This is a genomic window from Rhizobium sp. BR 362, assembly GCF_036528765.1.
Taxonomy (GTDB): domain Bacteria; phylum Pseudomonadota; class Alphaproteobacteria; order Rhizobiales; family Rhizobiaceae; genus Rhizobium.
The window spans coordinates 110,705-167,221 of sequence record NZ_JARWGH010000002.1 but is presented as its reverse complement, the minus strand read 5'-3'; the positions used below and the strand labels follow the sequence as shown (position 1 = coordinate 167,221).

General features: G+C 59.7%; 57 protein-coding genes (2 of these 57 only partly in view). 27 read left to right on the top strand and 30 right to left on the bottom strand.

Annotated elements, in window-relative coordinates; translation table 11 throughout:
* Together QDY28_RS03035 and QDY28_RS03030 are read left to right on the top strand one after the other, a co-directional pair.
* Positions 1-42: the end of a lipoprotein-releasing ABC transporter permease subunit gene (locus tag QDY28_RS03035; RefSeq protein WP_331380207.1), read on the top strand. 1,269 nt of this gene lie to the left of the window's left edge; 42 of the gene's 1,311 nt are visible here — the last part of the coding sequence; the start codon falls outside the window, past its left edge; its stop codon occupies positions 40-42.
* Between the two features lie 15 nt (positions 43-57).
* Positions 58-741 carry an ABC transporter ATP-binding protein gene (locus QDY28_RS03030; RefSeq protein WP_331380206.1) on the top strand — a complete coding sequence of 228 codons (684 nt, stop codon included), beginning with the start codon at positions 58-60 and terminating at the stop codon, positions 739-741.
* 9 nt (positions 742-750) lie between these two features.
* Here QDY28_RS03030 and QDY28_RS03025 read toward each other — a convergent pair whose 3' ends face one another.
* Both QDY28_RS03025 and QDY28_RS03020 read right to left on the bottom strand, forming a co-directional pair.
* Complete coding sequence (locus QDY28_RS03025; protein ID WP_331380205.1) at positions 751-1,218, bottom strand: DUF5680 domain-containing protein; 468 nt, start codon at positions 1,216-1,218, stop codon at positions 751-753.
* Positions 1,219-1,302: 84 nt separating this feature from the next.
* A complete protein-coding gene (locus tag QDY28_RS03020; RefSeq protein WP_331380204.1) occupies positions 1,303-1,890 on the bottom strand; it encodes a hypothetical protein in 588 nt (195 codons plus the stop codon).
* Positions 1,891-2,246: 356 nt separating this feature from the next.
* Between QDY28_RS03020 and dnaE the strand changes: the two genes are divergently transcribed.
* On the top strand, positions 2,247-5,744 hold the full coding sequence (dnaE, locus tag QDY28_RS03015) for a DNA polymerase III subunit alpha (RefSeq protein WP_331380436.1): 3,498 nt from the start codon (positions 2,247-2,249) through the stop codon (positions 5,742-5,744).
* Between the two features lie 100 nt (positions 5,745-5,844).
* Here dnaE and QDY28_RS03010 read toward each other — a convergent pair whose 3' ends face one another.
* Positions 5,845-7,110 (bottom strand): L,D-transpeptidase family protein, encoded by a 1,266-nt coding sequence (locus QDY28_RS03010; RefSeq protein ID WP_331380203.1) that lies wholly within the window; start codon positions 7,108-7,110, stop codon positions 5,845-5,847.
* A 199-nt stretch (positions 7,111-7,309) separates the two neighbouring features.
* On the opposite strand from QDY28_RS03010, the gene QDY28_RS03005 reads away from it, so the two are divergent.
* Positions 7,310-9,070, top strand: coding sequence for a GNAT family N-acetyltransferase (locus QDY28_RS03005; protein WP_331380202.1), 1,761 nt, complete (start codon positions 7,310-7,312; stop codon positions 9,068-9,070).
* Here the strand turns inward: QDY28_RS03005 and QDY28_RS03000 are convergent.
* Positions 9,040-10,329 carry a DNA polymerase IV gene (locus tag QDY28_RS03000; RefSeq protein ID WP_331380201.1) on the bottom strand — a complete coding sequence of 430 codons (1,290 nt, stop codon included), beginning with the start codon at positions 10,327-10,329 and terminating at the stop codon, positions 9,040-9,042. The two genes, QDY28_RS03005 and QDY28_RS03000, sit on opposite strands and share 31 nt — an antisense overlap.
* Before the next feature lie 78 nt (positions 10,330-10,407).
* On the opposite strand from QDY28_RS03000, the gene QDY28_RS02995 reads away from it, so the two are divergent.
* A complete protein-coding gene (locus QDY28_RS02995) occupies positions 10,408-10,989 on the top strand; it encodes a GNAT family N-acetyltransferase (RefSeq protein ID WP_331380200.1) in 582 nt (193 codons plus the stop codon).
* A gap of 17 nt (positions 10,990-11,006) precedes the next feature.
* Here QDY28_RS02995 and QDY28_RS02990 read toward each other — a convergent pair whose 3' ends face one another.
* Positions 11,007-11,654, bottom strand: a complete 648-nt coding sequence (locus QDY28_RS02990) for a hypothetical protein (protein ID WP_331380199.1) — start codon at positions 11,652-11,654, stop codon at positions 11,007-11,009.
* A 2-nt stretch (positions 11,655-11,656) separates the two neighbouring features.
* Entirely contained in the window at positions 11,657-11,965 is a 309-nt protein-coding gene (locus tag QDY28_RS02985) for a DUF3572 domain-containing protein (RefSeq protein WP_331380198.1), read from the bottom strand.
* 131 nt (positions 11,966-12,096) lie between these two features.
* On the opposite strand from QDY28_RS02985, the gene QDY28_RS02980 reads away from it, so the two are divergent.
* Together QDY28_RS02980 and QDY28_RS02975 are read left to right on the top strand one after the other, a co-directional pair.
* The gene (locus QDY28_RS02980) at positions 12,097-12,468 is read left to right on the top strand and encodes a response regulator (protein ID WP_028754034.1); all 372 of its coding nucleotides are present in this window, start codon (positions 12,097-12,099) and stop codon (positions 12,466-12,468) included.
* Between the two features lie 16 nt (positions 12,469-12,484).
* Positions 12,485-13,858: a PleD family two-component system response regulator gene (locus QDY28_RS02975; RefSeq protein ID WP_331380197.1), complete on the top strand. Its 1,374-nt coding sequence runs from the start codon at positions 12,485-12,487 to the stop codon at positions 13,856-13,858.
* Positions 13,859-14,669: 811 nt separating this feature from the next.
* On the opposite strand, the gene rpmG is transcribed toward QDY28_RS02975, so the two are convergent.
* From rpmG to QDY28_RS02925, 10 genes are all read right to left on the bottom strand, one after another.
* Positions 14,670-14,837 carry a 50S ribosomal protein L33 gene (gene rpmG, locus QDY28_RS02970; RefSeq protein ID WP_003547442.1) on the bottom strand — a complete coding sequence of 56 codons (168 nt, stop codon included), beginning with the start codon at positions 14,835-14,837 and terminating at the stop codon, positions 14,670-14,672.
* Positions 14,838-14,933: 96 nt separating this feature from the next.
* Entirely contained in the window at positions 14,934-16,118 is a 1,185-nt protein-coding gene (locus tag QDY28_RS02965; protein WP_331380196.1) for an MFS transporter, read from the bottom strand.
* A gap of 10 nt (positions 16,119-16,128) precedes the next feature.
* Entirely contained in the window at positions 16,129-16,428 is a 300-nt protein-coding gene (locus tag QDY28_RS02960) for a hypothetical protein (RefSeq protein WP_331380195.1), read from the bottom strand.
* Entirely contained in the window at positions 16,425-16,880 is a 456-nt protein-coding gene (locus QDY28_RS02955; RefSeq protein WP_331380194.1) for a DUF983 domain-containing protein, read from the bottom strand. Before QDY28_RS02955 ends, QDY28_RS02960 begins: the two co-directional genes overlap by 4 nt.
* Positions 16,881-16,911: 31 nt before the next feature.
* Complete coding sequence (rnr, locus tag QDY28_RS02950) at positions 16,912-19,290, bottom strand: ribonuclease R (RefSeq protein WP_331380193.1); 2,379 nt, start codon at positions 19,288-19,290, stop codon at positions 16,912-16,914.
* Positions 19,287-21,959, bottom strand: a complete 2,673-nt coding sequence (gene topA, locus QDY28_RS02945; protein WP_331380192.1) for a type I DNA topoisomerase — start codon at positions 21,957-21,959, stop codon at positions 19,287-19,289. Before topA ends, rnr begins: the two co-directional genes overlap by 4 nt.
* Before the next feature lie 240 nt (positions 21,960-22,199).
* Positions 22,200-23,351: a DNA-processing protein DprA gene (gene dprA / locus QDY28_RS02940; RefSeq protein WP_331380191.1), complete on the bottom strand. Its 1,152-nt coding sequence runs from the start codon at positions 23,349-23,351 to the stop codon at positions 22,200-22,202.
* Positions 23,351-23,968: a glycerol-3-phosphate 1-O-acyltransferase PlsY gene (plsY, locus tag QDY28_RS02935; RefSeq protein WP_442967468.1), complete on the bottom strand. Its 618-nt coding sequence runs from the start codon at positions 23,966-23,968 to the stop codon at positions 23,351-23,353. The genes dprA and plsY overlap by 1 nt, the downstream gene beginning before the upstream one ends.
* 32 nt (positions 23,969-24,000) lie before the next feature.
* Entirely contained in the window at positions 24,001-25,290 is a 1,290-nt protein-coding gene (locus QDY28_RS02930; protein ID WP_331380189.1) for a dihydroorotase, read from the bottom strand.
* Positions 25,287-26,243 (bottom strand): aspartate carbamoyltransferase catalytic subunit, encoded by a 957-nt coding sequence (locus tag QDY28_RS02925; protein WP_331380188.1) that lies wholly within the window; start codon positions 26,241-26,243, stop codon positions 25,287-25,289. Before QDY28_RS02925 ends, QDY28_RS02930 begins: the two co-directional genes overlap by 4 nt.
* A gap of 183 nt (positions 26,244-26,426) precedes the next feature.
* Between QDY28_RS02925 and QDY28_RS02920 the strand changes: the two genes are divergently transcribed.
* A complete protein-coding gene (locus QDY28_RS02920; RefSeq protein ID WP_331380187.1) occupies positions 26,427-28,085 on the top strand; it encodes an acyl-CoA dehydrogenase family protein in 1,659 nt (552 codons plus the stop codon).
* 17 nt (positions 28,086-28,102) lie between these two features.
* On the opposite strand, the gene vapC is transcribed toward QDY28_RS02920, so the two are convergent.
* On the bottom strand, positions 28,103-28,501 hold the full coding sequence (gene vapC, locus QDY28_RS02915) for a type II toxin-antitoxin system VapC family toxin (RefSeq protein ID WP_331380186.1): 399 nt from the start codon (positions 28,499-28,501) through the stop codon (positions 28,103-28,105).
* The gene (locus QDY28_RS02910) at positions 28,498-28,698 is read right to left on the bottom strand and encodes a type II toxin-antitoxin system VapB family antitoxin (protein WP_331380185.1); all 201 of its coding nucleotides are present in this window, start codon (positions 28,696-28,698) and stop codon (positions 28,498-28,500) included. The genes vapC and QDY28_RS02910 overlap by 4 nt, the downstream gene beginning before the upstream one ends.
* A gap of 83 nt (positions 28,699-28,781) precedes the next feature.
* Between QDY28_RS02910 and QDY28_RS02905 the strand changes: the two genes are divergently transcribed.
* From QDY28_RS02905 to QDY28_RS02895, 3 genes are all read left to right on the top strand, one after another.
* Positions 28,782-29,399 carry a GNAT family N-acetyltransferase gene (locus QDY28_RS02905; protein WP_331380184.1) on the top strand — a complete coding sequence of 206 codons (618 nt, stop codon included), beginning with the start codon at positions 28,782-28,784 and terminating at the stop codon, positions 29,397-29,399.
* A gap of 103 nt (positions 29,400-29,502) precedes the next feature.
* Positions 29,503-30,162, top strand: coding sequence for a TetR/AcrR family transcriptional regulator (locus tag QDY28_RS02900; protein ID WP_331380183.1), 660 nt, complete (start codon positions 29,503-29,505; stop codon positions 30,160-30,162).
* Between the two features lie 299 nt (positions 30,163-30,461).
* Positions 30,462-30,794 (top strand): DUF6105 family protein, encoded by a 333-nt coding sequence (locus QDY28_RS02895; RefSeq protein WP_331380182.1) that lies wholly within the window; start codon positions 30,462-30,464, stop codon positions 30,792-30,794.
* Here the strand turns inward: QDY28_RS02895 and ruvX are convergent.
* Positions 30,731-31,225, bottom strand: coding sequence for a Holliday junction resolvase RuvX (ruvX, locus tag QDY28_RS02890; RefSeq protein WP_331380181.1), 495 nt, complete (start codon positions 31,223-31,225; stop codon positions 30,731-30,733). The two genes, QDY28_RS02895 and ruvX, sit on opposite strands and share 64 nt — an antisense overlap.
* Before the next feature lie 117 nt (positions 31,226-31,342).
* On the opposite strand from ruvX, the gene QDY28_RS02885 reads away from it, so the two are divergent.
* From QDY28_RS02885 to QDY28_RS02865, 5 genes are all read left to right on the top strand, one after another.
* Positions 31,343-32,053 (top strand): metal-dependent hydrolase, encoded by a 711-nt coding sequence (locus QDY28_RS02885; protein WP_331380180.1) that lies wholly within the window; start codon positions 31,343-31,345, stop codon positions 32,051-32,053.
* 88 nt (positions 32,054-32,141) lie between these two features.
* Complete coding sequence (gene gatC / locus QDY28_RS02880; RefSeq protein ID WP_331380179.1) at positions 32,142-32,429, top strand: Asp-tRNA(Asn)/Glu-tRNA(Gln) amidotransferase subunit GatC; 288 nt, start codon at positions 32,142-32,144, stop codon at positions 32,427-32,429.
* A gap of 56 nt (positions 32,430-32,485) precedes the next feature.
* On the top strand, positions 32,486-33,967 hold the full coding sequence (gene gatA / locus QDY28_RS02875) for an Asp-tRNA(Asn)/Glu-tRNA(Gln) amidotransferase subunit GatA (RefSeq protein ID WP_331380178.1): 1,482 nt from the start codon (positions 32,486-32,488) through the stop codon (positions 33,965-33,967).
* 1 nt (position 33,968) lies between these two features.
* Positions 33,969-34,481, top strand: coding sequence for a Panacea domain-containing protein (locus QDY28_RS02870; protein WP_331380177.1), 513 nt, complete (start codon positions 33,969-33,971; stop codon positions 34,479-34,481).
* 9 nt (positions 34,482-34,490) lie between these two features.
* Positions 34,491-35,186: a hypothetical protein gene (locus QDY28_RS02865; RefSeq protein ID WP_331380176.1), complete on the top strand. Its 696-nt coding sequence runs from the start codon at positions 34,491-34,493 to the stop codon at positions 35,184-35,186.
* A gap of 54 nt (positions 35,187-35,240) precedes the next feature.
* On the opposite strand, the gene QDY28_RS02860 is transcribed toward QDY28_RS02865, so the two are convergent.
* Complete coding sequence (locus QDY28_RS02860) at positions 35,241-35,498, bottom strand: YjhX family toxin (RefSeq protein ID WP_331380175.1); 258 nt, start codon at positions 35,496-35,498, stop codon at positions 35,241-35,243.
* 298 nt (positions 35,499-35,796) lie between these two features.
* On the opposite strand from QDY28_RS02860, the gene QDY28_RS02855 reads away from it, so the two are divergent.
* The 6 genes from QDY28_RS02855 to QDY28_RS02830 all read left to right on the top strand — a co-directional run bounded on the left by QDY28_RS02855 (position 35,797) and on the right by QDY28_RS02830 (position 39,945).
* On the top strand, positions 35,797-36,306 hold the full coding sequence (locus QDY28_RS02855; protein ID WP_331380174.1) for a GNAT family N-acetyltransferase: 510 nt from the start codon (positions 35,797-35,799) through the stop codon (positions 36,304-36,306).
* A gap of 87 nt (positions 36,307-36,393) precedes the next feature.
* Positions 36,394-37,899 (top strand): Asp-tRNA(Asn)/Glu-tRNA(Gln) amidotransferase subunit GatB, encoded by a 1,506-nt coding sequence (gene gatB / locus QDY28_RS02850; protein ID WP_331380173.1) that lies wholly within the window; start codon positions 36,394-36,396, stop codon positions 37,897-37,899.
* Positions 37,900-37,904: 5 nt separating this feature from the next.
* Positions 37,905-38,408, top strand: coding sequence for a GNAT family N-acetyltransferase (locus tag QDY28_RS02845; protein ID WP_331380172.1), 504 nt, complete (start codon positions 37,905-37,907; stop codon positions 38,406-38,408).
* Between the two features lie 15 nt (positions 38,409-38,423).
* Positions 38,424-38,897, top strand: coding sequence for a GNAT family N-acetyltransferase (locus tag QDY28_RS02840; RefSeq protein WP_331380171.1), 474 nt, complete (start codon positions 38,424-38,426; stop codon positions 38,895-38,897).
* 104 nt (positions 38,898-39,001) lie between these two features.
* On the top strand, positions 39,002-39,400 hold the full coding sequence (locus QDY28_RS02835) for an NADH:ubiquinone oxidoreductase subunit NDUFA12 (RefSeq protein ID WP_331380170.1): 399 nt from the start codon (positions 39,002-39,004) through the stop codon (positions 39,398-39,400).
* Positions 39,401-39,504: 104 nt separating this feature from the next.
* Positions 39,505-39,945, top strand: coding sequence for a DUF2155 domain-containing protein (locus tag QDY28_RS02830; RefSeq protein WP_107107780.1), 441 nt, complete (start codon positions 39,505-39,507; stop codon positions 39,943-39,945).
* Between the two features lie 80 nt (positions 39,946-40,025).
* Here the strand turns inward: QDY28_RS02830 and QDY28_RS02825 are convergent, their stop codons facing one another.
* Entirely contained in the window at positions 40,026-40,661 is a 636-nt protein-coding gene (locus tag QDY28_RS02825) for a DUF1062 domain-containing protein (RefSeq protein WP_331380169.1), read from the bottom strand.
* Between the two features lie 34 nt (positions 40,662-40,695).
* Between QDY28_RS02825 and QDY28_RS02820 the strand changes: the two genes are divergently transcribed.
* Positions 40,696-40,863, top strand: coding sequence for a hypothetical protein (locus tag QDY28_RS02820; protein WP_331380168.1), 168 nt, complete (start codon positions 40,696-40,698; stop codon positions 40,861-40,863).
* A 153-nt stretch (positions 40,864-41,016) separates the two neighbouring features.
* Here QDY28_RS02820 and aat read toward each other — a convergent pair whose 3' ends face one another.
* The 5 genes from aat to QDY28_RS02795 all read right to left on the bottom strand — a co-directional run bounded on the left by aat (position 41,017) and on the right by QDY28_RS02795 (position 44,932).
* The gene (gene aat / locus QDY28_RS02815; protein ID WP_331380167.1) at positions 41,017-41,640 is read right to left on the bottom strand and encodes a leucyl/phenylalanyl-tRNA--protein transferase; all 624 of its coding nucleotides are present in this window, start codon (positions 41,638-41,640) and stop codon (positions 41,017-41,019) included.
* 3 nt (positions 41,641-41,643) lie between these two features.
* On the bottom strand, positions 41,644-42,996 hold the full coding sequence (gene accC, locus QDY28_RS02810; protein ID WP_331380166.1) for an acetyl-CoA carboxylase biotin carboxylase subunit: 1,353 nt from the start codon (positions 42,994-42,996) through the stop codon (positions 41,644-41,646).
* A 5-nt stretch (positions 42,997-43,001) separates the two neighbouring features.
* A complete protein-coding gene (accB, locus tag QDY28_RS02805) occupies positions 43,002-43,478 on the bottom strand; it encodes an acetyl-CoA carboxylase biotin carboxyl carrier protein (RefSeq protein WP_331380165.1) in 477 nt (158 codons plus the stop codon).
* 23 nt (positions 43,479-43,501) lie between these two features.
* Positions 43,502-43,939 (bottom strand): type II 3-dehydroquinate dehydratase, encoded by a 438-nt coding sequence (gene aroQ / locus QDY28_RS02800; protein WP_331380164.1) that lies wholly within the window; start codon positions 43,937-43,939, stop codon positions 43,502-43,504.
* Between the two features lie 225 nt (positions 43,940-44,164).
* Positions 44,165-44,932 (bottom strand): DsbA family protein, encoded by a 768-nt coding sequence (locus QDY28_RS02795; protein WP_331380163.1) that lies wholly within the window; start codon positions 44,930-44,932, stop codon positions 44,165-44,167.
* A 211-nt stretch (positions 44,933-45,143) separates the two neighbouring features.
* Between QDY28_RS02795 and QDY28_RS02790 the strand changes: the two genes are divergently transcribed.
* The gene (locus QDY28_RS02790; protein ID WP_331380435.1) at positions 45,144-46,301 is read left to right on the top strand and encodes a pyridoxal phosphate-dependent aminotransferase; all 1,158 of its coding nucleotides are present in this window, start codon (positions 45,144-45,146) and stop codon (positions 46,299-46,301) included.
* 428 nt (positions 46,302-46,729) lie between these two features.
* On the opposite strand, the gene QDY28_RS02785 is transcribed toward QDY28_RS02790, so the two are convergent.
* Entirely contained in the window at positions 46,730-49,624 is a 2,895-nt protein-coding gene (locus tag QDY28_RS02785; protein WP_331380162.1) for an Rne/Rng family ribonuclease, read from the bottom strand.
* 729 nt (positions 49,625-50,353) lie between these two features.
* On the opposite strand from QDY28_RS02785, the gene QDY28_RS02780 reads away from it, so the two are divergent.
* From QDY28_RS02780 to prfB, 3 genes are all read left to right on the top strand, one after another.
* Positions 50,354-51,532 (top strand): N-acetylmuramoyl-L-alanine amidase, encoded by a 1,179-nt coding sequence (locus tag QDY28_RS02780; RefSeq protein ID WP_331380434.1) that lies wholly within the window; start codon positions 50,354-50,356, stop codon positions 51,530-51,532.
* Between the two features lie 259 nt (positions 51,533-51,791).
* A complete protein-coding gene (locus QDY28_RS02775; protein ID WP_331380161.1) occupies positions 51,792-54,257 on the top strand; it encodes a penicillin-binding protein 1A in 2,466 nt (821 codons plus the stop codon).
* 126 nt (positions 54,258-54,383) lie between these two features.
* Positions 54,384-55,515, top strand: a protein-coding gene (gene prfB / locus QDY28_RS02770) for a peptide chain release factor 2 (RefSeq protein ID WP_331380160.1) whose coding sequence is annotated in 2 segments (ribosomal slippage) — positions 54,384-54,452 and positions 54,454-55,515 — 1,131 coding nt in all. Because the reading frame shifts where the segments join, the coding sequence is not laid out codon by codon here.
* 122 nt (positions 55,516-55,637) lie between these two features.
* Here prfB and QDY28_RS02765 read toward each other — a convergent pair.
* The 3 genes in view from QDY28_RS02765 to QDY28_RS02755 are tightly spaced (at most 50 nt apart) and all read right to left on the bottom strand, a layout consistent with a single transcriptional unit that may run on beyond the window.
* Complete coding sequence (locus QDY28_RS02765; RefSeq protein WP_331380159.1) at positions 55,638-56,042, bottom strand: type II toxin-antitoxin system VapC family toxin; 405 nt, start codon at positions 56,040-56,042, stop codon at positions 55,638-55,640.
* On the bottom strand, positions 56,042-56,296 hold the full coding sequence (locus tag QDY28_RS02760) for a type II toxin-antitoxin system VapB family antitoxin (protein WP_037136060.1): 255 nt from the start codon (positions 56,294-56,296) through the stop codon (positions 56,042-56,044). Before QDY28_RS02760 ends, QDY28_RS02765 begins: the two co-directional genes overlap by 1 nt.
* Positions 56,297-56,346: 50 nt before the next feature.
* Positions 56,347-56,517: the 3' end of an NAD kinase gene (locus tag QDY28_RS02755; protein WP_331380158.1), read on the bottom strand. Its footprint extends 603 nt past the window's final position; only the last 171 of its 774 coding nucleotides appear in the window; its start codon lies off the right edge, out of view — the gene reads right to left on this strand; the stop codon is at positions 56,347-56,349.

Sequence of the window (56,517 nt, the reverse complement as noted above, 5' to 3'; positions counted from 1 at the left end):
GCCTCGCGGCTCGATCCGGTGCAGGCGCTACGGTACGAATAAGGAATTCCACATTTGATGAAACGCAACGTCGTTCTCCAGCTTACGGGCGTGGAGCGTCATTACGGGCAGGGCGAAACGCGGTTGTCGATCCTGAAGGGTGCCGATTTTGCCTTGACCAGCGGCGAGATCGTTGCCCTGGTCGCGCCGTCAGGAACGGGCAAGTCGACGCTTCTGCACGTCGCCGGCCTGCTCGAGCATCCTGATGGCGGCGAGGTGACGATCAACGGTCAGGCCTGCGAGGGATTGTCCGATGAAAAGCGTACGGCCGTCCGGCGCAGTGAGATCGGCTTCGTCTATCAGTTCCACCATCTGCTGCCCGAGTTTTCCGCGCTGGAAAACATCATGATGCCACAGTTGATTTCCGGTCTTTCCAAGAAGGAGGCCAGCGCCCGCGCAGCCCAGCTTCTCGACTATATGCGCATCGGTCACCGCGCCGACCACCGCCCGGCCGAGCTTTCCGGCGGCGAGCAGCAGCGCGTCGCCATCGCCCGCGCTGTCGCCAATGCGCCGCTGGTGCTTTTGGCCGACGAGCCGACCGGCAACCTCGATCCCGATACGGCGCATTATGTCTTCGACGCCCTTGAGGCACTGGTGCGCCAGTCCGGGCTTGCGGCGCTGATCGCCACGCACAATCACGAACTGGCATCGCGCATGGACCGCCGCGTGACTATCCATGATGGCAAGGTCGTCGAATTCTGACGGCATTCTTCAAGGGACGATCAGCCCGCCGCGGTAATCCAGCTCATATGCCTTGCATCTGTTCACCAGGATGACCTCGTGGCCGATAAAATGATCGCAGCCACCGGTGCTGCGATCGACATAGTGGCCAAACGAATGAGCAAATTCGTATCCCCCGAGAAAACGCTTTTCATCAAGGTAAAGCCGCATGAGCGCCGCCTTGATGACCATGCCCGCGGCCTTGGCATCGATCAGATCAGGCTCGACGATCCGCCCGAAATAATTCATCGCCCAGACTGGTTCATCATCGAGCCAGACCAGTTCCTGTCCGGCGAAATCCGTGCCGCCGAAATAACTGTCGAGATAACGCCAGCGGCCGCTGACGTAGCCGATATCATGCGAACCGCTGCGGCAGGACGGCAGTCTCTCGCCATCACCGACATAGGTTTCCGCCTTCGCGGCAACAATAAAATCGTTCAGCTCGGCAAGATCCGGCATGGTCCTCTCCAATCGCGGTGAGGGAACAGAATGGCACGCGTTCAACAATAAGTAAAGAACACATAGTGAACATACGGGAAGCTGCTACGGGCTTTCCCCACAAGCTTTGTGGCCGATATCGTCGTTCCAGTCCTCGATCTTGATGGTCTTGGCTTCGGTGGGGAATTCCTTGCCGCCCTTTGTCGCCTTGCCCGTCAGCACATTGTAGTCGCAGCTATAGCTTCTATCGGCTTTGAGGTTGTCCCGGTAATCAAAGGTATAGCCGGCAACGACGAAGGCGTTGTTGCGGAAGGCGAGGGTGAGCGTTTGATGCCAGCGGTCGCGGCCGATCGCGTCATTCTGAGACATAACGGCGATCGAACCATTTGGCAGTGCCGCGATCGACGGCTCCTGGCCGAAGATACCGCCCGGCTCGCCGCGACCCCATACCTTATTGGGTGCGGCGGCCGCCAGCTTGAGCAGCAGATGTTCTTTGTCTCGGACATAAATATAGATGCCGATCGAGGTCACGTCGTCTGCCGGGGCCAACGCCAGCAAAGCAAGGTCCGGCTTGCCGTCCTTGTTCCAATCGCCGATCGCCGCGTCGATGATGCGATCGGGCGCGATGGTATCTTCAGCGTGAGCCGCGGATGTAACCAAAAGCAGAATGAGAGCGCAGGCAAGTGATTTCACAGTGATCTCTCCCTTCACGCTTCATAGCTTTGGGTTGTGCTTCCGTCCACCGATACTCTTCAAAACACTGATGATGAAAATTATTGATGCAGCTATTGACTCTCGAACATAAATAGAACAAAAAAGAAACATAACGAGTAAGGAGCGCGTAAATGACCGATATCATTCGAGACGTTGCAGCATTCACCTCCATCGTCATGTTTGTCGCCAGCTTTTCGCTCATCATGATGGCGATGTGAATCTTATCCCCACGGGTATTGCAATGTGCCCGTGATTCATGAGGTCAACTTCTGGACTTTATCGTCCGCAATGCCGAAAATGCAGCCGATTCATTTGGGCATGTGGAAAGGCATATGATGGCGGATATGGTGAGCAGCGGCGCAGCGGGTGCGCCGGTCGGAGAGACGCCGGAATTCGTGCATCTTCGCGTCCATTCCGCCTATTCGCTGCTCGAAGGCGCATTGCCGCTGAAGAAGATCCTCGCCAAGGCGGCCGGCGACAATCAGCCGGCCATCGCCATCACCGATACAAACAACCTTTTCATCGCGCTGGAGTTTTCGCAGAAGGCGATGGATGAGGGCTTGCAGCCGATCATCGGCTGCCAGGTATCGATCGACATGGAGGATGGCGGCGAGGGCGAAAAGCGCGGACCGCAACAGGCGCTCACCAAGCTGCCGTCCATCGTGTTGCTGGCGGCCACCGAGCGGGGCTATGAGCGCCTCGTCGATCTTGTCAGCCGCGCCTATCTCGGCGGCGAAGGCAATCAGGCGGTCCATATCACCGCCTCCTGGCTGAGGGAGATCGGCACGGACGGCATGATCGCGCTCACCGGTTCGCTCGGCGGCCCGGTCGATATCGCGCTAAAGGACGGCCACGCGCCGCAGGCGCTGTCGCGGCTGCTGACGTTGAAGAGCCTGTTCGGCCACCGGCTCTATGTCGAATTGCAGCGTCACGGCACCTATGATCGCCGCCACGAACAGAAGATGATCGCGCTCGCCTATGAGCATGAATTGCCGCTGGTTGCGACCAACGAGGCCTTCTTCCCGACGCGAGACGATTATGATGCCCATGATGCGCTCATGGCGGTTGCCCACAATGCCATCGTTTCGGACGACACCCGCTTTCGCCTGACGCCGGATCATTATTTGAAGAGCCGCGCCGACATGGCGAAGCTGTTCGCCAATCTGCCGGAAGCCTTGGAGAACACCGTCGAGATCGCCCGGCGCTGCTCCTTCGTTCTGAAGACACGCAAGCCGATCCTGCCGCGTTTCACCGGCGCCACCGATGATCCGGAGGAAGCCGAACGCGCCGAGGCGGCTGAACTGCGCGCCCAGGCGGTCGAAGGTCTCGACCGGCGTCTCGCCTCGCTCGGCATGGCATCGGGCTATGCGGAGAAGGACTATCGCGAGCGGCTGGAATTCGAACTCAGCGTCATCGAGCGCATGAAATTCCCCGGCTACTTCCTGATCGTCGCGGACTTCATCAAATGGGCCAAGCAGCATGACATTCCCGTCGGCCCGGGCCGCGGTTCGGGCGCTGGTTCGCTGGTTGCCTATGCGCTGACGATTACCGACGTCGACCCGCTGCGTTTCTCGCTGCTGTTCGAGCGCTTCCTCAATCCGTCGCGCGTCTCGATGCCGGACTTCGATATCGACTTCTGCCAGGATCGCCGTGAAGAAGTGATCCGCTATGTGCAGGCCAAATATGGCCGTGAGCAGGTGGCGCAGATCATCACTTTCGGTTCCCTTCAGGCGCGCGCCGCCCTTCGCGACGTCGGCCGCGTGCTGGAAATGCCCTATGGCCAGGTCGACAAGATCTGCAAGCTGGTGCCGAACAACCCCGCCAATCCGACGCCGCTCAGCAAGGCGATCGAAGAAGAGCCGCGTCTGCAGGAGGAGGCCGATAAGGAACCGGTCGTCGCCCGTCTGCTCGATATTGCCCAGAAGATCGAGGGCCTCTATCGCCACGCTTCGACGCACGCCGCCGGCATCGTCATCGGCGATCGGCCGCTGTCGAAGCTGGTCCCGATGTACCGCGATCCGCGCTCCGACATGCCGGTCACCCAATTCAACATGAAGTGGGTGGAGCAGGCCGGCCTGGTGAAGTTCGACTTCCTGGGCCTGAAAACGCTGACGGTCCTGAAGACGGCCGTTGATTTCGTCGCCAAGCGCGGCATTACGCTTGATCTCGCCAGCATACCGCTCGACGACAAGACGACCTACGACATGCTCTCGCGCGGTGAGACGGTCGGCGTGTTCCAGGTGGAAAGTGCGGGCATGCGCAAGGCGCTGATCGGCATGCGCCCAGACTGCATCGAAGACATCATCGCGCTGGTGGCCCTCTATCGTCCAGGCCCGATGGAAAACATTCCGGTCTACAATGCCCGTAAGCATGGCGAGGAAGAGATCGAATCGATCCATCCGATGATCGATTACCTCCTGAAAGAGACGCAGGGCGTTATCGTCTATCAGGAGCAGGTGATGCAGATCGCTCAGGTGCTGTCGGGCTATTCGCTCGGCGAGGCCGATCTTCTGCGCCGCGCCATGGGCAAGAAGATCAAGGCCGAGATGGACCAGCAGCGCGAGCGCTTCGTCGACGGTGCCCTCAAGAATGGCGTATCGAAGGGCCAGGCAGACGTCATTTTCGACCTGCTCGCCAAGTTCGCCAACTACGGCTTCAACAAATCGCACGCCGCCGCCTATGCGATCGTCTCCTACCAGACCGCCTATATGAAGGCGCACTATCCGGTGGAGTTCCTCGCGGCCTCGATGACGCTCGATATGGCGAACACCGAAAAGGTCAACGACTTCCGCCAGGATGCCAAGCGCCTCGGCATCGAAGTCATCGCACCATCGATCCAGACCTCGTTTCGCCATTTCGAAACGGGCGAGAACCGCATCTATTATGCGCTCGCCGCCATCAAGGGTGTCGGCGAATCCGCTGTCGACCATATTGTCGAGGTACGCGGCGACCAGCCTTTTGCCGGCATCGAGGACTTCTGCCTGCGCATCGATCCAAAGCAGATCAATCGCCGTGTATTGGAAAGCCTGATCTGCGCCGGCGCCTTTGATTGTTTTGACATCGACCGCGCGCAATTGATCGGCGGGCTGGACCGGGTGATGGGCTATGCGCAAGTCGCGCAGGAGAACAAGCGAAGCGGTCAGTCCGATATGTTTGGAAGCGCCGCCTCGGGTCCTGAGAAGATATCATTCCCGCCTTTCACGCCCTGGCTCGCCTCGGAGCGGCTGCTGCGCGAATTCCAGGTGCTGGGCTTTTACCTCACGGCCCATCCGCTCGACACCTACAAGAACGTGCTCAACAAGATGCGCGTGCAGACCTTCGCCGATTTCTCGGCGGCGGTGAAGCAGGGGGCGAGTAACGGCCGGTTGGCCGGCACCGTGATTTCCAAGCAGGAGCGCAAGACGCGCACCGGCAACAAGATGGGCATCTTCGTTTTCTCGGATGCCTCCGGCCAATTCGAGGCCGTGCTGTTCTCGGAAGTGCTCAATCAATATCGCGACGTGCTGGAGGTCGGCAAATCCTTCGTCATCACCGCGCAGGCGGACGAGCGGCCGGAAGGCATCAGCCTGCGCCTGCAAACGGCGCAGTCGCTGGAGGAAAAGTCGCTGCAGATGCAAAAGGCGCTGCGCGTCTATGTCCGCGATTCCGGCCCGCTGAAAGCGGTGGCCGCGCACCTTAACGCCAAGGGCGACGGCCTGGTCTCCTTCATTGTCATCAAGGAGGAGGGCAAGCGCGAGGTCGAAGTGGCGCTGCCGGAGAAATACCGCATCACGCCGGAAATCGCAGCCGCGCTGCGCACCGCGCCCGGTGTGATCGACGTCGAGCTGGTCTAAAGCATGTCGCGCAACAGCGCGCAGCGCTTTTGCGATAACGACATGCGCAAATTCAAAGAACTAAAGCGCGAGGAGCGAATCTTGGAGATCGCGATGCGCTTTAGCCGCTTTTCCCAAGCGCACCGCGGTTGGTGATGGTGATGAAATCGGTGCCGTTGCCCGTTTCCGGGCCGATGCCCGTATCGGAAATCGTCAGCGAAGAACCTGCCGTCAGCAGATCTTCGATCTTGCGCCTGACGTCGTCGGGTATGGTGATGCGGTCGAGCGCGCGATCGGCAGCGTCGAGCGATTCCGCCTGTGCCTCGCTGGTGATGCCGAACCGCTTCTTCGCCTCCTTGGAGAGATCATCCTCCAGCGTCACGCCGAACCAGTCGGCTTTGCCGTTCACCTTGTCGATCGTATTGGCGGTGAAGAAATGCGTCCCGAGAGCTTCCTGCGGCTCGGCGATGATGGCGGGAGCTTCGAACAGCGGTTTGAAATTCTGCCGTACCATGATTTGGCCGTTCGGCGGCTCGCCCTTGCCGGCAAGCGCATAGACGGCCTTCATCAGCGCCGGGCTGACGAGGCCGCCCGATGTAGTGATGTTGTGAGCCTTCTTGAAATCCTCAATCGCCTGCATCGTCGTTGGCCCGAGCATGCCGTCCGGCGTGCCGGTCGCAAAGCCCATGTCATTCAAGATGCCCTGCAGATCGCGGACATTTTCCCGCAGACCCCGGCGGGTGATGAGGATGCCGAGCGGAGCCCGATCGACCGGCGGCGCCTGTATGGCCTGTGGCATCGGCAAGGCGGCAACATCGTTTGTGGCCACCTGCACCGCCTGCGCCTGCGGCAGGAAGGCCGCCGTTGAGGGGCGCAGTTCGATATCGGAGAACAGGGCAGCGGCGGGTGCGACTTCCGGTTGGAACAGCATGGCATGTCGGAAAGGCTGCGGCACCAGCGGCTGGTCGGCGATGACGACATGCACGCCGCGTTCCGTCATCTGGTAGAGCATTTTGGCAAAGGCCTTGGGCATGCGAACGCAGCCGTGCGAAGCGGGATAGTTCGGCACCGAATTGGATTCGTGCAGGGCAATGCCGGACCAGGTCAGCCGCTGCATGAAGGGCATTGGCGACGCCGAATAGAGGTTGGACTCGTGATAGACCTCCTTCTCCAGAATGGAAAAGATGCCGCTCGGCGTCGTATGGCCGCGCTTGCCGGTCGAAACCTTCGATGTCGCCACCACCTTGTCGCCGTCATAAACGGCGAGCGATTGCCGGTCCTTCGATACGACGATCTGCAATGTCCGGGCATCTTCCGCGCCGAAGGCAGGGTGAACGAGAGCTGTGGCCGACAGCAGGCCAAGCCCGAAAAAGAAACGCGGCTTCATATACACATACCAAAACGCAATACTCGTATCGCCGCAGGTTAGACTTCGAAGTTTAAGGAAGACTTGCAGGCGAGCCGTTCGCCTGGCCTACTTTCGTGCGGTTTCATCAGCAACGGCCTGTCCGATAGGCGCAATTGCGACGGAAGATATTTTATGCATATCTTAAATTGTAGGATGCGGAGCGGGGCGGGCATTCGACATGCATGTGGACGTGATCGAAAAGCTGGAAGATCTGTGGGGGCTGAAAGACAACTGGGATCGGATCTATGAGATCGACCCGGAAGCGCATTGTTTCTTGTCCTGGACCTGGATGTCGAGCTGGTTGGCTTCTCGTTCTCTGCCTTGGCTGGTACTGGCGGCAAGGGAAGATGACGGTGGCGCCTATGTGGCCTTTTTCCCGATCCAGCTCGGTATAGGGCTCGAGCGGGGCAGAGGCTTCTACAATACCATCGTCATGGGCGGCTCCTATTTCGCTCCCTATACGGGTATCCTCTGCGATCCGGCCTATGCCGATGTTGCGGTTTCAGCCTTCGCCGATCACATTCGTACGCTTCATTGGAGCAGCCTGCATCTCGACGACATCGATCGATCATCCCTGCGCATTGAGTCCTTCCTGACGCGCTTTCCGCCGGCCGATTTTGTCGGCGACAGGATCAAGCGCCCGGTGCAGATTTCGGATGCGGCCGAGAGGATCGATCCGGAAATCCACGTCCATGTGACGCTGCCTGCGGATTTCGATTCCTTCCTTTTCGAGAAATTGCATCGGCGGACACGGCGCAATATCCGCCACTGTCTGCGAAAGCTGGAGGGCTCGGCGGCATTGCGGGTAACGCATGCCGACGCAACTACTATCGAAGAGGATCTGGCGACGCTGCTGAGCCTTTGGGAAAAGCAATGGGGATCGCACAACGCCTGCTATATGCGCTACATCCTCGACAATTCGCGGTCCGTCCTGCCGGATTGCTTTCGCAGCGGCGATCTTTTTCTGCCGGTTCTATGGCAGGACGGGGTAGCAATAGCGGCGTCTGCCGTCCTGCTCGATCGTCCCCGCAAAAGCCTGATCTGTTTCCTGACCGCGCGTGAGGTCTCGATCCGAGATCTGTCCCCAGGCCTGACGCTGCATGCCCATACAATCCGCTGGGCGATAGAGAACGGCTTTCGAATTTACGATCTCGGTGCCGGCAACTATGAACACAAGTATATTTTCGGCTCCGTGAGCCGGCGCATCGAGCGCTATCGGATAGACACAAGGACGGGACGGAACCTCGGCGAGCGGCTGGACCCGCATTGCATCCCCTTCGTGCTTAACCGCATCAAGAACCTTTATGCCGCCGGCGATCTGGCCGATGCCGAAATCGGCTGCCGGCAGGTTCTTGCCAGCGAACCCGAGAAGGGTGAGGCCCTGTCGCTCTACCGCGAAGTCGTGGCGTCACGCACGCTCTGGCAGGCGATTTCGCCCGACGCGCCTGCGCATATCGGCGCAGACGACCAAGCAGTGGTCGAGCGCGCCGAGGCGGAAAAACAATGTCGCGCCACCATCGCCGAAAATCCGGGAGACTTCGATGCAGCGCATCGGCTGAGCATACTGCTTTTGCTGCGGGGCGAGGCCAGGGAGGCGGAGGCCGAGATCGGGCGGGCGCTGGAGCTGCGTCCTGACTCCGCCGCGGCCCATTGCACTTACGGCAATATTCTCGTGGCGGTCAGGGATTTCGAAGGCGCCGTCGTCCGCTATGACCGCGCGATCGCCCTGGAGCCAGCCCATGCGATTGCCTATAACAACAAGGGCAACGCATTGCGCCGTCTGGGGCGTGCCGATGAGGCGCTGGCGAGCTATGAAAAAGCGATTGCGATCAGGCCGAACTACGAGCAGGCAATTGCCAATCGCGCGGCGCTTTTCGACGAAGAGACGGATATGCTGCCGGCCGTCATTCAGCTCTCGCGCTTGCCGCCGAATGTGTAGCCGGTTTCCACCGTCTTATTGCCGAACTTTTCCCGGAGCTTGTCCATTGCCGCTTCGGCCGCGGCGCGGCGGGTCGCCTGTTCGTCGATCAGGTCGGGCGGGTCGGCGCGGGCAGCGTCGCAGAGGTCGGTGACGCCGATACCGATCAGGCGGAATTTCGTGCCGTCTGTCTCATGTTCGAGCAATCGCAGGCCGGTGCGGAAAATGCGGTCGGCGAGCTGGGTCGGGTCTTCCAGGCGGCGGTTGCGGGTGCGGCTTTTGAAATCGGCTGTTTTCAGCTTCAACACCACGGTCTGCCCGGCAATGCCGCCGCGCTTCAGGCGGCGCGATACCTTTTCCGAGAGATCGCGCAGGATCGGCACCAGATCGTCATGGCGGGAAATGTCGTCGAAAAAGGTCGTCTCCGATGACACGCTTTTTGCGGCTTCGTTCGGATGCACCGTGCGATCGTCGATGCCACGGGACAGGCGGAAGAGCCGCTGCCCGATGACGCCGTAGCGGCGCATCAGATCGCCTTCCTCCATGGTCTGCAACTGGCCTATGGTGCGGATACCGTCGCTTTCCAGCGTCGCCGCAAAGGCTTTGCCGACGCCCCAGATGGTGGTCACCGGACGGGGCTCCAGAAACGACAATGCTTCCTGCCGCCCGATGACGGAAAAACCGCGCGGCTTCTGCAGGTCGGAAGCGACCTTGGCGAGGAACTTGCAATAGGAAAGCCCGACCGAAATGGTGATGCCAATCTCGCTTTCGATGCGCCTGGCGAATTTCGCTAGAATGCGGGCGGGAGGATCATGGTGTAGGCGCTGCGTCCCCTCGAGCTCCAGAAAGGCCTCGTCGATCGAGAGCGGCTGCACCAGCGGCGTCAGCTCCTGCATGAGCGCGCGCACTTCGCGGCCGACGCGGACATACTTCTCCATATTCGGGCGGATGACGACCGCTTGCGGACAGGCCTCCAGCGCCTTGAACATCGGCATGGCCGATCGGACGCCGTGGATGCGGGCGATATAGCAAGCCGTGGAGACGACCCCACGCTTGCCGCCGCCGATGATGACCGGCTTGTCGGCCAGGTCCGGATTGTCGCGCTTCTCGATCGAGGCATAGAAGGCATCGCAATCGATATGCGCCAGCGTCAGGCCATAGAGTTCGCGATGATAGACAAGACGCGGACTGCCGCAGGCCCGGCAACGCGCGCGCTCGGCCGATTGCTCGCTCAGGCAATCGCGGCAAAAACCGGAAACTTTGTCGGGCGCGCTCGTCATAAAATAGAACAAAAATTGAACATCGCTACCTTATGTTTTAAGCTCGTGAGTCTCAAGACGGAAAACAGCGGGGAGGAGATGTTGGAGGAATTGAAAGCAGTGCCTTTGACGGCGGATCGCTGGGGCGATTTCGAAACGCTCTTCGGGCCAAGCGGCGCCTGTTATGGCTGCTGGTGCACCCATTTCCGCGTTCCGACATCGGATCGCAAAACCATGGATGGCGCAGCGAAGAAAGAATTCATGCAAGCGCGCGTCGCCGCTGGCCCGCCACCCGGCCTTCTCGGCTATATCGGCGAGCGTCCGGTTGCCTGGACGCAGGTCGGACCACGCTCGGAGCTGCCGCCGTGGAATTCCCCGAAAACCGTGTCGCGGCCGCTCGATCCGGAAGATGCCGAAGACAGTTCGGTTTGGGCCGTCAGTTGCTTTTTCATGAATTCGCGCGATCGCGGCAAGGGATACAGCCATCGAATGCTGTCGGAGGCGGTGAATTTCGCCAAGGCCTCCGGTGCACGCATTCTCGAGGGCTGTCCGATCGAACGGACGAAACAGTCGAAATCCGTCGGCCTCTATGTCGGCTCGCTTAACATATTCGAGGCGGCCGGATTTTCCGAAGTCGCCAAACGCAAGGACGGGCGCCCCTTGATGCGCCTTGTTCTCTGATGCGGATGCGGGCGCGCTTAGCGGGCGATATGGGCGTGGATCAGCGGCGCCGCCTCTGCCCAATCGTTCGCCTGGGGAATATCGACTGCCACCGCCGGCGCCATGCGATGGACGATCGAATCCGGCCGCAAATTTATCAGAAGGCAGCTTGCGAGATGGTCGCGGACCGAATGCAGATTATGCGCCATATCGTCGACGAAGGCGACGGGCAACGTGCGCTTGCCGTGCAAGGCCTGCACGATCGGTCCTTTCGGCTGCAGCGAGGCGAGGAGCGGATAGGCAAGGCCAAGCCGATCAAGAAGGCGGCGGCGCTGCACCGAGAACTGCGGCGGCATAGCGGTGAGGAAGACGATATCGGCGTCCTTGGAGAAGCTGCCGAGAGTATCGATGACGCGATCGAGTGGGGTCTGCCAAAGCTCCTGCGCTTCGAAAAAGGCGTCGATCAGGCGATGGACTTCTTTTTCTTCCAGCACCGCGCCGCTTACCTTCGAAACGATATTGCCCGTCAGCCGAAACGAGCGCGGCAGGAATTCATGGCCTTCGCCGTCAAGGAAAAGCAGGAAGGGCGCAAAGAAGTGCAGCACGACGTCATCGACGTCGCAGACGATCAACGGCCGGTCTCCGAGGCGGACATGCGATGTGTCGAATTCGATCGGGGCATCCATGGTCAATATTCCCCCGAGGAAAGGCCGGGCGGCGAAAAATGTGCCGAAGCGGCGGCAACCGTCTCCGGCGCGATGCTGCTTGCCTCGCAGAACGCAAGCAATGTCGGCTCGTGGTTCATCAAAAAATCCAGCATGCCCGCAAGAAAAGCGGGTTCGTTGATGGCATTGCGCACCTGCGCCGGTTCGACACCGGTGAGCGCCAGGAAGCGACCGAACATGTCCGGCTCATTGGCCAGCCAGCCAAGTACGGCGATCGCGGTTTCCTGCGGATCGGCGGCCGGCGGCTTCGAGTTCTTGAAGTTACTTTGCATTTCGAGGGGTAAGTTACCTATTTTTCAACCAAATGCCGCTAGCGTCGGATTCAAGTATTTCTGGAATCGATTTCTCGCGACGTTATATTTTCATAGAATGGATGCAATACCGGATGCAGGGACAGCTCTCCATGCCTAAGCAGGTGATGATTGTAGAAGACAACGAGCTGAATATGAAGCTCTTTCGCGATCTAATCGAGGCGTCCGGTTACACCACGATCCAGACGCGGAACGGCATGGAAGCGCTTGATCTGGCTCGCAAACATCGCCCGGATCTGATCCTCATGGATATCCAGCTCCCGGAAGTTTCGGGGCTGGAGGTGACGAAGTGGCTGAAGGAGGACGACGATCTGCACGTCATTCCGGTGATCGCGGTCACCGCCTTTGCCATGAAGGGCGACGAGGAGCGAATCCGACAGGGCGGCTGCGAAGCCTATGTCTCCAAGCCGATCTCGGTCCCGAAGTTCATCGAGACCATCAAGACTTATTTGGGCGACGCCTGAGCGCGGGGAAAGACTGATGACCGCGCGTATTCTGGTGGTTGACGATATACCCGCAAACGTAAAGCTGCTCGAAGCAAGGCTGCTGGCCGAATATTTCGACGTGTTGACGGCGGAGGATGGCTTGCAGGCGCTCGCCATCTGCGACAGCACCCAGGTCGACCTCGTCCTGCTAGACATCATGATGCCCGGCATGGACGGTTTCGAAGTCTGCGAGCGGCTGAAGTCCGACCCGCGTACTTCCCATATTCCCGTGGTCATGGTCACGGCGCTGGATCAGCCGGCCGACCGCGTGCGCGGTCTCAAGGCTGGCGCTGACGATTTCCTGACCAAGCCGGTCAACGACCTGCAGCTCGTTTCCCGAGTCAAAAGCCTTCTGCGCCTGAAGACTCTCAGCGACGAACTGCGCATGCGCAACGAGACGGCCCGCAACTTCGGCATCGATGATCTCCTGCGCATCGGCGAAGGCCGCGCCGACGAAAATGGCCATGTGTTGCTGGTCGACGGCCGCGCCAATTCGCAGGAGCGTATCATCCGCGCGCTCAAGCCGATCGCCGAGGTGACGGTGACATCCGATCCGCAGGCGGCCCTGTTCGAGGCTGCGGAAAAGCCGTTCGAACTCGTTGTCGTCAATTCGAATTTCGATGATTACGATCCGCTCAGGCTTTGCTCGCAGCTCCGCTCGCTGGAGCGAACCCGGTTCCTGCCGGTGCTGCTGGTGACGGAGCAGGGGGCTGACGAGATGATCGTCCGGGCGCTCGATCTTGGCATCAACGACTATATTATCCGCCCACTCGATCCGAACGAGCTGGTTGCCCGCTGCCTGACGCAAATCCGTCGCAAGCGCTATAATGACCGTCTGCGTGCAAGCGTGCAGCACACGATCGAGCTTGCCGTCACCGATGCGCTCACCGGGCTCAACAACAGGCGCTATCTCGACAATCATCTGAAGATCCTCTTCAACCGCTCGCTGACTCGCGGGCGGCCGCTCTCCGTCCTGATTACCGATATCGACCGCTTCAAGCAGGTGAACGACACCTATGGCCATGACGCCGGCGATGAAGTGCTGAAGGAGTTTGCCGCCCGTATTCGCTCCACCGTGCGCGGCGCGGATCTAGCCTGCCGCTATGGCGGCGAGGAATTCGTCGTGGTCATGCCGGACACGCTCCCCGAGGTTTCTGCCGCCGTTGCCGAGCGCCTGCGCGCTGCCGTGGAGACCATACCCTTCACGCTGCGAGAGGCAGGGGTTGCGCTCAATGTCACCGCCTCGTTCGGCATTTCGTCGCGCTTGGAGACGGTCGAAACACCCGAGCAGTTGATGAAGCAGGCCGATCGCGCCCTCTACGAAGCCAAACACGGTGGTCGCAACCGGGTTGTCGCGGCTGCTGCTTGATCGAAACGACACCGTCATGGCCCATGAATATTCATGGGCTTTTCCAAGTTTTGAACAATGATTACGAATTTGTAATCTTTGTTCTCCGTTGGATAAGCCGATTTCCACAGGAGAATAGGCTGTATAGTCTACCCCGATAGCCTCATAGATCTATACTTATTATAGTTAATTAATGGCCGCTGTATATCATGTATTTATTGTGATAAGTTTGCAATAAATGAAGTCGAAACGGAGAAAAACTATAATCCTACCAGGAAGAAAGCAGCCGTCACTCTAATATGCAAACGCGCCTAAATATTTTTAGGCAGAATTTGCCACGCATACGATAGTTGCCTTTTTGTTTTTGAGATCTACTCGCTTCCCGATTGTTGTTTTTTCAGGCCGACAGAGCGGAATGACGGTAAGAATTTTAACCATTCGGGAAGACGAGAATTTTTTATCATTAAGAATTTGTTGATTTTCTTTCGATTTCGCGCAAATTTAGTCCCGTACAAGAACAGGCCCGTAAGGGCGTGGGAATACCCCATGATGCTCAGGTCCGCCGCATCTCCTGGGTCGTGGGGTCGGTCGGCTGGCAAGCAAATTTAAGCGGTTCCTCGTGCCGTTTTGCAGGCTAGCCGACCCCCAAATCAAAACGCCGGCTTCCAAAAGAAGTGCGGCGTTTTTCTTTGTTAATATCAGAAAGTTGCGTTTTAGATTTTTCTGTTTTTCGAAGGCCTTCATGAGGTTTTGCACAGAAAAAGAAGCCGCCAAAAGAAAAAAGGCGCTAACCATATGGTTGCGCCCTTTTGTAATCAGAAGTTTAGCAAACTTACTTGATCTTGGTTTCCTTGAATTCGACGTGCTTCTTAGCAACCGGGTCGTACTTCGTCTTCGTCATCTTGTCCGTCATCGTACGGCTGTTCTTCGTCGTAACGTAGAAGAAACCGGTGTCGGCCGTCGACAGCAGCTTGATCTTGATGGTGGTAGCCTTGGCCATGGTCGTCCTGCCTTTAAGAAAAATGAAAGCCGTGGACGGCCAGTGCGGAGGTCCACGGCAAATTCTGGCGCGAAACTACAAATCGCGCCCGAAAAGTCAACCCCTGCTGCCCATGAAAAGCAGCCGCACCGCCGAAAGCAGGACATAAAGTCCAAAGAAAAAAGCAATTGCCCAGGCAAAACCGCTGGGGTTGGCGAAATCCATCGCGGTACCGATCGTCGGTGGACCGAGGACCATGCCGACTGCATAACAGAAAACGAAGGCGGCATTGGCGGCGACAAGGTCCGCGCCCGTCAGCCTCGTTCCGAGATGACTGAGGCCGACCGTATACATGCCGGAGACACAGCCGCCCCAGAACAGCAGAATAACGGCCAGAAGTATCCAATTCGAGGCTAGTGAGGGCAATAGAAGCGCACCGACCAGCCCGATGGCTGCCATGATCGACAGCAGCGGCCGCTTGTCGCGCAAGCGGTCGGCAAGCAGCCCCAGCGGGATCTGGAAGACGAAGTTGCCGACACCCATCACGGTCAGCAGCAGTGCGGCCTGTGATTCGTTGAAGCCGAGCCGGGTCGCATAGCTGGTGAACAACGACCCGCCGCCGACGGTTACCGCGCCAAATACGAAAACGGCGGCGGTCGCCGTGGGCACCAGGAAGACGTAGCGAATGAAGTGCAGCTCGGGCTTCTCGTCGACAATCGGGCTCTCGTTGCGGGCGATGAAGATCGGGATTGTTGCCGCAAGGATAATGCAGGCGCCGATGAGAAAGGGCATGAGCCCCTCGCTGCCGACCAGCGAAAAAAGCAGAGGGCCGGCCGCAAAGCCGAGCGAAAAAACCGTGGAATAGAGGCCGAGCACGAAGCCGCGCTTGGAAGGCGGGGAGGCGGCATTGATCCAGAATTCCGACAGGATGAAGAGCGTCGTGGTGGCGCCATGGAAGATCAGGCGCAGAGGGAACCAGAGCAGCAGGCTTTCCGCGTAGTAGAAGCCGAGCGAACTCAGCGCGGAGAGCACGACGGCCCAGATCATCGTCTGCACGACGCCGAATCGGTGGGCGAGCTTTGTGGTGATCAGTGCCGCTATCATCGCGGCGATCCCCATCATTGCCGTATTGAGCCCGATCAGGCTCGAGGGAATGCCGCGTTTTTCGAGGATGATGCTCAAAAGCGGAAGGCCGAGGCCGATGGCGATGCCGACAGCGGAAACGGACGAAATGGCGGCGACGAGCGAAGGCCAATGAATTTCTTCGACTTGACCGGCCTTGCCGTTCGTCGGTTCAAACATGAATTGATCCTTAGAGCATGTGGCGAACGAATCGTTCGCAACGCGGGAGATAGAAAGGCACGGCTCGGCCAAATCCAGGTGACGGGTCGGCTTTCATGGGATCGATCATATCCTCCACAATGCTCCTTTCGATGCCCGGCATGTTCAGACAAGAAATGCCGCCGATGTCAAGCCATTGGAGATCAAGCAATTCCCGCGAATCATGAATATATGGCGGATCAATGCTGGTTCCATCCAAAGGGAGTAACCGCGCACGCCCGCTCCTGCCGGCCGGCAGGGCTGGTGATATCAGCTCGAACATGTGGTTCACGACCGGCCGTTTCCCCGATCCCATTCTTCGGGACTATCGTCATGGCCGCCGAAGCCATGCATCCGCAGTGCCCATTGCAGGCCGATGACGCCGCCCTTGATCGGTTGGATTACCGCCAAGGCAGTTATCACCGTAATCGGCGCCCAAATGGCGAGATGCGCCCAGATCGGCAGATGGTAGGCCATATCCGTCAGCATGTAGCCGCCGACTACGACGTGGCCGAGTACGAGGACCACCAGATAGGGCGGCAGGTCGTCGGCACGCTGATGGAACAGCGCCTCGTCACAGGCGGCACAACAGTCGACTGGCTTCAAGAAAGCCTTGAAGAGCTTTCCCGTGCCGCAGCGCGGACAGCGGTTCAGCACACCGCGGGCAATCGAGCGTCCGAGCGGACGTTCAGCCTCGTCGGGGCCGCCAAAACGGATGATCGGGTCGGACGGGCTGCTCGTCATGGTACTTTCCTTCCAGCCGGCAGCCGTCGTTTTATCGGCGCCCGCGCGGCGGTCTTGTTCCCGGCGCTTTGCGCGCCGGAAGCTTGTTGCGTCGCGTCGCCTTGTGGAAGGAACGCACCGCCGTGGGCATGGCGCGGCCGTCGCTCAGCATTTCGAAGCGCAGGGCACCGGCCAGCGGGATCGCTTCCGCAAGACGCACCGTCACGCTGTCGCCGAGGCGAAAGCCGAGCCCCGTCTTTTCACCTGTCAGCGCCTGATGGGCCTCGTCATAGATGAAATAGTCGGAACCGAGCGTAGATATAGGGATGAAGCCGTCGGCGCCATAGTCGGGCAGGGTGACAAAAAGTCCCGACTTGGTGACACCGCCGACGCGGGCTTCGAATTCGTCGCCGATGCGCCCGGCAAGATGATGGGCGATCAGCCGGTCGACCGTCTCGCGTTCGGCGGCCATGGCACGGCGCTCGAAAGTGGAAATTTCGGCGGCGATATCGTCGAGCGTTGCTTCCTCATCCGGCGTGATGCCGCCTTCGCCGAAGCTGAGCGAGCCGACGAGGGCGCGATGCACGATCAAATCCGCATAGCGGCGGATCGGCGAGGTGAAATGCGCGTATTTCATCAGGTTCAGGCCGAAATGCCCGATATTGTCGGGGCTGTAGATCGCCTGGCTCTGCGAGCGCAGCACCATCTCGTTGACCATGGTCTGATGTGCCGTGCCTTCGGCCTTCGCCAGGATGCCGTTGAAGCTGTTGGCGCGGACATTGCCGCCCTTGACGAGCGAGATGCCGAGTGTTGCCAGAAATTCGCGCAGCACTTCCTGCTTGGCAAGCGTCGGGCCGTCATGGATGCGATAGATCAGCACCTGCCGCTTCTTTTCCAGCGTTTCGGCGGCGGCGACATTCGCCTGGATCATCATTTCTTCGATGAGCTTGTGGGCGTCGAGACGCGGCGGCACGAAGACCCGGTCGACCGTGCCATCCGGCTTCAGCAGGATCTTGCGCTCGGGCATGTCGAGCTCGAGCGGCTGGCGCCGGTCGCGGCCGCGCTTCATCACCTCATAGGCATGCCAAAGCGGCTTCAGGATGGGCTCGAGCATCGGTCCGGTCTTGTCGTCCGGTTTGCCGTCGATCGCTGCCTGCGCCTGTTGATAGGAGAGCTTGGCGGCACTCCTCATCATGATGCGATGGAAGGTGTGGCCCGCCTTACGGCCTTCCTTGGAAAAGATCATCTCTACGGCAAGGGCAGGGCGGTCGACGCCTTCCTTGAGAGAGCAGAGATCGTTGGAGATGCGTTCGGGGAGCATCGGTACGACGCGATCCGGAAAATAGACCGAATTGCCGCGCTTCAGCGCCTCGCGATCCAGTGCCGAGCCGGGGCGGACGTACCAGGAGACATCGGCGATGGCGACGGTGACGATGACACCGCCGGGGTTGTCCGGCGAGGGGTCCAGCTCCGCGTAGACCGCATCGTCATGGTCCTTGGCGTCGGCCGGATCGATGGTGATCAGCGGCAGGCTGCGCCAGTCTTCTCGATGCGACATGGTCGCGGGCTTGGCAGCGTCCGCCTCGGCGATTGCCGCCGCCGGGAAGACATGCGGGATTCCATGCGCATGGATGGCGATCATCGAAATCGCCTTTTCCGAAGCTACGGAGCCGACGACCGACAGCACCTTGGCGCGCGGCAGGCCGAAACGGCCGAGGCGGGCGACTTCGACTTCGACCAGATCACCGTCCCTGGCATCGCCGGTATAATCCGGATCGATGACCATTTCCTCGCCGCGTCGCTCGATCGGCATCAGCCGTCCGCCGCCGCCCGGCGTCTCGCGAAAGACGCCCATGGTCGCGGCCAGGCGCTTGTCGATGACCCTGATGATGCGTGCGCTATAGGCCGGACCGCCGCGATCGACCGCCGGAAAAATCTTGGCGAGGATGCGGTCGCCCATGCCCGCAACCGGAGCCTTACCCTTGCCGTTGCGGCCGGCAGGGGAGGAGGACTGCTTGATCATCACGGCCGGCGCCACCCCGTTTTCCTCCGGCCATTCGGTCGGCCGGCCTATCAGCTCGCCGTCCTTGTCGCGCGTGGTGATGTCGAGGACAGCGATCGGTGGCAGCGCTCCGGGGCGGATGAGCGACTTGCGGCTCTTCTGCACCATGCCCTCTTCTTCAAGCTCGCGCAGGAGGTTCTTGAGCTCGACACGGCTCTCGCCCTTCAATCCGAAAGCCTTGGCAAGCTCGCGCTTGGAAGCCTGCTGCGGGTGATCGGCGATGAAACGCAAGAGGACTTCGCGCGGCGGCAGCACACCGTGCACGATCGCCATCATCGGTTGCTGAGCGCCGCTGTTTTTCGCCGCACGCCCGGCCTTGCCGGGGCGTCGCTCCGACGATGAAATCCTGCCGCGCGGTTCTCTGCTCACTCTGCGCTCTTCTTTTTGGCTGTCGTCTTGGTCGCAGACTTCTTTGTAGCAGCTTTTGGCTTGGCGGTCGTCTTCGTCGCCTTCGCGCCTGCGGCCGCAGTCTTCGCCTTAGCAGGCGCCTTCTTCGGCGCACTGCCGCTCTTGCCGGCCTTTGCTGCGATCAGAGCCAGCGCTTCCTCGACTGTAATTGCCTGCGGGTCAGTCCCCTTCGGCAGCGTGGCGTTCACCTTGCCCCAATTGACATAGGGACCATATTTGCCGTCGCGAACGGTGATTGCACCGCCGTCTGGGTGCTGCCCGAGATCCTTCAGCGCCGCTGGCGTACCGCCGCGGGCCCCACCGCCGGCGGCCTTGCTCTGCTTTTCAGCGAGAACGGTCACTGCGCGATTGAGGCCGACGGTGAAAACATCCTCGACTGTCTCCAGATTGGCATAGCTGCCGTCATGCAGCAGGAACGGCCCGTAGCGGCCGATGCCGGACGAGATCATCTTGCCGCTTTCCGGATGCTTGCCGATATCGCGCGGAAGCGAAATCAGCGCCATGGCCTTTTCATAGTCGATATCCTCGGGTTTCCAGCCCCTCGGCAGCGAGGCGCGCTTGGCGTCCTTGCCATCGCCGCGCTGGATATAGGGTCCGAAGCGGCCGGAGCGCAGCGTCAGCTCTTCGCCAGTTACCGGATCGGTGCCGAGCGCCTTCGGTTCGTTTAGCCCGCTGGCTTCGGCCTCTGTGCCGCCTTCCGAGGAAAGCTGGCGGGTGTAGTTGCATTCCGGATAGTTCGAGCAGCCGATGAAGGCGCCGTATTTGCCGAGCTTTAGCGACAGGTTGCCCGTGCCGCAGACCTGGCAGATACGCGGATCGCTGCCGTCTTCGCGCTTGGGGAAGACCAGCGGTGCGAGCGCCTCGTTCAGCGCGTCGAGTACATTGGTGACGCGCAGCTCCTTCGTATCCTCGATCTGGGCGAAGAAATCGCGCCAGAAGTCGCGCAACACGTCCTTCCAGTTTAACTCACCGGCGGAGATGCGATCGAGCTTTTCCTCGAGATCGGCGGTGAAGTCGTATTCGACATATTTCGTGAAGAAGCTTTCGAGGAAAGCGGTGACGAGCCGGCCCTTGGCCTGCGGCACCAGCTTGCGTTTGTCGATCGTCACATAATCGCGGTCGCGCAGCGTCGCGAGCGTCGCCGCATAGGTCGATGGGCGGCCGATGCCGAGTTCTTCCATCTTCTTGATCAGCGATGCTTCCGAATAGCGCGGCGGCGGTTCGGTGAAATGCTGGGTCGAATTGATCTTCTGCTTGGCGAGGTTCTCCCGCGCATTGATCTCCGGCAGGCGGCCATCCTCGTCGTCGGCATCGTCGCTCTGCTCGCCATCTTCCTTCTGGTCGGTGTAGGCGGCAATGAAGCCGTCGAAGCGGATGACCGAACCGACGGCACGCAGACCAGCCTTCTGGCCGGCATTATCAGCCAGGATTTCGACGGTGGTCCGCTCGATCTCGGCCGAGGCCATCTGGCTGGCAATGCCGCGCTTCCAGATAAGGTCGTAGAGCCTGATTTGGTCGGCATCGAGGAATTTGCGCACGCGATCCGGCGAACGATCGAAATCGGTCGGGCGGATCGCCTCGTGCGCCTCCTGGGCATTCTTCGCCTTGGTCGAATAGAAACGTGCCTTTTCTGGCAGGTAGCGATTGCCGAACTGGTCGGCGATGGAGCGCCGCGCCGCGTCGATCGCTTCCGGTGCCATCTGCACGCCGTCCGTACGCATATAAGTGATGAGACCAACGGTTTCGCCGCCGATATCGACACCTTCATAGAGCTTCTGCGCGATCTGCATCGTGCGGGAGGCCGAGAAGCCGAGTTTGGAGGAGGCGGCCTGCTGCAGGGTGGAGGTGGTGAAAGGCGGGCTCGGATTGCGCTTGACCGGCTTTGCTTCGACCGTGTCGATGACGTAAGTGGCGCCTTCCAGCAGCGCCTTCAGCTTGCCGGCTTCTTCGCCATTGCCGATCGAACGCGGTTGCAGGCGCTTGCCGTTGGCGGCGACGAGCCGCGCTTCAAATTCGTCACCGCGCGGTGTCTTCAGGATCGCGGAGAGGTTCCAGTATTCTTCGGAGATGAAACGTTCGATCTCCGACTCGCGGTCGCAGACGAGGCGCAACGCTACCGACTGCACGCGGCCGGCCGAACGGGCGCCCGGCAGTTTCCGCCAGAGCACCGGCGACAGGTTGAAGCCGACGAGATAGTCGAGGGCGCGGCGGGCAAGATAGGCGTCGACCAGCGGCACGTCGATATCGCGCGGCTCGGCCATCGCGTCGAGCACGGCCTTCTTGGTGATGGCGTTGAAGACGACGCGCTTTACGGGCTTGCCATTGATAACGCGCTTCTTGTTCAAGAGGTCGAGCACGTGCCAGGAAATCGCTTCGCCTTCGCGATCCGGGTCGGTCGCGAGAATCAGGCCATCGGAGGATTTCACGGCGTCGGCAATGTCCTTGATGCGCTTTTGCGAAGCGCCATCGACTTCCCAGAGCATCTCGAAGTCTTGATCGGGCAGGACAGAGCCGTCCTTGGCAGGCAGGTCGCGCACATGGCCGAAGGAGGCAAGAACCTTATATCCGGGTCCCAGATATTTGTTGATTGTCTTGGCCTTGGCAGGCGATTCCACCACTACAACGTTCATCATAAATCTCTGAATGCGAGGTCGCGCCGGAAAAAGGCGCGGGAGAGACGGGGTATTTTCGTTTCCCCGGCCTTCCGACATGGACAGGGAATTCGTCGTGGTCAAGAGGCGATATCGATTTTTGCGATCGGCGCGGCGATGCAATCCTTGCAAGATGGCATCTATGCTACAATCCTGATTAAGCGCCTCCCGACGCTCCCGGCGAGTACGGTCATCATATCGGGACGGCCGGCGACACTTTCAATCCAGCATAGAGATCGACACCAGTCCGCCGGGATGTCGATGCAGCCGGCCAGCCATATCGAGTTCCAGCAGCACGGAATGGACCGATGATACCGATAGGCCGGTATGCCGGATGATATCATCGATCTCCACCGGCGTAGGTCCGAGTGCATCGACGATCTGCCAACGGTCGGTATCATCCGGTGGCAATGATATGGGTTTATCGTTCTTTTCAGCGGGCGCCTCGGCAAGCTGCGGGCGGAAAAGATCGGGCTCGGCCAGCGGCCTCAGCGCCTCGATGATGTCCTCCGGACTGGTCACGATCATCGCGCCATCCTTCAGCAAGCCATTGGTGCCCTCGCAGCGCGGATCGAGCGGCGAACCGGGGACGGCAAACACCAGCCGGCCAAATTCGCCCGCGAGCCGCGCGGTGATCAGCGAGCCGGAGCGCGTTGCCGCCTCGACGACCACGACACCCAGCGAGATGCCTGATATCAGCCGGTTGCGACGCGGAAAATCGCGTGCGCGCGGCTCCCAGCCGAATGGCATTTCGCTGACGGCAAGGCCGTTGCCGTCCCATATTTCATGCAGAAGCCCGACATTTTCGGGCGGGTAGGGCTGGTCAAGCCCTCCGGCCACGGCAGCGATCGTTCCCGTTTCCAGACTGGCCCGGTGAGCTGCCGTATCGATGCCACGGGCAAGGCCGGAGACGACGGCATAACCGGCTTGTCCGCAAGCGCGGGCAATCATCGCGGTGAATTTGGCGCCGCTGATCGAGGCGTTGCGCGAGCCGACGAGGCCGATCGCCGGTCGGGTTGCCGTCGGCAGATTGCCTTTGACAGCGAGAAGCGGCGGCGCGCCGTCGATTTCCCTCAGCGCCTGCGGATAGTCGGGTTCGCCGATGCCGACGAAGCGTGCGCCGAAACGATGCGCGGCTTCCAGTTCACGAAGGGCATCCTGCTCGCTGGCGATGCGGATCGCCCGCGTCGACCCGCCGCGCTGCGAAAGTTCCGGCAGTGCTGCGAGTGCGGCTTCGGCTGAGCCGTAGTGGCGGATGAGGTCGCGGAAGGTGGAGGGACCGACATTGTCGGAGCGGATCAGGCGGAGCCAGGCGATCCTTTGTTTTTCGGTCAGCGCAATTCCGGTTCGCCCTGCGCTGCCTCTTCCCATTACCCCTTCGCTCCGATCTTGGTTTCCGTGCCGGCGGTCAGCCGGCCGATATTGGCTCTGTGCTTGTACCAGGAGATGATGGTCATCAACGCCATGGCCGCGGCGATCTTATCGGCGCCTAATATCCATAGTGCAACCGGAATGACAAGGGTTGCAACCAACGCGGAGAGCGAGGAGTAGCGGGTCGTAAAGGCGATCGCCAGCCAGACGATGGAGAAGATCAGCGCCATCAACGGCGCGAGACCCAGGAGAATACCAAGATAGGTCGCTACGCCCTTGCCACCCTTGAAGCCGATCCAGACCGGAAAGATGTGGCCGATGAAAGCGGCAAAGCCGGCGAGCACGCCCGCATCCTCACCGAAGAAATGCGAGACGATCAACACGGCGATCGTGCCCTTGATGGCGTCGAGAAGCAGCGTTCCCGCCGCCAGCGGCTTGTTGCCGGTCCGCAGCACATTGGTTGCGCCGATATTGCCGGAGCCGATCTTGCGGACATCGCCGAGGCCGGCCATCCGCGTCAGAACCAGGCCGAAGGGGATGGACCCGAGCAGATAGCCGATGACAATAGCTGCCAGCGCCGTCGGCAGCGTGAGCTGCCATGTCCAGAAATCCGCCATCACTTTTTATTCCCCATAAGCCCGAGCTTTGCCTAGAGACTATGAACCAGCTTGCCGGCGACATAGGTCGCGACCGCCCTGCCGGTCATTCGCGCATCTTCGAACGGTGTATTCTTCGAGCGCGACAGAAGCATGTCTTTGGCGACAAGCCAAGGCTCGTCGAGATCGATCAATGCGATATCCGCCTTCGCCCCCGGCTTCAGCGTCCCGGCATCAAGTCCGAAGATCTGCGCCGGCCGCGTGGACAGGGCATCGATCAGTCGCATCAGGCTTACCTCACCGCTGTGATGCAGGCGAAGTGCGGCGGCAAGCAGCGTCTCCAGACCGACCGCGCCGTCCTCGGCCTCGCCGAAAGGCAGGCGCTTGGTATCCACATCCTGCGGGTCATGCGCCGAGACGATGATGTCGATCGTGCCGTCCGCAAGCGCCTCGATCATAGCCGTGCGGTCATCCTCGGAGCGCAGCGGCGGATAGAGCTTGAAGAAGGTGCGGTATTCGCCGATGTCGTTTTCGTTGAGCGCGAGATTGTTGATCGAGATGCCGCAGGTGACCTTTGCACCACGCGAGCGGGCGAGACGGATAGCTTCTGCCGATTCGGGCACGGAGATCAACGCCGCGTGATAGTGGCTGCGGGTCAGCGCCGCGATCCTGAGATCGCGCTCGAGCGGGATGAGCTCGGTTTCCCTCGGAATACCGGATAGCCCGAGCCAGCTTGCAAGCAATCCCTCATGCATGACGCCGTTGGCGCCGAGATATTTGTCGCGGGTTTCGCAGGAGACAACAGCGCCGAATTCGCGCGCATAGGTCATGATGCGGCGCAGGACTTGCGTGTCGTAGACGCCGGAATGCGCATCGGTGAAGACGACGGCGCCGGCTTCCTTGAGGAGACCGATTTCCGTCATCTCCTCGCCGGCGAGTCCTTTCGTGATTGCCGCTGCCGGATAAACATTGACGACGGCCGTGTCGCGGGCCGTTTTCTTGACGAATTCGACCAGGGCGATGTCGTCGATGGCGGGATCGGTATCCGGCATCATGATGAAGGAGGTGACGCCGCCGGCCGCTGCCGCGCGGCTGGCGGATGCGATGGTCTCGCGATGCTCGCCGCCCGGCTCACCAATGTGGACACGGGCGTCAACGAGGCCCGGTACTGCGACGAGGCCGGTACAATCACGCACTTCAACCCCCTTCGGCACAGCACGCCCGGGTACATCCTTGCCGGCGGCGGCGATGATGCCGTTTTCGACGATGATGGTGCCGACCTCATCGAGATTGCGCGAGGGATCGATGATACGGACGTTCTGGAGGACGATCGAGTTGCTCATGCGCCAGCTCCCTCGGTGCGCGGCCCCTGGTTTTGAGAGATCAGCAGTGCCTCCATGACCGCCATGCGCACCGCGACACCCATTTCCACCTGCTCGGCGATGACGCTTTGCGGGCCGTCGGCCACCTCGGAGGCAATCTCGACGCCGCGGTTCATCGGACCTGGATGCATGACCAACGCATCCTCCTTGGCCGCCTTTAGCGTCTCGGCATCGAGCCCGTAAAAATGATAGTATTCGCGCACCGACGGCACGAAGGCGCCGGACATGCGCTCGCGCTGCAGCCGCAGCATCATCACCACGTCGGCGTCCTTCAGCCCTTCCTTCATCGAATGGAAGACCTCGACTCCCATGTCGGCGATCCCGGCCGGCAGCAGCGTGGCGGGCGCAATGACCCGGACCCGGGCGCCCATGGCATTCAGCAGCAGGATGTTGGAACGTGCGACGCGCGAATGCAGCACGTCGCCGCAGATCGCCACGATGATGCGCGAAAGCTTACCCTTGGCGCGACGAATGGTCAGGGCGTCGAGAAGGGCCTGTGTCGGATGCTCGTGCTGGCCGTCGCCGGCATTTACGACGGAGCAGGAGACCTTCTGCGCCAGCAGCGAGGCGGCACCCGCGCTGGAATGGCGAATAACGAGGACATCGGGGCGCATGGCATTCAGCGTCATCGCCGTGTCGATCAGCGTTTCGCCCTTTTTTACGGAGGAATTGCCGACCGACATGTTCATGACGTCAGCACCGAGCCGCTTGCCGGCCAGTTCGAAGGAGGCTTGTGTGCGGGTCGAGGCCTCGAAAAAGAGGTTGATCTGCGTCAATCCGCGAAGCGTCGACGTCTTCTTTTCGCGTTGCCGGCTGATCTTCACCGCCTCGTCGGCCTTGTCGAGAAGATAGGTGATATCTTGTTCGGTGAGGCCCTTGATGCCGATGAGGTGGCGGTGGGGGAAGAAGACCATGACGTGCCCTCCGGATTTCGTCAGGGGGTCTATAAAGAGGGAGTGCCTCAGGGGCAAGCGCGGCTTTCGTCACGCGCGTTTGTTCCCCATGCAATTTCGCCCGAATCCGGCTACAGCACGTATGCTGTTGGGAGAAGAAACTTCCAGTTTCCTTTTGCAACCCTCTTGCTCTACAAGCGATCCATGACCCAACCGACCCGGACTGACGACACATTTGCCGAACTGAACCAGCCGAGCCTCTGGTCCGGCATCAACGCCTATCGTTCCGATCCGCTGATCGTCGATTTGACGTCTGGCCTGCCGCGCTCGACGCGTGAAGATCTGGAGCAGATGGGCCGTTACGTCACCTCGCACGAGGCGCAGGAACTGGCGCGCATGGCGAACCAGGGGGCGCCGCAACTGCGCACTCACGGCCCGCGCGGCGAACGTCTGGATGTCGTCGAATTTCATCCGGCCTGGCATGCGCTGATGCGCCGCTCCATGTCGTCGGGTCTGCATTCCTCGATCTGGGATCCGCAGGCCGATCCGGAAGCCAAAGGCCAGTCGCACAAGGTCCGTGCCGCGCGCTTCTATCTGACGGCACAATTGGAATGCGGCCATCTCTGCCCGCTGACCATGACCAGCGCTTCGGTCGCGGCAATGATGGCGTCTCCGGCGGTGCAGAAGGACTGGGCGCCGAGGATTCTCTCGCGCAAATATGATTCGTCCAACAAACCGGCCATGCAGAAGAGCGCCGTCACCATCGGCATGGGCATGACGGAGAAGCAGGGCGGCACGGATGTGCGCGCCAACAAGACGACCGCCGACAAGGTCAGCGATGGCATCTATCGGCTCTCGGGCCATAAATGGTTCATGTCGGCGCCGATGAGCGATGCCTTCATCATGCTGGCGCAGACCAAGGATGGGATGGGCTGTTTCCTGGTGCCGCGGCTCCTTGAAGACGGTTCGGCTAACGGCCTGCAATTCCAGCGGCTGAAGGACAAACTCGGCAATCGCTCGAACGCATCCTCCGAAGTGGAATTCAGCGACACCTTCGGCTTCCTGCTCGGCGCGCCCGACGGCGGCATTCGCACCATTCTCGATATGGTGACACTGACGCGCCTCGATTGTGCGCTGGCGTCCGCCGGCATCATGCGGGCTTCGCTCGCCGAAGCCGTGCACCATGCGCGCGGCCGAAGCGTCTTCGGCAAGATGCTGGTCAATCAGCCGATCATGACGCGCGTGCTTGCCGACATGGCGCTCGATGTCGCTGCCGCGACCGCACTCGCCTTCCGTTTGGCGGAGGCTTTCGACAAGGCAAGCAGCAGCAGCGAAGATGCCGCCTATGCCCGCGTCATGACGCCGGTCGCCAAATATTGGTGCTGCAAGATCGCGCCCGCGCTGATCTACGAGGCGATGGAATGCATCGGCGGTAGCGGCTATATCGAGGAGCGCCCGATCGCCCGGCATTACCGCGAGGCGCCGGTCAATGCCATATGGGAAGGCTCCGGCAATGTCATGGCGCTCGACGTTCTGCGCGTTCTGAACCGGGGCAGGGACCTTTTCGAAACCGTCTTCGCCGGCCTTGCCCGCGATCTCGGCCCGGCCGGCAAGAAGACCATCGATGTTCTGCGCGCCGCCATGGCGCTTTGTGAACAGGACGAGGGGGCGGCCCGCCTGCTGATAGAGCAGATGGCACTCGCCGCCGGCGCCGCCGAACTCTATCGTTTAGGCGCAGGCAAGATTGCCGATGCCTTCATCGAGACCCGCCTGGCGGGCGGCTGGCGCGCCACCTACGGGATGCTGGATGCCCGGTTCGATGCGAACTACATTGTGGATCTGCTCTATCCGCCGGCGACTTGAATTGCTTCGGCTCGGATTTATGGAGCCGCCTGTAAACCGAGATGCTCGGCCATTGGATCGAAATCGCGATCATCGTGAAGAAGTACGTGGCCCTCCTCGATGCAGAACGTACCGATAATGACGTCTATGGTTTTTCGTATGGTAATTCCACGCTCTCGCAGAAAACGATAGTTGCGTGCGGCCTTGACTGCTAGCGCATCATTCAGCATCGGTCGAACGATAAATTGGCGAAGATTTCTTTCGATCAAAGCCGCGTGCCGGTCACCGCGGGCACCCTGAAGAACTTCGAGAAGTATGAGGTCTCCGACTAAAATATCGGGAGGTCCTGCCCCCATCATATTTCGGAGGCGACGCACGGCCTCTGTCTCCGCATCGCGCAAAAGAGAAATCCAAACAGAGCTATCGACGACGATCACTGTTGTCGATCTCTGCGCATCTCTTCTAGGTTGCCTTCCCAGCCGAGCCCTGCGAGCTCTTCGAGCGCTCGTCTTTGACGATGCCAACGAACGACACTCCGTAAAGCTTCCTCAACGGTGGCTCTCTTGGTCGATTGTCCTGTTGCAGCCATTGCTTCTGCGATCAGTTCGTCGTCAATTTCTATATTCGTTCGCATTTGCAATCTCGTGTGTATACGAATAAAAAATTATACACATCGATCCCTAAGATGCAACGCGAAAAGCAGTTATTGAGGCCTCTATGATCAACATCCGCTCCGTCCAATCCGATGACATCGATCAGCTCTATGTCATCTCGCTGGTCACCGGCGATGCCGGCAAGGACGCCACGGCGCTCCATCGTGATGGGCGGATGATTGGGCATATTTACTCGGTGCCCTATGCGGTGCTCAGCCCGACGACCGTCTTTGTCGCTGAAGATGAGGAAGGCGTCTGCGGCTATATCGCCGGTGTTTTCGACACGGCTGCTTTCGAGGAAAGATTGGAGCGTGAGTGGTGGCCGGAGCTGCGCAAACGCTATGCGGAACCATCCGACGATAGTTCGGCCTGGGATGCGGATCAGCAGAGAAGCTTTACGATCCACCATCCGAAGCGAACGCCTACCGCTCTCACGGATCCGTTCCCAGCACATATTCACATGAATCTTCTGCCGCGTACCCAGGGTCAGGGTATCGGCAGCGCCCTTCTCGATAGGTGGCTCTCGAATGCCCGCGCCCACGGTGTCAAAGGCGTCCACTTAGGGGCAAATGCCGGCAACCACAGTGGGATACGCTTCTGGGCATCGCGCGGTTTTTCCCGGCTGGAATTGCCAGCCGGGCTGGCATCCGGAAATACCGTCTGGTTCGGCCAATCTCTCTAATCTGTGGATTCCGCAGTTTTAAATGTATAGACGCTCGGCACCTCGTTGTTCCCTTGTATGTGGCTTGCTATTCACCGGCTGGTGACAGGTAGGGGCCGAGATGATGCCGAGCGCAGACGTCGTTCTGAGAAAAACGATCGAAATACCGGCCGAGCCGGAGAAGCGGGTACGCAATCGCGCCGCCACAGAGCAGGCGATCCTCGATGCCGCGAAACGGCTCTTGGCGGAAGAGGGATTCCAGAATTTCGGCATCAATGCCGTCGCCCGCGGCGCCGGCTGCGACAAGCAACTGATCTACCGCTACTATGGCGGTCTTGACGGCCTTGTGGAGGCGATCGGCGCCGATCTTGGAAGCTGGGTGCAGGATCGCATCCCCGACGATACCGGCGGCATGTTCCTGCTGACCTATGGCGATCTGATGGAACGGCTGGCCCTGCTTTTCCTCGATGCATTGCGCGCCGACCCGCTGATGCGCCGCATCGTCGCCTGGGAGGTGTCCGAGAATACCGAGCAGGTGCGCCGGCTTTCGGAAGCCCGTTCGAAGGCGCTCGCCGGTTGGATCGAGCGCATGCGTGGCTCGCTGACGCCGCCGAAAGGAATCGATGCGGTCGCCGTAAACGCCATGATCTTTGCTGCCATCCAGCATCTCGTTCTTTCGGCAGGCGTCAGCGGCCAATGCGCCGGTCTTGCCCTCAAAACGGCGAAGGACTGGGAGAAGGCCGCTACTGCGCTGAAGCGGATCGTGCGCGGCGTCTACGGCTGACATCGTGGCCATGCAGGAGATATCCACAGTCCCGCTTGGCCGTTAACCTTAACAATTGGTTTACATTGCGCAGCAACGGTTAACTGGCCACTCTATATGGACCGATTGTTAACCACTAAGCGTGCAGCCATGGCGTCCAGACCCGGAAAAATAGTGCTTCTTGTCGCGGCGATAATGTTCTTCGCCGTGCTGGCACTAGATATAACGGTACCGGCTCTGGTGCTGAGCGCCATGGCATTGTCGAATTGGCTGGTCCTTTCGACTGAAGCGACGGCGTACCAGCGTCGAAGGGGAACCGCATGAAGTGGTTGCTGATATTCTGGGCCGCGCCCGTCTCCTTTCTCGGGGCTTGGTACTACCTATCCTACTACGACATGAGTTTCGGCGTCTTCATGTTGACGCGGCAGATGCACGATCTCGTCTTCGAGATCTACGGGAAGATCCTCGGTATCCCGCCCGAAAGCATTCCGCCGCTGGTTGCCCGCGCCATCGCTTTCGACAGCCTGCTGGTCTTCGCCATCTGCGGCTTTCGCAAGCGCACAGTGATTCTCGAATGGTGGAACCGCCGTCAAGTCTCGAGATCGGGAAAAACCGGCCTGCCGAGTGCTGAAAGCCTGTCCAAAGCTCCCTGAAGAATGAAGCTTGCGGCGGCCGAGTCGATGCGCTCGGCACGTTTGGCGCGTGACACGTCCATCTCCAGCAGTGCCCGTTCGGCGGCGACCGTTGAGAGCCGTTCATCCCAGAAAACAAAGGGCAGGGTAGTCTTGTCGGCCATGCTGCGCACGAAGGCGCGCGTTGCCTGCACGCGTGGCCCCGCCGAACCATCCATGTTCATCGGCAGGCCGATGACGAAGGCCGCGATCTTTTCCTTTTCGGCGAAGGAAAGCAGCACCTGCGCATCTTGGGTGAACTTCACGCGCTTGATCACCGGGCGCGGCGTGGCAAACCGCCGGCCAAGATCGGACATGGCGAGCCCGATCGTCTTGGTGCCGAGATCGAGCCCGGCGATTGGCTGGCCGGGCAGGAGCATAACGGCGAGGTCTTCGATAGTCAGCGTCGTCATCAGCGCTCGTCCCCGTCAAAACAAATTGAAGTTCCGACCGCTTTTCTTTGTGGCGGTTTCGGATATGTCCTAAGACACCAGTCTTGCATTAGAAATCAAGTATTAAGGAGAAAATCCATGAAGATCACTTGGCTCGGCCATGCCGCTTTCCGTATCGAAACGGCCAAGGCCAAAATCCTTATCGATCCTTTCCTGACCTACAATTCCTCCTTTGCCGCCGCTGGCCTCAACATCAAGGACGTCGCCGCCGGCATCACCCATATTCTCTTGACCCATGGCCATGGCGACCACGTCGGGGACACGGTTCAGATCGCCAAGGATACCGGCGCGGTCGTTCTCGCCAACGCCGATCTCGCAGCCTGGCTCGGCAGCAAGGGCATCGAGAAGCTCGAAATGGGCAACACTGGCGGCACTATCGGCCTCGGCAGCTTTTCGGCCACCTTCACGAATGCGCTGCACTCCTCTGCCCAACTCACCGAGGACGGTGTTTCGCATTCTCTCGGCAACGCAAACGGTCTGATGCTGCATTTCGATGATGAGCCGACGCTGTTTCACATGGGCGATACGGACATCTTCTCTGACATGGGCCTGATCAACGAATTGCATCAGCCTGATATCGGCATTGTGCCGATCGGCGATCGCTTCACCATGGGTGGCGCCGTTGCCGCGCTCGCCTGCCAGCGCTTCTTCAACTTCAAGACGGCCATCCCCTGCCACTACGGCACCTTCCCGATCATCGACCAGACCCCGGAAAAGTTCATTACTGGCCTCGAGGGCTCGAAGACGGCAGTCTCGGCACCGAAGCCCGGCGAGAGCATCTCGGCCTAACAAAAGTACGTTGCGTATAGCGGACATGGCCTTTATAGCGTGATGAAAATCCACTGTTTGTGGATCATTCAACTATCCGGAGAATGCCATGTCCGTCGATCTCGCCACCGTCAAACGCGTCGCCCATCTTGCGCGTATCGCCGTCAATGAGGACGAAGCGCAGAGGATGATGGGCGAACTGAATGGCATCTTAGGCTTCGTCGAGCAGCTTTCCGAAGTGAATGTCGATGGTGTCGAGGCCATGACCTCCGTCACGCCGATGGCGATGAAGAAACGGACGGATGAGGTCACCGACGGCAGCAAGGCCTCCGACATCGTGGCCAATGCGCCGAATACCGACCAGAATTTCTTCCTGGTGCCCAAAGTTGTCGAATAACGGCCGCACAAGCCTGTTCCGACCCATTGCTCTCATTGGACCTGAAGCGAAACAAGATGAGTGAACTGACCAGCCTGACCATCGCCGAAGCTCGCGACAAGCTGCGCGCCAAGGACATCACCGCAACCGAACTGACCGAGGCCTATCTTTCGGCGATCGAGGCGGCCAATGATCAGCTCAATGCCTATGTGAAGGTGACGCCGCAAAAGGCGCTTGAAATGGCCAAGGTGTCGGACATCCGCCTTGCAGAAGGCAAGGCCGGCGCGCTGGAGGGCATTCCGCTCGGGATCAAGGACCTGTTCGGAACCGAAGGCATTCATACCCAGGCCTGCAGCCATATCCTGGATGGTTTCGAACCGCATTACGAGTCGACCGTCACCCAGAACCTCTGGAATGACGGCGCCGTCATACTGGGCAAGCTCAACATGGATGAGTTCGCCATGGGCTCCTCCAACGAGACCTCCTATTACGGTCCGGTGATCAACCCATGGCGCGCCGCCGGTTCGAACCAGCAGCTCGTTCCCGGCGGGTCCTCGGGCGGTTCGGCCGCTGCCGTCGCGGCGCATCTCTGCGCCGGCGCCACCGCCACCGACACCGGTGGTTCCATCCGCCAGCCTGCGGCCTTTACCGGCACGGTCGGCATCAAGCCGACCTACGGCCGCTGCTCGCGCTGGGGCGTCGTCGCCTTCGCGTCGTCGCTCGACCAGGCCGGCCCGATCGCCCGCGATGTCCGCGACGCGGCGATCCTGCTGAAGTCGATGGCGAGCGTCGATCCTAAGGACACGACCTCCGTCGATCTGCCAGTGCCGGATTACGAAGCCTCGCTCGGCCAGTCTCTCAAGGGCATGAAGATCGGTATTCCGAACGAATACCGCGTCGACGGCATGCCGGAAGAAATCGAGACCCTTTGGCAGCAGGGCATCGCCTGGCTGAAGGACGCGGGCGCCGAGATTGTCAACATCTCGCTGCCGCACACGAAATACGCGCTGCCCGCCTATTACATCGTCGCGCCCGCCGAAGCCTCTTCGAACCTCGCGCGTTACGACGGCGTGCGCTACGGCCTGCGCGTCGACGGCAAGGATATCGTCGACATGTACGAAAAGACGCGCGCTGCTGGCTTCGGCCAGGAAGTCAAGCGCCGCATCATGATCGGCACCTATGTGCTGTCCGCCGGCTATTACGACGCTTATTACCTGCGCGCCCAGAAGGTTCGCACGCTGATCAAGCGCGATTTCGAACTCGTCTTCAATGCCGGCGTCGATGCCATCCTTACGCCCGCAACGCCATCCTCGGCCTTCGGCGTCGCCGACGAGAACCTCGCTTCCGATCCGGTCAAGATGTACCTCAACGACATCTTCACGGTGACGGTCAACATGGCAGGCCTTCCCGGCATCGCCGTTCCCGCCGGCCTCGACCCGAAGGGCCTGCCGCTCGGCCTGCAGCTCATCGGCAAGCCGTTCGACGAAGAAACACTGTTCAAGACCGCGCACGTCATCGAACAGGCGGCCGGCAAGTTCACGCCGGCGAAGTGGTGGTGAAATGCCCGAGGACGCGCGATCAGTCGCCAATTTTTTCCTAGAGATTGCTTGGTCGCGCGAGAAAGAAATAAGCCATCTTCAATTGCAGAAGATACTTTTTTTCGCACATGCATGGCACCTTGGGAAATATAATGAACCCTTGCTCGGCCAGCGCTTTGAAGCATGGCGACACGGACCTGTTATTCGCGTTATTTACGATCAACTGAAGCGTTTCAAGAGTAGTAGCGTTATTGAAAAGCTTAAGAAAATTGATGTCTTGAGCGGAGAGATGATAGATGCGCATGCAGATTTTACTGCGGATAAGATAGCATTTTTGACGAATCTCTTTGATTATTACTATAGCTTTCATCCGTATCAGCTTGTCAGCCTAACTCACGAAAAAGGTGGGCCTTGGGAAAAAATATGGGAAAAAGCCGGGGAAGGGGTTGTTCCGGGTATGTTAATCCCCGACGAATCAATTAGATTATGGATTCTTCGTAGGGAGGAAGCGGAGGCGAAGTACCTAACTAACTAGGAGGAAAATTTGCGCCTTTCCCTTTCAGTTCCCGAAATAGTCCGCGTGCCCGTTCTTAGTATAGAATCTGCGATTGCTCATATCATTGCTGAGTTGAACGGTTCTGCCGGAGGCTTCAATTACATTGACGCAACCAAGCGAATAAAAGTCGCTTACAAGGGCCTTCACAATTTGAACGATTTGGTCCGGGTCGCTCCATCGATGGCCGAGAAAGTCGGTCAAAAATATAATATAGATGTTGTTAAGCTGGCTGCTCCGGAGGCTTTTGGCCGGAAAACCAATGTTTTTGATTTGCATTCTCGTCGATTTCACTATGGTGGAGAGCGAGATGCATCTTACAGGGCACCATTTCTTTTCACTGAAAATGGGATAGTCAAGCTTTACTATCTCCAGCCGCGAAAGACGGCGCTGTTCACTATTGAACAGGCATCTTGTTATGCCTCGATTATCAAGAAATTTCTGTTAGATACCGAATTTTACGGTGAAAAGACCGATATCGAGATAGTCGATGTAGCGGAGCGTATTGAAGGTCAGGGACGTGTGACGCAGACTTTTACACTTGCGAATGTCGAGGTGTGGGAGGACGATAAGATCGCAGCTCACCTAAAAGTTGTTAGGGAGGCGCTGGATCATATTGAGGCCGAAAATCTCGTAAAGCGCAAACGGCGCCCGCTAAAGGATAGCGACTTACCACTTTTTTACTGAGATCGCGGACCTTCCGAAGGGATTGGACGGCGCTTTTTTGAGCGCCGTTCCTATTTATCTATTATCCAATTGCGCCCTCACCAGCCGCAATCCCTGTTCGGTAATCCGATAGGGATGACCGCCGGAGGATTTGATGGCTCTCAGGCGTTTGAGTTTGCGGAAGAGATCGAGGCCGAAACCGGGATAGAGCCAACCGTCGCGTGTGAAGCAACGGACTGTCTCGATCTTTTTGTTTTCGGAGCGGTTGATTTCAATGCGGCCGCCTTGGGCGAGCAGATGCAGGATGCGCTGTTCGGCGCGGGAAATATCCATGGTTTTCAAGATCCGGAAAGCGCCGTAAGGCGCAACAAAACGATCCGACATTCCCTTAGGGAAGCCGGGGCTTCGTTTCGGGCCCAGCGCGCAAGAAAGACTTGCGGGCGAGGCCTTTACCGGGTCTGAGAAAAGGTGGACATCAAGACTCCATTGATGCCGCATATCTAAAACAGGTTGTATCCGCCGTCAAGTTTCACCCTTGTTGAACATAGGCCGCTATCCTGCACCGGCTTCCACGTAGCGGCTGGAAAAAGCCCTTTTCCGGTGTTTTACTGCTGAAAACGGCGGGGGCCCGATGATCCATATTCGCAATGCGCACGAAGGAGAGGCCGAGATATTGGCCAATATCGGTCTGCGTTCCTGGCAGGCCGCCATGGGATCGATCGGCGGCACGGATGCGCTGTTGGATAATGCAAGCGAGGCCTTCTCGAATTTCACGCACCGGGCCTGGCTGACGATCACGGTCGTGGAGCTGAACGGGCTGGCTGCCGGCTGGGCGGCTCGCGAAGCGTTGGACGAGAATATCTCCGATTTCTGGATCGATCCCGATCATCTGCGGCAGGGACTTGGTTCGGCACTCCTGGCGCAGATCGAAAAGGATGTTCTGGAGCAGGGGCTAGAGAAGATCGCGGTGCAGACCCACGCCGGCAACACCGACGCGATCGAATTCTTCAAGGCGCATGGCTATGCCATTCATTGGCTCTCCGTCGACTATTCTCCGAAGCTCGATCGCGACGTGCCGACGGTCGGCCTTTCGAAACCGCTGCTCGAGGGCGGCGACGGAACCTATGGCTCCGCCATATAGCGGCTGCGCAGCGCTGAAAGTCTTGCGCCGCACCGCCAATTGCTCTACCTCACAAAGTTCAGAAGAACAGCATTTCAAGAGCCTCTCATGACCATTGTCGACGTCCGTACGCCAGATCCGAAGCGCTTCATCCCCGGTGCCACCGGCGATTGGGAAGTTGTTGTCGGGATGGAAGTCCATGCCCAGGTGCTGAGCAAATCCAAGCTCTTTTCCGGCGCTTCGACAGAGTTCGGCAAGCCGCAGAATTCCAACGTCTCGCTGGTCGACGCCGCCATGCCCGGCATGCTGCCCGTCATCAATGAGGAATGCGTCAAGCAGGCGGTTCGCACCGGCCTTGGTCTGAAGGCTCAGATCAACAAGCGCTCAGTCTTCGACCGCAAGAACTATTTCTATCCCGACCTGCCGCAGGGCTATCAGATCTCGCAGTACAAGGATCCGATCGTCGGCGAAGGCAAGATCGTCATCTCGCTCGGCCCGGATCGCCAGGGCCAGTTCGAGGACATCGAAATCGGCATCGAGCGCCTGCACCTGGAGCAGGACGCCGGCAAGTCGATGCACGACCAGCACGCTACCATGTCCTATGTCGACCTCAACCGTTCCGGCGTGGCGCTGATGGAAATCGTCTCCAAGCCGGACATGCGTTCGTCGGACGAAGCCAAGGCCTATATGACCAAGCTGCGTTCGATCGTGCGTTATCTCGGCACGTGCGACGGGAACATGGACGAGGGCTCCATGCGCGCCGACGTCAACGTCTCGGTCCGCCGCCCGGGTGGTGAGTTCGGCACACGCTGCGAAATCAAGAATGTCAATTCGATCCGTTTCATCGGCCAGGCGATCGAATACGAAGCCCGCCGCCAGATTGAGATCCTGGAGGACGGTGGCGCGATCGAGCAGGAAACGCGCCTATTCGATCCGAACAAGGGTGAAACCCGCTCCATGCGCTCGAAGGAAGATGCGCATGATTACCGCTACTTCCCCGATCCGGACCTGCTGCCGCTCGAATTCGACGACGCATTTATTGATGCCTTGAAAGCCGATCTGACGGAATTGCCCGACGACAAGAAGGAGCGTTTCGTGCGCGAGCTCGGCCTATCCGTCTACGACGCCTCCGTGCTTGTCTCGGAAAAGGCGATTGCCGATTATTTCGAAACGGTGGCGGCCGGTCGTGACGGCAAGATCGCCGCAAACTGGGTGATCAACGACCTCTTGGGTGCCTTGAACAAAACCGGCAAAACCATTGAGGAGACTCCGATTTCGCCCGCCCAGCTCGGCGCCATCATCGACCTCATCAAGGCTGAGACCATTTCGGGCAAGATCGCCAAGGATCTGTTCGAAATCGTGCTCAACGAGGGCGGTGATCCCGCCGAGATCGTCGAAGCCCGCGGCATGAAGCAGGTCACCGACACTGGCGCGATCGAAAAGGCTGTCGACGAGATCATCGCCGCCAACCCGGATCAGGTCGCCAAGGTCAAGGCCAAGCCGACGCTTGCCGGCTGGTTCGTCGGCCAGGTGATGAAGTCGACCGGTGGCAAGGCCAATCCGCAGGCGGTACAAGCCCTCGTCAAGGCCAAGCTCGGCATCGAAGAGGAATAGGCTCCGTGTATTTCGTCCGCACGGCCGGCGAGAAGGATCTCGGGAAGGTCCGCGACCTTCTCGTGGAGACCTGGCATGCCGCTTACGATCGGCACTACGGTGCGGCGAAGGTCGATGAACTGATCGAGTTTCTGCTGTCGCCGGCCAAGCTGAGGGCACGGTTGGCGAAGCGGCAATCCGAATTCCTGGTCGCCGACAATGGCGAGGATATAGGTGGCATGGGTTATGCCGCCATGTCCGAGCAGATGACCAAGACCGTTCTCTTGCATATGCTCTACGTCCGTCCGTCACTGCAGCGCAACGGCATCGGCCGCGACATCTTTGCTGAATTGGAAACCTGCTTTCCGGAGGCCGAGGTCATGAGCCTCGACGTCGAGCCCGAGAACGCCGAAGCCATCGCCTTCTACAAAGCCCACGGCTTTGCCGAGGTCGGCCGCAACGAGAATGCCGGCCCGGGACAGTCGGGTATTCCGGCGCTGGTGTTTGAGAAGCGGCTGGCGAGCCACTAAACGGATCATAAGAACTTGGCGACGAACGGAACCGATCTGTTGATCCGCGAAGCTGAAGAGGCGGATCTTGGCGCTCTTATCGCCCTCTTCGCCGCCGATGCCCTCGGCGGTCACGGCGACACCACCGATCCCGCCGCTTATGAAGATTACCTCCGCGCCTTCCGTGCCATCCAATCCTCGCCCGACCAGATGCTCTATGTCGGCGAGCTTCGCGGCGAGGTCGTCGGCACATTCCAGACCATGATCACCACATCGCTGACCGGCCGCGGCTCTTCCGCGATGATTATCGAGGCGGTCCAGACGCGCTCGGATCTGCGCGGGCAGGGAATTGGCGCGGCAATGATCAATTTTTGCATTGCCGAGGCAAAGAGCCGCGGCGTGCGGCTCGTGCAACTAACCTCGAATGCTCTTCGCAAGGATGCCCATCGCTTCTATGAGAGACTGGGTTTCAAGCCGAGCCATCTCGGCTTCAAGATGGCATTGAAATGACCGCTTTTCCGGCTGGAATCACTGGACAAGGCGGCATAGTGGCGGCATAAGCGAGGGATCGAATTCTGGTTTCGCCTGCTCCCAACGGGCACAAGGATAAAGACATGTGGAATTTACTCGTGCAAACCTTCACGTGGTGGAATAGTCAGACGATGGGCACCCGCTTTGCGACCTGGCGATTCGGCAAGCGCGTCGGCGAGGATGAATTCGGCAATGTCTATTACGAAGGCGGCATATCCTCCTACGGTCTTCCGAAGCGCTGGGTGATCTACAAGGGTTATGCCGAAGCTTCCGCCATTCCTCCGGGTTGGCACGGCTGGATGCACCACCGCACCGACGTTCCGCCTACCAAGGACAACTACGTTGCCAAGGAATGGCAGAAACCGCACCGCGCCAATCCGACCGGCTCGCCGCAGGCCTATCGCCCGCCGGGCTCGCTTGCCGTTGCCGGCGAACGTCCGCGCGTAACCGGCGACTATGATGCCTGGACGCCGGGCAACTGAGCACGGAAGGCCGGCCCGTCCTTTGGCCACAATTGGCCTTTAGGCGCAAGACATGCCGGCTCGTGCTCGGCGCTTTGACCGAGACCAAGCGGAGATTGGCGGATATGACGTTTTTCACGCGGAGCGCTTCTTTGCGTGCGATATCGGGAGTGGCGCTTGCCCTGGCTGCGGGCGCTGTGTTGCCGCCCTCCGCCGAGGCTGCCCGCATTTCCAACCCCGTCGCCGTCTTTTCCGGCCTCGACAAGATCACCGGTCGCATCACCACGTTTGATGTCTACATCAACGAGACCGTGCAGTTCGGCGCGCTGCAGGTGACGCCGAAGGCTTGCTATTCGCGTGACGATACCGAGCAGCAGAAGGTCGACGGCTTTGTCGAGGTAGACGAGATCACCCTCGACCGCCGCATCCGCCGCATCTTCACCGGCTGGATGTTCGCCGACAGCCCGGGCCTCAACGCCGTCGAACATCCGATCTATGACGTCTGGCTGAAAGAGTGCAAACAGAAGTCGGATATCCCGCCGCCGGACAGCGCCGGCGCCAAGTAAAGCTTCTCTCCAAACATCGGCAATGCCGCAGGATTGGCTCACGAAGGCGAAACCGCCGGAGTAATCCTGCGGCAATTCGATTAGTCGGTCCTGCCCGAAACAGCGGCTTTCCAAATCGAATGCCCGTCCGTTTCGCCGGACAGGTCGACGACAATGCGCGAGCCGTCTTTGACCCTTCGACGCATCGCATCGGCGCGATCCGGATGGATTAGGAGTTTCGCACCGTCGCTTAGTGCCTGAAGCCGTGAGCGAGAGACGCTGAGTTCAGACGCGAGCAGGCGGTCGAGGCGTAAGCTCAAAGGAAGCGTGACCGCCAGATCGATTTCCAGCAGCGACCCGCCATCCCTTTCTCCCAGCACCTCTTTCTGAACGTCGGCATCGGCAAATTCGTCGATGCATTGAGACTTGCGCCTCAATGTGTCGAGATCGAATTCCCGAGCTCGTATCCAATGAGGATCGTTGCCTTGCAACGCGTCCAGAGTAGGGGGGGTGAGGTCACGGATAGCCTGGCGCTCGAAGAGCGTCCGGTTCCATGTCTTGTCGCAATCCACGCATTTATAGATGAGCCAGGCATCCAGTTTCTTGCCGTTGGCGTTGAGCCTGATCTTGCCGCTCGACTTGAAAGGTTTGAGACAACCGCATCCGCTGCAGACGATCCATGGCTGCGGGGCGGTTCGAGGATTGATGGTCCATCGGACCTTGAGACTATTGCACATACCGTCCTGGTCTTCCGTTCGGAAGTTCACCAAGTTGGCGGTAAGACAAGCCCGTTATGGGCGCGGCGTGGCGATGTTTCGGACGGGTGAAGAGCTGAGACAGCAATGGCTGCGCATGGCGCATGTCAACAATGCCAAACCGGTCTCAAGCCACCACCCGATGAACATGATCATACGTCCGGCAGCGATGGGGCTGCCCTGACATATGGGGTGAAATTGGATGAGACCGGTGTTTACGACGGCAAAGTGGAACCTCGATGCGCCAATGCTCTTCAAGCGAGCGTTAGCAGATAAAAACGCAGATTTGAAGCCACATTGAAAGGGGCTATTTAAATCAACGTATGTACGTGGGCACTCAACTGCCGGTGAAGCTCAGATTGGGCGATTCCATCGCTTTTTCCAGCATCTTTGCGTATTCGTCCTTCGGCACGTCGATTGCGCCGAATGTCCTCAAATGCTCGGTGGTGAATTGAGTATCGAGGAGGGTGAAGCCGCGCTGCTTGAGGCGCTCGACGAGGTAGACGAGGCAGATCTTCGACGCGTCCGTGCGGCGTGAAAACATGCTCTCGCCGAAGAAGGCCGAACCCAGCGAGACGCCATAGAGGCCGCCGACCAGCTTGCTGCCCTGCCAGGCCTCGACAGAATGGGCGTGGCCGATGTGATTGAGGGTGGAATAGAGCGACCGGATGGTCTTGTTGATCCAGGTGCTTGGCCGGCCATTGGTCTGCTCGGCGCAGCCGGCGATGACGGCCTCGAAATCCGTGTTGAACCTGATATCGAAGGGCTTGCGGCGAAGGGTCTTCGCCAGGCTTTTCGAAACGTGGAAAGTATCGAGCGGCAGCACGCCACGCAGTTCCGGTTCGACCCAAAAGATTTCCGGATCATCGGCCGATTCCGCCATCGGGAAGAGACCAATGGAATAGGCGCGCAGCAAAATCTCAGGAGTAATGCCGGGATTTCTGCCGCGCGGCCCTGCCATAGGTCAAGCCGAACCTTTCGCCAGATAGTCTTCCAGCCAATGGATATCGTAATCGCCATTGGCGATATCCTGGTTGGAAACCAGATCCTGGAAGAGAGGCAGAGTGGTCTTGATGCCGTCGACCACGAATTCATCGAGCGCGCGGCGCAAGCGCATCATGCATTCGACGCGGGTACGGCCATGCACGATCAGCTTGCCGATCAGGCTGTCGTAATAGGGCGGAATTCTGTAGCCCTGATACGCGCCCGAATCGATGCGAACGCCAAGGCCGCCCGGCGCATGGAAATGCGTGATCGTGCCGGGCGAGGGCACGAAGCTGCGTGCGTCCTCCGCATTGATGCGGCATTCGATGGCGTGGCCGTGAAAATGCACATCCTCCTGCGTCACCGAAAGACCGCCGCCCGAGGCGACGCGAATCTGTTCGTGCACGAGATCGATGCCGGTGATCGCTTCGGTGACCGGATGCTCGACCTGCAGGCGGGTGTTCATTTCGATGAAATAGAACTCACCGTTTTCATAGAGGAACTCGATCGTGCCGGCGCCGCGATATTTCAGCTTCTTCATGGCGTCGGCGCAGATCTGGCCGATCTTCATGCGCTGCTCGACGTTGAGCGCCGGCGAATTGGCTTCTTCCCAGACCTTCTGGTGGCGGCGCTGCAGCGAACAGTCGCGCTCTCCGAGATGTACGGCATTGCCTTCGCCATCGCCGAACACCTGGATTTCGATGTGGCGCGGCTTACCGAGATATTTTTCCATATAGACGGATTCATTGCCGAAGGCGGCGGCCGCTTCGGTACGTGCCGTCGACCAGGCTTCGAGGACGTCCGCTTCCGTACGCGCCACTTTCATGCCGCGTCCGCCGCCGCCGGCGGTCGCCTTGATCAGCACGGGATAGCCGATTTCCTTTGCGGTCCGCAGAGCGTCCGCCTCGGTCTTCACCTCGCCGTCCGAGCCGGGAACGACGGGAATGCCAAGCTGCTGCGCGGTCGTCTTGGCAGTGATCTTGTCGCCCATGATGCGGATGTGATCCGCAGTCGGGCCGATGAAGGTAATGCCATGTGCTTCGAGAATATCGGCGAACTTGGCGTTCTCCGACAGGAACCCATAGCCCGGATGAACGGCGTCAGCACCGGTGATCTCGCAAGCCGCGACGATCTGATGGATGTTGAGATAGCTCTCGCGCGATGGCGGCGGGCCGATGCACACGCTTTCATCCGCCAGGCGCACATGCATCGCGTCGGCGTCGGCGGTCGAATGCACCGCGACGCTGGCAATGCCGAGCTCTTTGCAGGCGCGCAACACACGAAGGGCGATCTCTCCGCGATTGGCTATGAGAATCTTCGAAATCATGGGCATAGGGCCTACTCGATGACGACCAGGGCTTCGCCGTATTCGACCGGGCGTCCATCCTGAATGAGGATTTCGGTCACAATGCCGGATTTGGGCGCGGGAATCTGGTTCATCGTCTTCATCGCTTCGATGATTAGCAGCGTCTGTCCTTCCTTGACGGAAGCGCCGATTTCGATGAAGTGCGCAGCGCCCGGAGCGGGTGCCATGTAGACCGTACCGACCATCGGCGCGCTGACGACGTTGTCCGGATTGCGCGCTTTGCCGGCAGGTGCGGCGGCCGCCACGGCGGAAGCGGCGGCAGCAGGAGCTGCTGCGGCATAGGCGGGTGCTGCGATCGGTGCCTGAACATATTGAGTCGTGCCGGCTCGCGAAACACGGATGCGCAGATCTTCCTGCTCGACCTCGATCTCGGTCAGATCGGTCTCATTGAGAATATTGGCGAGGTCGCGGATCAGCGCCTGGTCGATACCCAATTTCTTGTCAGCCATGGATGTTTAGCCCTGTATTCTTGTTATTGCGTGATGGATTTCAGCGCGTGCAGCGCCAGGATGTAACTGTAAGGCCCAAAGCCGCAGATCATACCCTTGGCGGCGGGCGCGATCATCGATTTGTGCCGGAATTCTTCGCGTGCGTGGATATTGGAGATATGAACCTCCACCACCGGAATGGAAATGGCGCGGATCGCATCATGAAGCGCGATCGACGTGTGGCCATAGGCCCCCGGATTGATAGCGACGCCGGCCGCGACATCTCCGGCTTCATGCAGCCAGTCGACCAGCACGCCTTCATGGTTGCTCTGGCGAAAGTCGATGACAAAGCCAAGGCTTTCCGCCGCCGATTTGCAGTCGGCTTCGATATCCTTGAGTGTCTTGCCGCCATAGATGCCCGGCTCGCGCTTGCCGAGGGCATTCAAATTGGGTCCGTTCAGGACGAAAATGGTTTGCGCCATCAGAGGTTCCGTCAAAGTGCAGCGCAACCTATAGACTCCCGAGGGCCTATAGGAAAGCCCCCAGAACATAGGTTGGGCGTGTCTAGGTGTGGAAACGCCCCGATTTTGGCGATTTTACGCATGGCCCCGAAATCGGTTCGATTTCGAAAGGGCTAGCACCTATTCTGAAGCGCCCTGTGTCCTTTATGCATCCTGAAAGGAGCAGGGCGCAGTCGTTGCCATGGTTTAGCAGGTGGTCTTGCCGCAACTGCGGACATTGGCGATCTTCTGTTGGATGGCATCGAGGCCGATCGCGCCGGAGATCGCTTCATTTCCGATAACATAGGCTGGCGTGCCGGTTACATTGAGATCGGAGGCGAGTTGATAGGTGGCCTTGACCGAATCGGTATTCGGGCTCTTAGCCATTTCGGCCCGAATTGCCGCTTCGCTGACGCCGAGCGAGGTCGCGACTTCGATGGCGCTGTCTTCCGAGGCGCGGCCGTCACTGCTAAGCAGCGTGTGATGGAATTCGGCATATTTTTCCGGCGCCAGTTTGCGGAACGCGTCGGAGACCCTTGCGGCGGCAACCGAATCCGGTCCGAGGATCGGGAACTCCTTCAGCACGAAACGCACATTCGGGTCTTGCTTCAGCAGCGCGTCCATGTCGGGCAGCGCATGGCGGCAATAGGTGCAATTATAATCGAAGAACTCGACAACGGTGACGTTGCCCTTTGGATTGCCGATCGTGACGTCATTCTTGGAATTGAAGATGGCATCCTTGTTTTCTGCGACAGCCTGGGCGGATTGAGCGAGGCGCTGCTCGTCCTGCTTCTTCTCGAGCGCCGCTTGCGCGTCCAAGAGAACTTCCGGATGCTCGACGAGGTATTCCTTGATGAACTCCCCGAATTCCTTTTTCTGCTGGTCATCCAGCGCGGCAGCGGGCTGGACCATGGCGAGCGACGCGGCAAAGGCGATCGCTGAAGCCGCCAGCAAGGTTTTGGAAAAAAGGGTCATCGGGTCCTCGTTTGAGTGGGTGCTGAGACTCATCGTCCGGTTCGGGATATCACCGCGAGGTTAAAATCCACAAATGTACAACGGCAATTTACGGTGCATGCTTATTTCCAGAAACAGGAATTTTCACGACAAAGCCGCAATCGCGGGATTGTGAACAAGCTAATATTGCGGCAATTGTCTGGCTCCAATCCGATCCGAGAAAGAATTGACCTTGTTTTCCCTATCCAAACGCAGCGATGTCGAACCCTTCCACGCCATGGATGTGCTGGCGGAGGCAACGCGTCGGCGTCAGGCGGGGCATGCCGTTATCTCGATGGCCGTTGGCCAGCCCTCGCATCCTGCGCCGCAGGCAGCACTTGAGGCAGCACGCGCAGCACTCGGTCACGGCCGCATCGGCTACACGGACGCGCTTGGCACGCTGGCGCTGAAACAGGCCCTTGCCGGTCATTACCTTGCTCGTCACGGGCTGACCATCGATCCCATGCGGATTGCGATCACCACCGGTTCGTCCGCCGGCTTCAACCTCGCCTTTCTGACGCTGTTCGATCCCGGCGACAGCGTCGCCATCGCCAGACCCGGCTATCCCGCCTATCGCAATATTCTTGCCGCCCTCGGGCTCGATGTCGTCGAAGTGTCTGCGGCTGCCGAGACGCAATTCACGCTGACACCCGAAAGCCTGGAGGCGGCGCAAGCTGCCAGCGGTAAACGGCTGAAGGGCGTGCTGCTCGCAAGTCCCGCCAATCCGACCGGCACTGTGACCGGCAGGGCAGCACTGAAAGCGCTCGCCGACTATTGTGCCGCCCGCTCGATCGCTTTCATTTCCGACGAAATCTATCACGGACTGACTTTCGTCGGCGAGGAGACGAGCGCGCTCGAACTGACCGACCAGGCAATCGTCATCAATTCCTTTTCGAAATATTATTGCATGACCGGCTGGCGCATCGGTTGGATGGTGCTGCCGGAACGATTGGTGCGCCCTATCGAGCGCGTCGCCCAGAGCCTTTATATTTCGGCACCGGAACTCTCGCAGATCGCCGCTGCCGCAGCGCTTGGGGCAGGGGCCGAACTCGACGTCTATCGCGAAAGCTATCGCCGCAACCGCGATTTCCTGATGCGCCGTCTGCCCGAAATCGGCTTTTCCGTCGCGTCGCCGATGGACGGTGCCTTCTACGCCTATGTCGATGTCAGCCGTTTTACCAACGACAGCATGGCTTTCGCCCGCAAGATGCTGGCCGAAATCAATGTCGCCGCCACACCTGGCCTCGATTTCGATCCGGTCGAGGGACACCGCACGATGCGCATCTCCTATGCCGGCTCGAACGCGGAGATCGAGGAAGCAGTGGAACGCATGGCGGCGTGGTTGAAGTAGACGCTGTATCTATGGCCGAACGGGGCCGCCTCGTCCTTCCAGGCATTTCCGCGCTTTGCGCCGAAACGCGCCTCAGGCTGAGGCGGAGCTAGCTTCACGACATGCCGTAAAGTGCCCAAAGAGCAAATCGCGCTCAGATGCGAAAGGTTAGCCCCTCATCCTGAGTTGGGAGCGCAGCGACCCTCAAAGTACGAGGGCGGGTGTGAGGGAACCGTTGGTTACGGCAACACCTTAACCCAAATCGCTGTACATCACCCAGCCGCCGAAGAGACGTTTGTGCCGCTATTAGTCTTCTTCCGCCGCCCGAAACCCGCAAGGAGGATGAAGGGCAGAAGAAGCGTCGATCATGCCCGCTGACGGTCTTCCAAAACAAAATCCGGCCGCGTCGCCACGGCCGGACTTTGTTATTTCGTTCCAAACAGCAGCGTTCAGAAGAAACCGCGGCGCTGCCACCAACCGGCCTTCTTCGGCTTGGTCGGCTCGCCATCGCCTTCGCCGCCCTCGCTGGCGCGGCTGGATTTGACCACCGGCTCGGAGGAAGAGACGTTCGACTCGCGGTTGGCGCGCGCCGGCTTGGCCGCGGCCTCGACCATTTCGGGTTCTTCAGCCGCGACCGGTTCGGCGACCTTGTCGAGATCGCCGGCGACTTCGGCAACTCTTTCGGCTTCGGCGTCGACCACGGGCGCCTCTTCAACAACCGGTGCCTCGACGGGGGATGCTTCCGCTTTCGGCTTACGGCGGCTGCGGCCTTTAGCGGGCTTCACGTCTTCGGCGACGACGGGCGCGGTTTCGACGGCGGCCATAGCCGGCTGGCTTTCGACGGCGGCTTCACCCTCGGCGACCGCAATGTCGGCGACGGTCACGGCCGCATCGTTTTCGCCGTCATCCTCTTCTTCCGCGCCTTCTTCGGAACCGGCTTCGCTGCCAGCGGCCAATTCATTGCCTTCGCCGTCGCGATTGCGGCGCCCGCCACGCTTGCCGCGGCGGCGGCGCTTGCGCTTCTGCTGGCCGTCATCGCTGGACGCGGCCGCAACCTCGCTGCTGCCGCTTGCATCGTCCTCTTCGCCTTCATCGGCTTCCTCGTCGCCATCCTCCTGGGAGGTATCGGCTGACTCGGAAGCGACCTGGGCGTCACCGCCACGACCGCGACGGCGGCGGCGGCGCTTGCGCTTGCGGCCGCTGTCGCCGTTTTCGGAGCGGGCGGCGGGCTGCTGTTCGACGGCAGCGGCCTTTTCCTCGAGTTCCTCGTCTTCGTCCTCGTCGGCTTCGATGACGATATCGTCGTCCTCATCCTCGGGAATGGCGGCGAAGTTGAACAGGGATTCGATCTTCACCGGATTTTCCACCGGCTCGCCACGGTCGATCGCGAAATGCTGCGTGCCGACGGCATTGTCGGCACCGATGATGATGGCCACGCCGAAGCGGTTTTCGTAATCGACGATCGTCTGGCGCTTGTGATTGAGCAGATAGAGCGCGATGTCCGGCGTCGTACGCACCGTGATGTCATGCGTCGTATTCTTCAGCAGATATTCCTCGATACCGCGCAGAACATGCAGCGCGACGGAAGACTGCGAGCGCACATGGCCGGTACCGCCACAATGCGAGCAGATCTGCGTCGTGCTTTCGAGAACCGAGGCGCGGATGCGCTGGCGCGACATTTCCAGCAGGCCGAAATGCGAAATGCGTCCGACCTGAATGCGGGCACGGTCGTTCTTCAGGCATTCCTTCAGCTTCTTCTCGACAGCGCGGTTGTTGCGCTTTTCTTCCATGTCGATGAAGTCGATGACGATCAGGCCAGCAAGGTCACGCAGGCGAAGCTGGCGGGCGATTTCTTCCGCCGCTTCCAGATTGGTCTGCAGCGCTGTGTCTTCGATGGAATGCTCCCGCGTCGAGCGGCCGGAGTTGACGTCGATCGAAACCAGAGCTTCCGTCTGGTTCATGATCAGATAGCCGCCCGAGCGCAGCGTCACCTGCGGCTGCAGCATGCGGTCGAGCTGTGCCTCGATGCCGGAACGCGAGAAGATCGGGTGAATATCGCGATAGGGTTGAACCACCTTGGCGTGGCTCGGCATCAGCATCTTCATGAAGTCTTTCGCTTCACGATAGCCTTCTTCGCCGGCAACGATGATCTCGCCGATATCCTTGTTGTAGAGGTCGCGAATCGAGCGCTTGATCAGGCTGCCTTCCTCGTAGACGAGGCAAGGCGCGGTCGAAGCGAGCGTCAGCGTGCGGACGTTTTCCCATAGGCGCATCAGATATTCGAAATCGCGCTTGACCTCGACCTTGGTGCGGTTGGCGCCGGCGGTGCGAAGAATGACGCCCATGCCCTGCGGCACTTCGAGCATCTTGGCGATTTCCTTCAGGCGCTTGCGATCCTGCGGATTGGTAATCTTGCGGGAAATGCCGCCGCCGCGTGCCGTGTTCGGCATCAGAACCGAGTAGCGGCCTGCGAGCGAAAGATAGGTGGTGAGCGCAGCACCCTTGTTGCCGCGTTCTTCCTTGGCGACCTGCACCAGCAGGATCTGCCGGCGCTTGATGACTTCCTGGATGCGATACTGCTTGCGCGGTTTGCGCTGCGTGCGGTCCGGAACCTCTTCCATCGCGTCTTCGGCGCCGACGGATTCGATCACTTCTTCTTCCTGGTCGTGATCATCGTCGTCGTCATCGTCATGACGGCGCTTGGAAACGTCGACGTCCTCGGAAATCGAATCGGTTTCGACCATCGCGGCCATTTCGCCGGATGGGCCGCTTTCCTCGTCTTCGCCTGGGGCGTCGACCGTTGCGACCGCCTCGGCCGCAGGCGCCTCGTCGGCGGACGCTTCCGCGACCACCTTCTTGCGGCTGCGACGCGGCTTGGCCTTCTTCGCCGGCGCTTCTTCGGCAGCGTGAGCCGCTACCTCGGGGGCAGGGGCTTCTTCCGCTATCGCGGGTTCCGCTTCGGCCTCGTCCTTGTGAACGATGCCGATGTCGGGCTGTTCCTGCTGGGAAAGATCGAGCGCCGTTTCGACATGTTCGACATCATCGTCGCGGCGATGCTCTTCGGCTTCCGCCTTCAAGAGCGCCTGCCGGTCGGCAAGCGGGATCTGGTAGTAGTCGGGATGGATTTCGGCAAAGGCCAGGAAGCCGTGCCGGTTGCCACCGTAGTCCACGAAGGCCGCCTGTAGCGAGGGCTCGACCCTCGTCACCTTGGCGAGATAGATGTTGCCGCGGATTTGCTTCTTATGCTGCGACTCGAAGTCAAATTCTTCTATGCGGTTCCCGCGAACGACAACGACACGCGTCTCTTCCTCGTGAGACGCATCGATAAGCATTTTGTCTGCCATGTAAGCTGTGCTCCTCGGCGCTGGCATGCGGAAAGGCGCCGGCCTGTCGCTAGGACAGGCTGGTTGCACTCCATCATTGCTGCACCGGATAATGAAAGTCGCGATTGGTTGTTTTGCGATGACAGTAACTGCAGCCAGACGCCAGCCGGGACATTAGTTTCCCGGGGTCTGTTCACTTTTTGAAAAAGCTGCTGCGGTACCATCCGTAACCAAGCGAGATCGACAATGCCTTAGACCCAACGAACGGGTCCGATGAATGTGCTCTTTAAAGAGCGTTTGGTGGCTATCCACCGATGAATTTCCCGCGCAAAACCGGAAATTCAGATATCCAGTATGGGAGCAGAAGCACTGGAGACGGCGGATGACGGCCGCTTATGGCGCCTGGTACTCGAGGCGGCTGCCTTTGCGGCGACTCTATCCCGTCAACACTTCTACCCTAATATGCGTTGTATGTTTTATCTGTCACAATAGCAAGGGGAAAGCCAAGTATGCCATAATATTGATGGATTCGTCCTATGAGGAAGGTGCGGGGACGGCGTCTCCGATTCCTCTCCCGGTACGCCATCATATCGGCACTATCGCATCATTTCTGGTTTTCCCGTTATTTTTTGGACTTCAAAAACAACGTTGAAATCAATATGGGGCGCGGTGGGCAATTATTAAAGGGATTGCGGGCATGCGACGGAGAATGGCGTGAGGGCTTTGCGGATCGCAGCAGTAGCCCTCGCAATGATGGCTCTTCCAGTTCTTTCTCCGCTTGCGACGGCCGTGGCGGCCGCCGATCCATTGCTCGCCTATGGTGCCCGCATTGCTGGCGACGACGCCCGCACGCGTATCGTCATCGATATGGATCGCGAGCCGACATTCTCCGTTCACTATCTCGACAATCCGGTGCGCATTATCGTCGATCTTCCGGCGACCGCCTTCGGCTTCCCGGCTGGCGATCTGAAGCCGATCGGCCTCTTCAAGGATATCCGCTACGGTACCATGGATGAGGACAGCGCCCGCATCGTGCTGACGGCGACCAAGCCTGCGAAGCTCGTCATGACCAAGGTGCAGCCGGACGAAAGCGGCAAGGGGCATCGCCTCGTGCTCGATGCCGAGATGATGCCTGCCGGGCAATTTGCGGAGCTTATCAAGCAACAGAGCTGGACCAACGACGACACCGCAAAGGATGTCGGTCCGGTGGCGCCGATCGAAAAGGCTGATCCGAGCAAATTCCTCGTCGCCGTCGACGCTGGTCACGGCGGTATCGACGCTGGGGCGACCGCGAGCGATGGCGTCACGCAGGAAAAGGACATCACGCTTGCTTTCGCCAAGCTCCTCGCCGACAAGCTGAACGCACAGCCAGGCATCAAAGCCTTCCTGACGCGTGACAACGATGAATATCTGTCGCTGTCGCAACGGGTGACCATCGCCAGGCAGAACCATGCGTCCTTGTTTATCTCGCTGCATGCCGATACGCTGAAGCAAAAGGATATCCGAGGCGCGACGGTCTATACGATCTCCGACAAGGCTTCCGACAAGCTTGCCGGTGAAGTTGCGGACCGGGAGAACAATTCCGACCAGCTCGCCGGTGCCGAGACGCAGGCCCAGCCCGCCGCAGTCGCCGACATTTTGATGGACCTGACCCGGCGTGAGACGCAGGCTTTTTCCATCTCGCTGGCGCAGGATGTGCTGACTTCGTTCAACGGCCAGATCGCCATGATCAACAATCCGCATCGCCACGCCGGTTTCCGCGTGCTGCAGGCGCCGGATGTTCCTTCCATTCTCCTCGAACTCGGTTTCCTTTCGAACAAGGATGACGAGAAGCTTCTGCTCGATCCCGATTGGCGGCAGAAATTGGCTGATCGCCTGACAGATGCCGTCCAGCAATACCGCATTTCCACCATTGCGAATGGCGGCTGAGTCGGCGGACGGAGCTGCCGTTCGTGTCTTCCATGTAACAGCCGTTGCTAATGGGCGGGGATGAAGTGAGGAATACCGGCCGCGAGCCCTATTTTGCTCACATTCCCGTCTTTACACCAAACTATTGTTTGCGGCGGTCGGCATGCACGGCTTTGTGCTGCTGCCGTCTTGCATTAACGCCGTCAGCGTGCAAAACGCCCGTGAATGTGCGATGGTCTCGCACATGCGCCGCATGAAGAAGAAGCACCGGTAGCATCATATGGTCAGACTGATTGGATATTTCTTTGGGCTGGGCTGCATCCTGTTCCTGGGTGCGGCTGCTGCTGCGGCTATTTATCTGAGTGTCGTCTCCAAGGATCTGCCGGACTATGAAGTCCTTGCCAAGTATGCGCCGCCGGTGACGACGCGCATTCACGCCGGCAACGGCGCGCTGATGAAGGAATATTCACGCGAGAACCGGCTGTTTCTGCCGATCCAGGCCATTCCCGATCGCGTCAAGGCCGCTTTCCTCTCGGCCGAAGACAAGAACTTTTACAATCATCCGGGTGTCGATGTCGGCGGCCTGATGCGCGCCGTTGCAGTCAACCTGCAGAATATCGGTTCCGGCCGCCGTTTCGTCGGCGCCTCGACCATCACCCAGCAGGTCGCGAAAAACTTTTTGCTTTCGGCCGACCAGACTTTCGACCGCAAGATCAAGGAAGCGATCCTCTCCTTCCGCATCGAACAGGCCTACAGCAAGGACAAGATTCTCGAACTTTACCTGAACGAGATCTATTTCGGCCTTAATTCCTATGGCATCGCCGGTGCCGCACTCACCTATTTCGACAAGTCGGTCAACGAACTGACCATTGCCGAATCGGCCTATCTCGCTTCGCTGCCGAAGGGCCCGTCCAACTACAATCCGTTCCGCCATCCCGACGCCGCGATGACCCGCCGCAATTGGGTCATCGACCGCATGGTCGAGAATGGTTATGTCAGCCAGAGCGACGGCGAAGAGGCCAAGAAGCAGCCGCTCGGCGTTGTGCCGCCGAAAAGCGGCCCGTCGCTCTTTGCCTCCGACTATTTCTCCGAAGAAGTCCGCCGCCAGTTGATCGACCAGTACGGCGAGAAGATGCTTTATGAGGGTGGGCTTTCGGTCCGCACCTCGCTCGATCCGCAAATACAACTGGAAGCGCGCAAGGCACTGCAGGACGGTCTCGTCGATTATGACGAGCGCCGCGGCTTCCATGGCCCCATCAAACAGATCGCGACATCGCAGGACTGGGGTTCGGAACTCGCCAAGATCCCGGCCTTGAGTGACGTGCCGGAGTGGCAGTTGGCGGTCGTGCTGTCCGTGTCCGACCAGGCGGTAGATATCGGCCTGCAGCCGAGTGTCGATGCTGCCGGCAAGGTTGCGAACGACCGCAAGCGCGGTACGATTGCCGCAGCCGATATGCGCTGGGCTTACCGCTCGGCCGGCGGCGGCAAGACCGCGAAATCGCCGAGCGGCGTGCTGGGTCCCGGCGATGTGATCTATGTCCAGAAGACCGGCGACGCCGATTCCAGCGCCTATCGCCTGCGCCAGCCTCCGAAGGTGCAGGGCGGTCTCGTCGTCATGGATCCGCATACCGGCCGCGTGCTCGCCATGGTCGGCGGCTTCTCCTATGCGCAATCGGAGTTCAACCGCGCCACCCAGGCAAAGCGCCAGCCCGGCTCCTCCTTCAAGCCCTTCGTTTACGCAGCGGCCATGGACAATGGTTACACGCCGGCTTCGGTCATTCTGGACGATCCGCTCGAGATCACGCTCAGCAATGGGCAGGTGTGGAAGCCGGAAAACTACGAAGGCGAAGGCGGCGGCGCCCACACGCTGCGCTTTGCCATCGAGCATTCGCGTAACCTGATGACGGTGCGTCTCGCTGCGGACATGGGCATGCCGCTTGTCGCCGAATATGCCGACCGCTTCGGCATCTACGACCATATGAATCCGGTTCTTGCCATGGCGCTCGGTGCCGGCGAGACGACGGTGCTGCGCATGGTTTCCGCCTATTCGGTCATTGCCAATGGCGGCAAGCAGATCAAGCCGACATTGATCGACCGCATTCAGGACCGCTACGGCGCGACCATCTTCAAGCATGAGGAACGTGTCTGCGACACCTGCAATGTCAGCGACTGGCAGAACCAGGATGAACCCGTCATCGCTGACAATCGCGAGCAGGTGCTCGATCCGATGACTGCCTATCAGGTCACGTCGATGATGCAGGGCGTGGTCATCCGCGGCACGGCGGCGGGCAAGATCAAGCTCAATACGGATGTCGCCGGCAAGACCGGTACAACCAATGACGAGAAGGACGCCTGGTTCGTCGGCTTTACGCCGAGCCTCGTCGCTGGTCTCTATGTCGGCTATGACACGCCGAGCACACTCGGCCGCGGCGCGACCGGCGGCTCGATCGCCGCGCCGATCTTCAACGAGTTCATGCAGGCCGCCACCAAGGATGAATCGCCGGAGAAATTCCAGGTTCCGGCGGGCATGAATATGATGGCTGTGAACCGCGCGACTGGCATGGCCGCGCAGCCCGGCGATCCGGACGCCATCATGGAAGCCTTCAAGCCCGGCACAGGCCCGGCGACCACCTATACGGTCATCGGCGGCGGCGATGCGTCGGCGCAGGTCGCGCCCGAGGAAATTCTGAAGACCTCGCCGCAGGCCAACCAGGCGGTCACGTCAGGCGCGGGCGGCCTCTTCTGATCCCGTCGGATTTCTCCATTGATCATGCCGCGGGGCTTTACAGTCGCGGCATGTATATCTATGTCACCAGCACTCTTTGAATTGAACAGCCGTTCACATCGAACGGCCGAATAAAGAAGCAGGAATATGCGAGCGGAAATCGAGAATGTGGTCGACGAAACCAAGCAGGCCATAAGCCTGCTGAGGAGGCATCTTTGACTGGGATCAGGCGATAAGACGACTGGACTGGTTGAACAATAAGGCAGAGGATCCGACCCTCTGGAACGATGCCTCAGAGGCGCAGAAGCTGATGCGCGAGCGCCAGCAGCTTGATGACGGCATCAACGGCGTGCGCGCGCTTGAGCAGCAGCTTGCCGACAATGTCGAACTGATCGAGCTTGGCGAGGAAGAGGGCGATGCCGACGTCGTCCGCGAGGCCGAAGAGGCCCTCAAGAGCCTGAAGACGGAAGCTGCACGCCGGCAGGTGGAAGCCATGCTGTCAGGCGAGGCCGACAGCAACGACACCTACCTCGAAGTCCATTCCGGCGCCGGCGGCACCGAGAGCCAGGACTGGGCCAACATGCTGCTACGCATGTACACCCGTTGGGCCGAGCGTCAGCGCTTCAAGGTGGAGCTGCTGGAAGTCCATGACGGTGAAGAAGCCGGCATCAAATCGGCTACCCTTCTGGTCAAGGGCCACAACGCCTATGGCTGGCTGAAGACCGAATCGGGCGTTCACCGCCTGGTGCGCATCTCGCCCTATGACAGCAACGCCCGCCGTCACACCTCCTTCTCGTCGATCTGGGTCTATCCCGTCGTGGACGACTCCATCCAGATCGAGATCAACGAGAGCGACTGCCGCATCGATACCTACCGCTCGTCTGGCGCCGGCGGCCAGCACGTCAATACAACGGATTCGGCCGTGCGCATCACGCACATACCGACCGGCATCGTCGTGCAGTGCCAACAGGAACGCTCGCAGCACAAGAACCGTGCGAAAGCCTGGGACATGCTGCGCGCCCGCATGTACGAAGCGGAGCTGATGAAGCGGGAAGAAGCCGCCAACGCCGAAGCCGCGTCGAAGACCGATATCGGCTGGGGCCATCAGATCCGGTCTTACGTGCTGCAGCCCTATCAGCTCGTAAAAGACCTGCGCACCGGGGTCGCCAGCACGGCTCCGGACGACGTGCTCGATGGCGATCTCAACGAGTTTATGGAAGCCGCCCTCGCGCACCGCATCAGCGGCGCTGCCGATGCGGTCGTGGACGACGTGGATTAAGAGCCGAAGGTGTTTGATAGACGAAAAGCCCCGGAGACGGGGCTTTTTTGTTGGGCGTAACATGGCAGTCACGAGATGGTTTTAGAGAGCTGGCCGGTCAATGATATCTGGGGCGACTGTGCTCAAGGCACAGTGTCGGCATCCGTCTCGCGCAACAATTGGTCCAATGTCAGAAGCGGTGTGTTCATCGCTTTCGCATAGGCATAATGAAAACAATCGAAGTTGCTCAGGTGACGACGACCGAGGCCATGTTTTTCAGCGACTGCAACGGCGAAGGATAGCACGCGGCGTGGTGAAACCGGCTCCTGAAGGCGAATGTTGCGCGAGTCCAGCCATTCGAGGACGGCGCCCTCGGCTTCGCTGTATTTGCAATTGAGCTGGTCCGGCCGCGAAAGCACGATGATAGCTTCCCATGCGGCCAAAGCTGACGTTAAGGGGGAGGTGGCATCCAACAGTGCTGCCTCGTAGGCTTCGGCGCTGTCTTCGCCCGCCATCATGGACACGATCGCGCACGCATCAACAAACATTAGTCGTTGCCGTTGAGATCGTGATCAAGCTGATGATAAGCCTCAGGCGGCACCGGTTTGCGGTTTGGCGCAAAGGACAAGCCACGTTTAGCGAGAATTTTGCGAGCAGTCTCGCTTGGTGCTTCCCGACGCAGGCGCATGTTGATTGCCTCTCTCAAGGCAACAATAACGGCGTCCGTCACGGTCGTTTGGTCGATCCTAGCCAGTTCTCTGGCAAGCGTATCCGCTTCTTCATTTCGGATGCTAAGCACCATCGGTATAGCTCCCTGCGTCTGGCTTACTATACAGGCCTGTATGGCAATCCTCAATCCGAAAACTGCTCTGCCAATATCCTCTCCGACCATGATCGGTCCGGATCGGAGAGAATGCGCGCCGTCGTGTCTTCGGTTTGGGCGATCCTGACGCTCATGACCGATTTGACTTCGGTGTTGTCGGCAACAGCATTGACCGGACGCTTTTCCGCCTCCAGCACGGT

Coding starts and splice junctions, on each gene's coding strand:
- QDY28_RS03030 (WP_331380206.1), top strand. CDS start 58: ATGAAACGCAACGTCGTTCTCCAGCTTACGGGCGTGGAGCGTCATTAC.
- QDY28_RS03025 (WP_331380205.1), bottom strand. CDS start 1,218: ATGCCGGATCTTGCCGAGCTGAACGATTTTATTGTTGCCGCGAAGGCG.
- dnaE (WP_331380436.1), top strand. CDS start 2,247: ATGGCGGATATGGTGAGCAGCGGCGCAGCGGGTGCGCCGGTCGGAGAG.
- QDY28_RS03010 (WP_331380203.1), bottom strand. CDS start 7,110: ATGAAGCCGCGTTTCTTTTTCGGGCTTGGCCTGCTGTCGGCCACAGCT.
- QDY28_RS03005 (WP_331380202.1), top strand. CDS start 7,310: ATGCATGTGGACGTGATCGAAAAGCTGGAAGATCTGTGGGGGCTGAAA.
- QDY28_RS03000 (WP_331380201.1), bottom strand. CDS start 10,329: ATGACGAGCGCGCCCGACAAAGTTTCCGGTTTTTGCCGCGATTGCCTG.
- QDY28_RS02995 (WP_331380200.1), top strand. CDS start 10,408: ATGTTGGAGGAATTGAAAGCAGTGCCTTTGACGGCGGATCGCTGGGGC.
- QDY28_RS02990 (WP_331380199.1), bottom strand. CDS start 11,654: ATGGATGCCCCGATCGAATTCGACACATCGCATGTCCGCCTCGGAGAC.
- QDY28_RS02985 (WP_331380198.1), bottom strand. CDS start 11,965: ATGCAAAGTAACTTCAAGAACTCGAAGCCGCCGGCCGCCGATCCGCAG.
- QDY28_RS02980 (WP_028754034.1), top strand. CDS start 12,097: ATGCCTAAGCAGGTGATGATTGTAGAAGACAACGAGCTGAATATGAAG.
- QDY28_RS02975 (WP_331380197.1), top strand. CDS start 12,485: ATGACCGCGCGTATTCTGGTGGTTGACGATATACCCGCAAACGTAAAG.
- rpmG (WP_003547442.1), bottom strand. CDS start 14,837: ATGGCCAAGGCTACCACCATCAAGATCAAGCTGCTGTCGACGGCCGAC.
- QDY28_RS02965 (WP_331380196.1), bottom strand. CDS start 16,118: ATGTTTGAACCGACGAACGGCAAGGCCGGTCAAGTCGAAGAAATTCAT.
- QDY28_RS02955 (WP_331380194.1), bottom strand. CDS start 16,880: ATGACGAGCAGCCCGTCCGACCCGATCATCCGTTTTGGCGGCCCCGAC.
- topA (WP_331380192.1), bottom strand. CDS start 21,959: ATGAACGTTGTAGTGGTGGAATCGCCTGCCAAGGCCAAGACAATCAAC.
- dprA (WP_331380191.1), bottom strand. CDS start 23,351: ATGGGAAGAGGCAGCGCAGGGCGAACCGGAATTGCGCTGACCGAAAAA.
- plsY (WP_442967468.1), bottom strand. CDS start 23,968: ATGGCGGATTTCTGGACATGGCAGCTCACGCTGCCGACGGCGCTGGCA.
- QDY28_RS02930 (WP_331380189.1), bottom strand. CDS start 25,290: ATGAGCAACTCGATCGTCCTCCAGAACGTCCGTATCATCGATCCCTCG.
- QDY28_RS02925 (WP_331380188.1), bottom strand. CDS start 26,243: ATGGTCTTCTTCCCCCACCGCCACCTCATCGGCATCAAGGGCCTCACC.
- QDY28_RS02920 (WP_331380187.1), top strand. CDS start 26,427: ATGACCCAACCGACCCGGACTGACGACACATTTGCCGAACTGAACCAG.
- QDY28_RS02910 (WP_331380185.1), bottom strand. CDS start 28,698: ATGCGAACGAATATAGAAATTGACGACGAACTGATCGCAGAAGCAATG.
- QDY28_RS02905 (WP_331380184.1), top strand. CDS start 28,782: ATGATCAACATCCGCTCCGTCCAATCCGATGACATCGATCAGCTCTAT.
- QDY28_RS02900 (WP_331380183.1), top strand. CDS start 29,503: ATGCCGAGCGCAGACGTCGTTCTGAGAAAAACGATCGAAATACCGGCC.
- QDY28_RS02895 (WP_331380182.1), top strand. CDS start 30,462: ATGAAGTGGTTGCTGATATTCTGGGCCGCGCCCGTCTCCTTTCTCGGG.
- ruvX (WP_331380181.1), bottom strand. CDS start 31,225: ATGACGACGCTGACTATCGAAGACCTCGCCGTTATGCTCCTGCCCGGC.
- QDY28_RS02885 (WP_331380180.1), top strand. CDS start 31,343: ATGAAGATCACTTGGCTCGGCCATGCCGCTTTCCGTATCGAAACGGCC.
- gatC (WP_331380179.1), top strand. CDS start 32,142: ATGTCCGTCGATCTCGCCACCGTCAAACGCGTCGCCCATCTTGCGCGT.
- gatA (WP_331380178.1), top strand. CDS start 32,486: ATGAGTGAACTGACCAGCCTGACCATCGCCGAAGCTCGCGACAAGCTG.
- QDY28_RS02870 (WP_331380177.1), top strand. CDS start 33,969: ATGCCCGAGGACGCGCGATCAGTCGCCAATTTTTTCCTAGAGATTGCT.
- QDY28_RS02860 (WP_331380175.1), bottom strand. CDS start 35,498: ATGGATATTTCCCGCGCCGAACAGCGCATCCTGCATCTGCTCGCCCAA.
- QDY28_RS02855 (WP_331380174.1), top strand. CDS start 35,797: ATGATCCATATTCGCAATGCGCACGAAGGAGAGGCCGAGATATTGGCC.
- gatB (WP_331380173.1), top strand. CDS start 36,394: ATGACCATTGTCGACGTCCGTACGCCAGATCCGAAGCGCTTCATCCCC.
- QDY28_RS02835 (WP_331380170.1), top strand. CDS start 39,002: ATGTGGAATTTACTCGTGCAAACCTTCACGTGGTGGAATAGTCAGACG.
- QDY28_RS02830 (WP_107107780.1), top strand. CDS start 39,505: ATGACGTTTTTCACGCGGAGCGCTTCTTTGCGTGCGATATCGGGAGTG.
- QDY28_RS02825 (WP_331380169.1), bottom strand. CDS start 40,661: ATGTGCAATAGTCTCAAGGTCCGATGGACCATCAATCCTCGAACCGCC.
- aat (WP_331380167.1), bottom strand. CDS start 41,640: ATGGCAGGGCCGCGCGGCAGAAATCCCGGCATTACTCCTGAGATTTTG.
- accC (WP_331380166.1), bottom strand. CDS start 42,996: ATGCCCATGATTTCGAAGATTCTCATAGCCAATCGCGGAGAGATCGCC.
- accB (WP_331380165.1), bottom strand. CDS start 43,478: ATGGCTGACAAGAAATTGGGTATCGACCAGGCGCTGATCCGCGACCTC.
- aroQ (WP_331380164.1), bottom strand. CDS start 43,939: ATGGCGCAAACCATTTTCGTCCTGAACGGACCCAATTTGAATGCCCTC.
- QDY28_RS02795 (WP_331380163.1), bottom strand. CDS start 44,932: ATGACCCTTTTTTCCAAAACCTTGCTGGCGGCTTCAGCGATCGCCTTT.
- QDY28_RS02785 (WP_331380162.1), bottom strand. CDS start 49,624: ATGGCAGACAAAATGCTTATCGATGCGTCTCACGAGGAAGAGACGCGT.
- QDY28_RS02780 (WP_331380434.1), top strand. CDS start 50,354: ATGATGGCTCTTCCAGTTCTTTCTCCGCTTGCGACGGCCGTGGCGGCC.
- QDY28_RS02775 (WP_331380161.1), top strand. CDS start 51,792: ATGGTCAGACTGATTGGATATTTCTTTGGGCTGGGCTGCATCCTGTTC.
- QDY28_RS02765 (WP_331380159.1), bottom strand. CDS start 56,042: ATGTTTGTTGATGCGTGCGCGATCGTGTCCATGATGGCGGGCGAAGAC.
- QDY28_RS02760 (WP_037136060.1), bottom strand. CDS start 56,296: ATGGTGCTTAGCATCCGAAATGAAGAAGCGGATACGCTTGCCAGAGAA.